Annotated in this window: 40 protein-coding genes, 5 tRNA genes and 7 pseudogenes; 13 read left to right on the forward strand and 39 right to left on the reverse strand. The window is 51.2% G+C overall.

From position 1 onward, the window contains the following. Positions 1-102: IS3 family transposase (locus BGK49_RS24510; protein WP_069375680.1), on the reverse strand; the 102-nt coding region annotated here is incomplete at its 3' end. Positions 103-162: 60 nt separating this feature from the next. On the opposite strand from BGK49_RS24510, the pseudogene BGK49_RS24515 reads away from it, so the two are divergent. After that, positions 163-549 (forward strand): annotated as a pseudogene (locus tag BGK49_RS24515) (DUF1266 domain-containing protein); the annotation flags it as partial. Beyond that, positions 546-1,997 (forward strand): annotated as a pseudogene (gene djlC, locus BGK49_RS24525) (co-chaperone DjlC). The pseudogenes BGK49_RS24515 and djlC, both read left to right, overlap by 4 nt. A gap of 35 nt (positions 1,998-2,032) precedes the next feature. On the opposite strand, the gene hscC reads toward djlC, so the two are convergent. The 6 genes from hscC to gltI all read right to left on the reverse strand — a co-directional run bounded on the left by hscC (position 2,033) and on the right by gltI (position 8,081). Further along, positions 2,033-3,727, reverse strand: a complete 1,695-nt coding sequence (hscC, locus tag BGK49_RS24530; protein ID WP_000367922.1) for a molecular chaperone HscC — start codon at positions 3,725-3,727, stop codon at positions 2,033-2,035. 83 nt (positions 3,728-3,810) lie between these two features. Continuing rightward, positions 3,811-4,746: a pyrimidine-specific ribonucleoside hydrolase RihA gene (rihA, locus tag BGK49_RS24535; protein WP_001207515.1), complete on the reverse strand. Its 936-nt coding sequence runs from the start codon at positions 4,744-4,746 to the stop codon at positions 3,811-3,813. Positions 4,747-4,863: 117 nt separating this feature from the next. Then, positions 4,864-5,589 (reverse strand): glutamate/aspartate ABC transporter ATP-binding protein GltL, encoded by a 726-nt coding sequence (gltL, locus tag BGK49_RS24540; RefSeq protein ID WP_000631384.1) that lies wholly within the window; start codon positions 5,587-5,589, stop codon positions 4,864-4,866. Further along, complete coding sequence (gltK, locus tag BGK49_RS24545) at positions 5,589-6,206, reverse strand: glutamate/aspartate ABC transporter permease GltK (protein ID WP_137509832.1); 618 nt, start codon at positions 6,204-6,206, stop codon at positions 5,589-5,591. The genes gltL and gltK overlap by 1 nt, the downstream gene beginning before the upstream one ends. Before the next feature lie 56 nt (positions 6,207-6,262). After that, positions 6,263-7,003 (reverse strand): glutamate/aspartate ABC transporter permease GltJ, encoded by a 741-nt coding sequence (gene gltJ, locus BGK49_RS24550; protein ID WP_069375843.1) that lies wholly within the window; start codon positions 7,001-7,003, stop codon positions 6,263-6,265. 169 nt (positions 7,004-7,172) lie between these two features. Further along, positions 7,173-8,081: a glutamate/aspartate ABC transporter substrate-binding protein GltI gene (gene gltI, locus BGK49_RS24555; RefSeq protein ID WP_001297566.1), complete on the reverse strand. Its 909-nt coding sequence runs from the start codon at positions 8,079-8,081 to the stop codon at positions 7,173-7,175. A gap of 454 nt (positions 8,082-8,535) precedes the next feature. Between gltI and BGK49_RS24560 the strand changes: the two genes are divergently transcribed. Next, a complete protein-coding gene (locus BGK49_RS24560) occupies positions 8,536-10,413 on the forward strand; it encodes a rhomboid family intramembrane serine protease (protein ID WP_001276713.1) in 1,878 nt (625 codons plus the stop codon). 77 nt (positions 10,414-10,490) lie between these two features. Here BGK49_RS24560 and lnt read toward each other — a convergent pair whose 3' ends face one another. The 5 genes from lnt to miaB form a co-directional block, all read right to left on the reverse strand. Beyond that, positions 10,491-12,029, reverse strand: coding sequence for an apolipoprotein N-acyltransferase (gene lnt / locus BGK49_RS24565; RefSeq protein ID WP_000853030.1), 1,539 nt, complete (start codon positions 12,027-12,029; stop codon positions 10,491-10,493). 24 nt (positions 12,030-12,053) lie between these two features. Then, positions 12,054-12,932, reverse strand: a complete 879-nt coding sequence (gene corC / locus BGK49_RS24570) for a CNNM family magnesium/cobalt transport protein CorC (protein WP_001278605.1) — start codon at positions 12,930-12,932, stop codon at positions 12,054-12,056. An 89-nt stretch (positions 12,933-13,021) separates the two neighbouring features. Further along, complete coding sequence (gene ybeY, locus BGK49_RS24575) at positions 13,022-13,489, reverse strand: rRNA maturation RNase YbeY (RefSeq protein WP_000084469.1); 468 nt, start codon at positions 13,487-13,489, stop codon at positions 13,022-13,024. Then, positions 13,486-14,526, reverse strand: coding sequence for a PhoH family protein (locus BGK49_RS24580; RefSeq protein ID WP_004981284.1), 1,041 nt, complete (start codon positions 14,524-14,526; stop codon positions 13,486-13,488). The genes ybeY and BGK49_RS24580 overlap by 4 nt, the downstream gene beginning before the upstream one ends. A gap of 152 nt (positions 14,527-14,678) precedes the next feature. Continuing rightward, entirely contained in the window at positions 14,679-16,103 is a 1,425-nt protein-coding gene (gene miaB / locus BGK49_RS24585; RefSeq protein WP_000162736.1) for a tRNA (N6-isopentenyl adenosine(37)-C2)-methylthiotransferase MiaB, read from the reverse strand. A gap of 145 nt (positions 16,104-16,248) precedes the next feature. Between miaB and ubiF the strand changes: the two genes are divergently transcribed. Beyond that, the gene (gene ubiF, locus BGK49_RS24590; RefSeq protein ID WP_000184581.1) at positions 16,249-17,424 is read left to right on the forward strand and encodes a 3-demethoxyubiquinol 3-hydroxylase; all 1,176 of its coding nucleotides are present in this window, start codon (positions 16,249-16,251) and stop codon (positions 17,422-17,424) included. A 153-nt stretch (positions 17,425-17,577) separates the two neighbouring features. Here ubiF and BGK49_RS24595 read toward each other — a convergent pair. The 10 genes from BGK49_RS24595 to nagB form a co-directional block, all read right to left on the reverse strand. Then, positions 17,578-17,652 (reverse strand) — tRNA-Gln (locus tag BGK49_RS24595). 48 nt (positions 17,653-17,700) lie between these two features. Continuing rightward, positions 17,701-17,777: transfer RNA gene (locus tag BGK49_RS24600), tRNA-Met, on the reverse strand. 15 nt (positions 17,778-17,792) lie between these two features. Then, positions 17,793-17,867 (reverse strand) — tRNA-Gln (locus BGK49_RS24605). Between the two features lie 23 nt (positions 17,868-17,890). After that, positions 17,891-17,975, reverse strand: a tRNA-Leu gene (locus BGK49_RS24610). Between the two features lie 9 nt (positions 17,976-17,984). Next, positions 17,985-18,061 (reverse strand) — tRNA-Met (locus BGK49_RS24615). 380 nt (positions 18,062-18,441) lie between these two features. Continuing rightward, entirely contained in the window at positions 18,442-20,106 is a 1,665-nt protein-coding gene (asnB, locus tag BGK49_RS24620; protein WP_000337090.1) for an asparagine synthase B, read from the reverse strand. Positions 20,107-20,502: 396 nt separating this feature from the next. Then, on the reverse strand, positions 20,503-21,255 hold the full coding sequence (gene nagD, locus BGK49_RS24625; protein WP_000153129.1) for a ribonucleotide monophosphatase NagD: 753 nt from the start codon (positions 21,253-21,255) through the stop codon (positions 20,503-20,505). A 47-nt stretch (positions 21,256-21,302) separates the two neighbouring features. After that, entirely contained in the window at positions 21,303-22,523 is a 1,221-nt protein-coding gene (nagC, locus tag BGK49_RS24630) for a DNA-binding transcriptional regulator NagC (RefSeq protein ID WP_000187594.1), read from the reverse strand. A gap of 8 nt (positions 22,524-22,531) precedes the next feature. Next, positions 22,532-23,680, reverse strand: a complete 1,149-nt coding sequence (gene nagA / locus BGK49_RS24635) for an N-acetylglucosamine-6-phosphate deacetylase (RefSeq protein WP_000271168.1) — start codon at positions 23,678-23,680, stop codon at positions 22,532-22,534. A gap of 59 nt (positions 23,681-23,739) precedes the next feature. Further along, on the reverse strand, positions 23,740-24,540 hold the full coding sequence (gene nagB, locus BGK49_RS24640; RefSeq protein WP_001237072.1) for a glucosamine-6-phosphate deaminase: 801 nt from the start codon (positions 24,538-24,540) through the stop codon (positions 23,740-23,742). 332 nt (positions 24,541-24,872) lie between these two features. On the opposite strand from nagB, the pseudogene nagE reads away from it, so the two are divergent. Next, positions 24,873-26,817: pseudogene (gene nagE / locus BGK49_RS24645) on the forward strand (PTS N-acetyl glucosamine transporter subunit IIABC). On the opposite strand, the gene BGK49_RS31495 reads toward nagE, so the two are convergent. Continuing rightward, positions 26,787-26,909, reverse strand: a complete 123-nt coding sequence (locus BGK49_RS31495; protein ID WP_001297734.1) for a hypothetical protein — start codon at positions 26,907-26,909, stop codon at positions 26,787-26,789. The pseudogene nagE and the gene BGK49_RS31495 overlap by 31 nt on opposite strands. Before the next feature lie 110 nt (positions 26,910-27,019). Between BGK49_RS31495 and glnS the strand changes: the two genes are divergently transcribed. The 3 genes and pseudogenes from glnS to BGK49_RS24660 all read left to right on the forward strand — a co-directional run bounded on the left by glnS (position 27,020) and on the right by BGK49_RS24660 (position 30,896). Beyond that, the gene (gene glnS, locus BGK49_RS24650; RefSeq protein WP_001287154.1) at positions 27,020-28,684 is read left to right on the forward strand and encodes a glutamine--tRNA ligase; all 1,665 of its coding nucleotides are present in this window, start codon (positions 27,020-27,022) and stop codon (positions 28,682-28,684) included. A 445-nt stretch (positions 28,685-29,129) separates the two neighbouring features. Further along, positions 29,130-30,520, forward strand: a pseudogene (gene chiP, locus BGK49_RS24655) (chitoporin ChiP). A gap of 49 nt (positions 30,521-30,569) precedes the next feature. After that, on the forward strand, positions 30,570-30,896 hold the full coding sequence (locus BGK49_RS24660) for a ChiQ/YbfN family lipoprotein (RefSeq protein ID WP_000733573.1): 327 nt from the start codon (positions 30,570-30,572) through the stop codon (positions 30,894-30,896). A gap of 84 nt (positions 30,897-30,980) precedes the next feature. Here the strand turns inward: BGK49_RS24660 and fur are convergent, their stop codons facing one another. The 5 genes from fur to ybfF form a co-directional block, all read right to left on the reverse strand. Then, the gene (gene fur, locus BGK49_RS24665; protein ID WP_000131702.1) at positions 30,981-31,427 is read right to left on the reverse strand and encodes a ferric iron uptake transcriptional regulator; all 447 of its coding nucleotides are present in this window, start codon (positions 31,425-31,427) and stop codon (positions 30,981-30,983) included. Further along, positions 31,420-31,506, reverse strand: coding sequence for a fur leader peptide (gene uof, locus BGK49_RS24670; protein WP_001406816.1), 87 nt, complete (start codon positions 31,504-31,506; stop codon positions 31,420-31,422). Before uof ends, fur begins: the two co-directional genes overlap by 8 nt. A 209-nt stretch (positions 31,507-31,715) precedes the next feature. Further along, complete coding sequence (fldA, locus tag BGK49_RS24680; protein WP_001018618.1) at positions 31,716-32,246, reverse strand: flavodoxin FldA; 531 nt, start codon at positions 32,244-32,246, stop codon at positions 31,716-31,718. A 139-nt stretch (positions 32,247-32,385) separates the two neighbouring features. Further along, positions 32,386-32,679 carry a LexA regulated protein gene (gene ybfE, locus BGK49_RS24685; RefSeq protein WP_001300829.1) on the reverse strand — a complete coding sequence of 98 codons (294 nt, stop codon included), beginning with the start codon at positions 32,677-32,679 and terminating at the stop codon, positions 32,386-32,388. A 139-nt stretch (positions 32,680-32,818) separates the two neighbouring features. Further along, entirely contained in the window at positions 32,819-33,583 is a 765-nt protein-coding gene (gene ybfF / locus BGK49_RS24690; protein WP_000773287.1) for an esterase, read from the reverse strand. Between the two features lie 184 nt (positions 33,584-33,767). On the opposite strand from ybfF, the gene seqA reads away from it, so the two are divergent. The 3 genes from seqA (at position 33,768) to BGK49_RS24705 (ending at position 36,688) form a co-directional block, all read left to right on the forward strand. Continuing rightward, entirely contained in the window at positions 33,768-34,313 is a 546-nt protein-coding gene (seqA, locus tag BGK49_RS24695) for a replication initiation negative regulator SeqA (RefSeq protein ID WP_000848387.1), read from the forward strand. A 25-nt stretch (positions 34,314-34,338) separates the two neighbouring features. Further along, positions 34,339-35,979 (forward strand): phosphoglucomutase (alpha-D-glucose-1,6-bisphosphate-dependent), encoded by a 1,641-nt coding sequence (pgm, locus tag BGK49_RS24700; RefSeq protein ID WP_001297249.1) that lies wholly within the window; start codon positions 34,339-34,341, stop codon positions 35,977-35,979. A gap of 214 nt (positions 35,980-36,193) precedes the next feature. Then, positions 36,194-36,688, forward strand: coding sequence for a hypothetical protein (locus tag BGK49_RS24705; protein WP_000856355.1), 495 nt, complete (start codon positions 36,194-36,196; stop codon positions 36,686-36,688). A gap of 40 nt (positions 36,689-36,728) precedes the next feature. On the opposite strand, the gene BGK49_RS24710 is transcribed toward BGK49_RS24705, so the two are convergent. The 11 genes and pseudogenes from BGK49_RS24710 to kdpF all read right to left on the reverse strand — a co-directional run bounded on the left by BGK49_RS24710 (position 36,729) and on the right by kdpF (position 49,579). Further along, on the reverse strand, positions 36,729-37,379 hold the full coding sequence (locus tag BGK49_RS24710) for a DUF2625 domain-containing protein (RefSeq protein ID WP_001208817.1): 651 nt from the start codon (positions 37,377-37,379) through the stop codon (positions 36,729-36,731). A gap of 123 nt (positions 37,380-37,502) precedes the next feature. Continuing rightward, a pseudogene (locus BGK49_RS28805) lies at positions 37,503-37,652 on the reverse strand (hypothetical protein); the annotation flags it as partial. 90 nt (positions 37,653-37,742) lie between these two features. Continuing rightward, positions 37,743-39,062 carry a putrescine-ornithine antiporter gene (gene potE, locus BGK49_RS24715; RefSeq protein WP_000075830.1) on the reverse strand — a complete coding sequence of 440 codons (1,320 nt, stop codon included), beginning with the start codon at positions 39,060-39,062 and terminating at the stop codon, positions 37,743-37,745. After that, complete coding sequence (gene speF, locus BGK49_RS24720) at positions 39,059-41,257, reverse strand: ornithine decarboxylase SpeF (protein ID WP_000040203.1); 2,199 nt, start codon at positions 41,255-41,257, stop codon at positions 39,059-39,061. Before speF ends, potE begins: the two co-directional genes overlap by 4 nt. A gap of 257 nt (positions 41,258-41,514) precedes the next feature. Then, positions 41,515-41,619 (reverse strand): leader peptide SpeFL, encoded by a 105-nt coding sequence (locus BGK49_RS31355; protein ID WP_211180488.1) that lies wholly within the window; start codon positions 41,617-41,619, stop codon positions 41,515-41,517. Positions 41,620-41,852: 233 nt separating this feature from the next. Next, positions 41,853-42,530, reverse strand: a complete 678-nt coding sequence (kdpE, locus tag BGK49_RS24730) for a two-component system response regulator KdpE (RefSeq protein WP_000186098.1) — start codon at positions 42,528-42,530, stop codon at positions 41,853-41,855. Further along, a complete protein-coding gene (gene kdpD, locus BGK49_RS24735) occupies positions 42,527-45,211 on the reverse strand; it encodes a two-component system sensor histidine kinase KdpD (protein ID WP_005026980.1) in 2,685 nt (894 codons plus the stop codon). The genes kdpE and kdpD overlap by 4 nt, the downstream gene beginning before the upstream one ends. Further along, positions 45,204-45,747, reverse strand: a pseudogene (gene kdpC, locus BGK49_RS24740) (K(+)-transporting ATPase subunit C). The gene kdpD and the pseudogene kdpC overlap by 8 nt, the downstream one beginning before the upstream one ends. Before the next feature lie 8 nt (positions 45,748-45,755). Further along, positions 45,756-47,804 (reverse strand): potassium-transporting ATPase subunit KdpB, encoded by a 2,049-nt coding sequence (gene kdpB / locus BGK49_RS24745; protein WP_000087988.1) that lies wholly within the window; start codon positions 47,802-47,804, stop codon positions 45,756-45,758. 22 nt (positions 47,805-47,826) lie between these two features. Continuing rightward, positions 47,827-49,490 (reverse strand): annotated as a pseudogene (kdpA, locus tag BGK49_RS24750) (potassium-transporting ATPase subunit KdpA). Then, complete coding sequence (gene kdpF, locus BGK49_RS24755; protein ID WP_001365534.1) at positions 49,490-49,579, reverse strand: K(+)-transporting ATPase subunit F; 90 nt, start codon at positions 49,577-49,579, stop codon at positions 49,490-49,492. The pseudogene kdpA and the gene kdpF overlap by 1 nt, the downstream one beginning before the upstream one ends. Before the next feature lie 312 nt (positions 49,580-49,891). Here kdpF and BGK49_RS24760 point away from each other — a divergent pair, with 312 nt between their 5' ends. Together BGK49_RS24760 and BGK49_RS31830 are read left to right on the forward strand one after the other, a co-directional pair. Continuing rightward, the gene (locus BGK49_RS24760; protein WP_000424925.1) at positions 49,892-50,098 is read left to right on the forward strand and encodes a YbfA family protein; all 207 of its coding nucleotides are present in this window, start codon (positions 49,892-49,894) and stop codon (positions 50,096-50,098) included. 239 nt (positions 50,099-50,337) lie between these two features. After that, a partial coding sequence (locus BGK49_RS31830; protein WP_001740275.1) for a hypothetical protein occupies positions 50,338-50,454 on the forward strand: 117 nt, incomplete at its 3' end.

Raw genomic sequence — 50,454 nt, forward strand, 5'->3', positions numbered from 1 at the left:
AACATCCATAGCTTTGGCGGCATCTGCCACCGTGTATTTCTGGTCAACAACCAGTTGAGCGGATTCGCGTTTAAACTCTGCGCTAAAATTTCTTTTTTTCATTGGAGCACCTGTGTTGTTCTGAGGTGAGCATATCACCTCTGTTCAGGTGGCCAAATTCAGTGTGCCACTTCAGGGGGAATCAAAGCCTGGGATTATGTTCGAATGGGGGTTCTGTCACGGGTCGGTGTGCTCAACAAGTGGCTGACGGAAGAAGAGAGTTTATGGCTGCAATCGCGCGTCTATGTACGAGCTCACCATTACTATCACGGCTGGATGCACTATTTTTCTGCCTATTCGTTAGGGCGTCTCTACTGGCAATCTTCTCAGTGCGAAGACAACACTTCGCTACGCGAGGCGCTAACCCTGTACAAATACGATAGCGCCGGGAGTCGGATGTTCGAAGAGCTGGCAGCGGGAAGCGATCGTTTCTATGCCACGCTTCCCTGGCAACCATTAACTGTCCAGCCTGAATGCCCGGTAACGCTTAAGGATGTGAGCGACCTATGAAAACATGTTGGCAAATCCTCGAAATTGAAAGCACGACGCAAATAGACATTATCCGCCAGGCTTATCTTGCTCGCTTACCGTTATGTCATCCCGAAACCGATCCGCAGGGGGTTAAAGCATTACGCCAGGCCTATGAAGAGGCGCTGCGACTGGCGGTAAATCCTGTCGAGGAAGCAGATGATGAAGAAAAAGATGCCGCCGCTGAACATGAAATACTGCGTGCATTCAGGACATTACTGGATTCAGAAAGTGATCGTTTTCATCCCTCCGCCTAGCAGAAATTTATTCAGCAATTAAATACCTGGAACATGGAGGATGTCGATCAATTACGCTGGCCGCTGTGTGCAATCGCTATAGAAGCGCGATATCGTTCATTGAATTGTGCTTCTTTGCTGGCAGAGCGTTTGAACTGGCATTCGTTTAATGACAGCGAAGGAATGGATGAGGAAGAAAGGGAGGCTTTTCTTGAGGCCATTCAGGCTGGTGATTGTTTCGATTTCCTTAGCCTTCTGGAATATCCCGTTGCGTTGCAGAACCAGACTGTTGAGTATTACTTCGCGCTGGAACGTTGCTGCCGTTACCATCCTGACTATGTCACTGCGTTTTTGGCGATGGAAGGTCCGTGGTTCATTCCTGATGATGCAAAGTTACATCGCAAACTGTTGCGCTGGTACAGCTCGGTGCAAACAGGTATGGCGGAACTCATTCCTGTAGCCAAACAGTGGCAAATGGAAGAACCAGAAAGCGAAGATGCCCGATATTACTTGTGTGCTCAAAGGTTGTACTGCGGCGAGGGGGAAAGCCTGCTTGCCGATCTCTGCGCGTACCGGGAAAGTTACCCATCTACACAAGCTGATAATTTGTTGTTGCAGTGGAGTAAGCGTCATTGCCCAGATTATTTCGCGTTATTAGTGATGGTTATCGAAGCGCAGAGCATGGTAGATGCGCAAGGTAAACCATTGAAATATGTTCCTGGTGAGAGCGCCCGGACGCGGCTGTTATGGGCGGAGATTTTACATAGCGGAAAATTATCGCCGTTAGGTCAATCGTTTATTGAGTCGTTATTCTTCAAACGCAAAGCATGGGCGTGGTGGAAATCGAGAGTCGGTAGCGAGACAGAGCAAGATTCACCGTTACTGGATTTGTATCGGGTAGCGGAACAGGTAGTGCTTGAAGCGTTTCCGAAACAAGAGATGCTGGCCCGTCTTAATACAAGGCTGGAAGGCGGAGATGCTCATCCATTAGAGGCCATTATCACCCGGATGCTGTTGACGAAAGTGAAACTCGAGCCGGAGGATGAAGATGTCGATGAGCCAACACCTGAAAACCATGAAGAAAAAAATGATGAGGATGAAAAACCACAGAGCATTACCAGCATTATCAAAATCAGTTTAACGGTGCTGGTGATAGGTTATGCTCTCGGCAAAATCGCGATGTTGTTTAGTTGACGATGTGTTTTTTGCGCCGATGCCGGATGCAGCGTTTACGCCGCATCCGGCAGCCGTGTTAATGGGATCTCAATGGCTAAATAATCGCTCGCCCGCCGCCGAACTTCATCCACGCGGGCCATGTCGTTTGACTGTAGCGCCGCATCAAAATCGGTGATCACCCGGCCAATCTCTTCTCGCTCGTCACCCAGCGCTCGCGCCCACAACTCTTCCAGTTTGGCTTTAAAGGTGCGATTGATGAGCATATCGCGCGGATAAATTTTCAATGCGGATAACCGCGTCCGACTCTCTTCAATCTGCTGCGCGCTCAATGTTACCGGGCTGTGGTTAATCACTCTGGACTTAACGCTGCCGTCTTTCAGAAGCACGTCAACTTCAAGCAACCCGTTGATATCATAACTAAAGCGAATATCAATCGACTGATAAGCCCCGGTTTTCTTCAACGGCACATCGAAGGATTCAACCAGAATGTTATTTTTAACTTTGTGGTTTTCTCCCTGATAGACGTTAACCGTAATTGAATCCTGCTCCGGGTGCATGGTCGAGTAAGTTTCTACACGCGACACCGGTACTGTGGTGTTTCGTTCAATAATCGGCGAGAAAATGCCGGAAACGCCCTGGCGGTTAACTTCAACGCCCAACGAGTAAGGGCAAATATCAGTGAGGATTACCTCTTCAATATCTTCACTGCGTAAGCGGCAGGCGGCCTGGATTGCTGCGCCCAGCGCGACAATGGTGCTCGGATCGTAACTTTGATACGGTAATTTGCCAAACAGACGCACGGCGATTCGCTGCACCAGCGGCATTTGTGACGCGCCGCCAACCAGCACCAGACTGTCGATTTGACTCGGCTTCAGACGCGCATCGCGCAACGCCTGTTCAATCGGCACTCGCAAGCGATTGAGCAGCGGCAACCACAAATCTTCCAGTTCGTTCTCGTAAAATTCGCATTCCCGCGTTTCTTCCTGATACTGCCAGCGAATGTGCAATGGCGATTGATTGCTACATTTTGCCGCTTCCACACAGGCGTACAAGGCTGCCAGTTCACTCTCGTTAAGCGTGGTCCTGGCAACTTCCGCGCGTTTTAAAACCTCATCGACCAGCATATGGGTAAAATCTTCGCCACCGAGGAAGCTATCGCCAGCGGAGGCGTGAACTTCAATCACCGGCGTGGCGTACTCAAGCACCGTAACGTCAAACGTGCCGCCACCGAGATCAAAAACCAGCGAGCGGGTATTTTGTTGCGTATGCAGGCCATATGCCATCGCAGCTGCTGTGGGTTCATTAATTAAGCGTACCGCATTTAACCCGGCTAACTCCGCAGCTAAACGGGTATGCTTGCGTTGTTCATCGCTGAAATAAGCCGGAACGGAGATCACCACATCTTTAATCGGACGTTGCAGAAATTCTTCGGCATCTTCTTTTAATGAGCGTAATACCAAAGAGGACAGTTCTGGCGCGTTAAATGTGTCGCTGCCTAACCGCCAGTTGGTATTACTGCCCATTGCGCGTTTAAATAACGCTGCCGTTTTATCCGGATGCGAAGTACGCCGTGATACAGCCGGTTTTCCGACTAAAATATGATTATTTTCATCCATGCTAATTATGGATGGTGTTAAATATTCACCGAACTTATTTGGAATTAATTGCGCGGCACCGTCTTTCCAGACGGCAATTAAACTATTGGTAGTGCCGAGATCGATACCAATGGTGAGTTCTGCATTATCCATTGCATTTATATCTTGAAAGAAAAAGAGATAAACAGATTAAGACCACCCAGGTAACGCGTGGTGATCTTAATCAATGACGTGTGTTAAGCGTAAAATTTCAGACGATCAGCCAGTAAATCAACAAAGCCCTGACGATCAACATCGACCATTACAGTGGCATTCGGTTTATTGCCAGTCAGATAATAATAATCAACAACCGTCATACCCTGGGTATATTTCCCCTGTGTTTCCACGCCAACCCAGCGCTCAACAGTGGTAAACAACTCGGGTTTCAACAGCCAGGCGATGGTGCATGGGTCATGCAGCGGTGCACCGACAAAGCCCCATTTTTCGTCTTTATGATATTCGAGGAAGAAATCCAGCAGTTCGGCAACAATGGTTGAAACAGGGTTGCCAATCGCGCGGAAACGCTCGGTGTCTTCAATGTGGATTTGCGCTTTATGAGTAACATCCAGACCGGCCATCACCACTGGGATCCCTGACTGGAAGACAATTTCTGCCGCTTCCGGGTCAACGTAAATATTAAATTCAGCCGCAGGCGTCCAGTTACCAAGCCCCATTGCGCCGCCCATAATCACGATACGGGCAATTTTGCTATGCAGTTCCGGATGGCTATTGAGCAGCAAGGCAACGTTAGTTTGCGGTCCGGTAGACACAATCGTGACAGGTTCCGCACTTTCGCGCAGCGTTTTCGCCATCAGCTCTACCGCCGTACAGTTTTGCGGTGCGAACGTCGGTTCCGGTAATGCCGGGCCATCCAGACCGCTTTCGCCGTGCACATTGTCCGCGATAATCAACTCACGCATTAACGGTTTTACCGCGCCGCCTGCTACCGGAATATCGGTGCGATTAAGCAAGGTCAGCATACGCAGAACATTGCGTAAGGTTTTTTCTGGTGTCTGGTTTCCGGCGGAAGACGTAATTGCTTTGACATCAAGCTCTGGTGAGGCGAGGGCGAGAACTATTGCGATAGCGTCGTCATGACCTGGGTCGCAATCTAACAGAATTGGCAGTGCCATTGTTGCTCCTTGTTGTGTGCTTCTTTGCGACAAGGGTAACGCCAGGATGTAACAGATACGAGGGGCGAAACGATAAAGCGTGAGATGGCGCGCACTTGGGTATGCGCGCCAGAGTGATTAATGCAGGATTTTCGCGAGGAAGTCTTTCGCGCGGTCCGATTTCGGATCATCGAAGAAAGCGTCTTTCGGCGAGTCTTCGACAATTTTACCCTCGTCCATAAAGATCACCCGATTCGCCACTTTGCGGGCAAAGCCCATTTCGTGGGTCACCACCATCATGGTCATTCCTTCGTTCGCCAGTTCCACCATCACGTCCAGCACTTCGTTGATCATCTCCGGATCCAGCGCCGATGTCGGTTCGTCGAACAGCATCGCAATAGGATCCATACACAACGCGCGAGCGATTGCCACACGCTGCTGCTGACCGCCGGAAAGCTGCGCCGGAAATTTATTGGCATGTGCGGAAAGTCCCACGCGCTCCAGCAATTTCAATGCTTTTTCACGAGCGGGCGCTTTATCGCGTTTAAGCACTTTCACCTGCGCCAGAGTCAGGTTTTCAATAATCGACAAATGGGGGAACAACTCAAAATGCTGGAACACCATCCCGACGCGGGAACGCAGCTTTGCCAGATCGGTTTTCTTGTCATTAACCACGATACCATCGACGGTGATTTCACCTTGCTGCACTGGTTCGAGGCCGTTGACGGTTTTAATCAGCGTTGATTTGCCGGAACCAGACGGGCCGCAAACCACCACCACTTCGCCTTTTTTCACTTCGGTTGAGCAGTCGGTCAGCACCTGAAAGTGACCATACCATTTTGAAACATTTTTCAGGGTAATCATTATGCTGTCCTTCTTTTCAAGTAGCTGACCAACAACGACGCGCTAAGACTAATAACGAAATAAACAAATCCGGCAAACAGGATCATCTCAACCTGCGTACCATCACGCTCACCAATGGTTGAGGCGGTACGGAAGAAATCGGCCAGAGATAACACATACACCAGTGAGGTATCCTGGAACAGTACGATGCCCTGAGTGAGCAGAAGCGGCACCATCGCGCGGAACGCCTGCGGCAGAATAATCAGTTTCATCGACTGCCAGTGAGTCATTCCCAACGCCAGCGCGGCGCTCGACTGACCACGAGAAATACTTTGAATACCAGCACGGATAATCTCTGAATAGTAGGCCGCTTCAAACATCGAAAACGCCACCATCGCCGAAATTAAACGGATATCATTTTTTGGTGATAATCCCAGCACGTTTTGCAGAAAACCTGGCACGATCAGGTAAAACCACAGCAAAACCATAACTAAAGGAATCGAGCGGAATACGTTAACGTAGGCTTTGGCAAACCACGCTACGGGCGCAAAGCTGGACAAGCGCATCACCGCCAGCATGGTGCCCCACAAAATACCAATCACGACTGCCGTGACGGTGATTTTCAGCGTGATCACCAGCCCGTCGAGCTAATATGGCAGGGAAGGGACAATGGAACTCCAGTCAAACTCGTACATTATTTGCCCCCCATGTTGCCAGGCAGGCGAACTTTACGTTCAACCAGCGTCATTACCAGCATGATAATCGCGTTAATCAACACATACGCCAGCGTAATAGCGGTAAACGACTCCCTGGCGTGGGCTGAGTAATCAAGCAATTTACCCGCCTGCGCCGCCATATCCACCAGACCAATAGTCGAGGCGATGGCGGAGTTTTTCACCAGGTTCATCATCTCGGAAGTCATCGGCGGGACGATAACGCGATAAGCATTAGGCAGCAGTACGTATCGATAAGCCTGCGGTAGCGTCAGGCCCATCGCCAGCGCGGCATTTTTTTGCCCACGCGGCAACGACTGAATGGCGGCGCGTACCTGTTCGCAAACACGGGCGGCGGTAAACAGCCCCAGGCAGAGCATGGATGAAAGGAAAAACTGAATATTGGGATCCAGCTCGGCCTTAAACCACATGCCGATTTTCTCCGGCAACAGCTCCGGGATCACCAGATACCAGGTAAAGAATTGCACAATAAACGGCACGTTGCGGAACAGTTCGACATACAACGTACCCAGACCGGAGAGAAAACGGTTTGGAACGGTACGTAAAATGCCGAAAAATGAACCGACGAGGAAAGCGATAATCCAGGCGCAGATCGACAAAGCGATCGTCACCTGAAAACCACTCCAGATCCAACCAAGATAGGTGGTGTTGCCGAACGGGGCTTGTTGTAAAAAAATACCCCAGTTCCAGTCTATAGACATAAATCTACTCCAGAAAAAAGAGGGTAGCAGCGTTAACTGCTACCCTCGAAGATTGTTACCCAGCGTATTGCGGTTTTCAGGCCCGATGGGGAACGACCATCAGGCGTATAGTCTGTCCGTGCTACGTAACAATCGAGAGGGCTGGAATTTCCGCCCCTGGTTCTTGTAATTAGTTCAGTGCTTTGTCATTCGGTTCTTTGAACAGTGCTTTCATTTCGTCTGACAGTTCGAAATTCATGTTCAGGTTTTTCGGCGGAATTGGATTTTTGAACCATTTATCAAACCATTTTTCCGCTTCACCGGAAGTCTGCACCTGAGCGATAGTGTCATCCATCAGCTTTTTGAACTGCGGATCATCTTTACGCAACATGCAACCGTAGGCTTCCTGAGACTGCGGCTTGCCGACGATATCCCAGTTGTCTGGTTTCTTCGCTTTCGCACGTTCACCGGCCAGCAGGGCATCATCCATCATAAAGGCAACGGCACGACCGCTTTCCAGGGTGCGGAAAGAGTCACCGTGATCTTTGGCGCTGATGATGCGCATATTCATTTTTTGCTCTTCATTCAGTTTGTTGAGCAAAACTTCAGAGGTAGTGCCGGAAGTGACGACTACGGCTTTGTCTTTCAGGTCGGCAAAATCTTTGATATCGCCGCCCTTTTTGGTCAGCAGGCGCGTACCGACCACGAAAATAGTATCAGAGAAAGCCGCCTGTTTTTGGCGTTCGACGTTGTTGGTGGTAGAACCACATTCAAAATCGAAAGTGCCGTTTTGCAGCAGTGGAATACGGTTTTGTGAGGTAATCGGAATCAGTTTTACCTGCAAGTCCGGTTTGTTGAGTTTCTTTTTCACTGCTTCAACAATGGCGTTGGAGTAATCCTGCGAGTAACCCACCACTTTTTGCTGATTGTCGTAATAAGAGAAAGGTACTGAAGATTCACGGTGACCGACGACAATCACACCGTTTTTGGCGATTTTGTCCAGCGTACTGCCTGCTGCCGGGGCGGCGTCATCTGCCTGTGCCAGTCCTGCGGAAAGCGCCAGGGCGAGGATTGCTGTGGCAGGTTTACGTAATTGCATATCCAACTCCTTTATCTTCTGCGTTAAGAACGCATGGATACCCGTTGTGAGTGTTTGTGTTGTTATCGTCTGCAACCTTATTGTGCAGTGTTGTGCCTGTTAGGTAACATTTAGTTTGGCTAAATGTAAAGATATTGCTGTTTTATTGTTTGTTTTTGCGAGATGCGCCGCACCATTCCGAAGCAAAATTCTTAAACCGCACCTTTTTGGTGCTACCGCTGATTTGTGGTGGTGCAACCTGGTTGCGTCGCGGCTGATTTCATCGCTTACACAGTAAATAAAGCAACTTACATGCCAAAAAATACTTAGGGGCAAATTAATTACGATTGTAATTTCAGGCTGAAAAAGTCATATTTCGGACAGAATTATCTTTTCGGCATGGGACGTTTGCCGGGATGATAACTGCACACGGGAAAAATGCTTTTTACCTGTCTTTTCAAGGAAGAAACACCTTATGTCTGCATCTTCGGTTAAGCCGTTAAATGTTCAATTACCCGCAATAACCCTTATCCTTTTTGCACTCTGTATTGGGATATTTTGTTATCTCGCACAATGGATGAGTTATGAAGAGGTCGATCAATCCGCACTTATCCATCTCGGCGCAAACGTTGCGCCTCTTACTTTGTCGGGTGAACCCTGGCGCTTATTGAGCAGTATCTTTCTGCACAGTAGTGTTTCTCATCTGCTGATGAATATGTTTGCATTCCTGGTCGTGGGAGGTGTGGCGGAACAGATTCTGGGGAAATGGCGACTCCTGATTACCTGGTTATTCTCCGGCGTCTTTGGTGGGCTCATCAGCGCCTGTTATGCGTTACGCGATAGTGATCAGATAGTCATCAGCGTTGGGGCATCCGGGGCAATTATGGGAATAGCTGGCGCTGCGATAGCAACACAGCTTGCTTCAGGTGCGGGCACATACCATAAAAACCAGCGGCGAGTATTTTCTCTGTTGGGTATGGTGGCGCTGACACTGTTGTATGGTGCCCGGCAAACAGGAATAGATAATGCTTGTCACATTGGCGGCCTGATTGCGGGTGGCGCGTTGGGTTGGCTGAGCGCGCGTTTATCTGGGCAAAACCGACTCGTTACGGAAGGCGGGATTATTGTTGCGGGCAGTCTTCTTCTGACCGGGGCTATCTGGCTTGCGCAGCAGCAGATGGATGAGTCAGTTTTACAAGTCAGGCAAAGCCTGCGTGAAGCGTTTTATCCACAGGAGATTGAACAAGAGCGACGGCAAAAAAAGCAGCAGTTAGCGGAGGAACGCAACGCCCTCAGGGAAACATTATCCGCTCCGGTAAGTCGTGAACAGGCCAGTGGTGATTTGCTCGCTGAGATTGCCGATATCCATGATATGGCGATCAGTCGGGATGGTAATATGTTGTATGCCGCAATTGAAAACACGAACAGCATTGTTGTTTTCGACCTCGGACAAAAGAAAATCCTGCATACCTTTACAGCGCCCATAGCGAAAGAAAAGTCAGTCAAACATTGTGGTGGCTGTAAAGATCAGGGCGTCAGATCGCTGACATTAAGCCCGGATGAAAAGTTGATTTATGCGACTTCATTTGAAGCGAATGCGTTATCGGTCATTAACGTGGCGACAGGGGAGATTATTCAGTCGATTACCACCGGTGCACATCCTGACAGCCTTATCCTCTCGCGTGATGGCACAAAAGCCTGGGTGATGAATCGCACCAGTAATAGTGTGTCAGCGATTGATCTGGTGACTTATCAGCATGTGGCGGATATCCCGCTGGAGAAATACGACGGGGCGGGGACGAGCGGTAAACCAGGCGCCTGGGTTATGGCACTTTCCCCGGATGAAAGAACATTACTGGTTCCGGGAGCAGGCAGAGGTAACATCGTGCGGATCAATACCATCACGCATCAGAAAGAAGACTTTCCCGCAGGTGATGCGCGTGGAACGATATCGGCGATGCGTTTTCGACCTGAAAACGGCGAGGTTATTTTTGCAGATAGTCAGGGGATTTCACGTATAAGCGTAGGGGATCAACAAGCCAGCATTATGACGCAATGGTGTAGCAGGAGCGTTTATTCCGTTGAGGGTATTAGCCCGGACGGTCAATATTTAGCGTTGGTGTCATATGGCCTGCAAGGTTATGTCATCCTGCTCAATATTAATGCCGGGCAGATTATTGGCGTTTATCCTGCCAGCTACGTTAATCACCTTCGTTTTTCAGCGGATGGTAGAAAAATATTTGTCATGGCGAAGAACGGGTTGATCCAAATGGACAGGACGCGCTCGCTTGATCCGCAGGCAATTATTCGTCATCCCCAATATGGCAATGTGGCTTGTATCCCTGAACCGTAAGAAAAAGGGGCATGATAACCATGCCCCAAAGCTCAATGAGAAAGTACGTTTTGCTCATGCAGGATACATCAGGCACATCAACGTTTACGTGCTCGCAGACTCATCAACACAGCGGCAAAACCAAACAGTGCCGTCAGCACCCACAGTGGCCAGTTGCCGGTACGTGCATACGGTGTGAGTCCGGTGGTCGGTGTCACATTAGTGGTTAACACCTCGCGGGTGAACTGCGGGATCATCGCCTGAATCTCACCCTGCGGGCCAATCACCGCCGTAATGCCGTTGTTGGTGCTGCGCAACAGTGGGCGCGCCAGCTCCAGCGCACGCATTCGCGCCATCTGGAAGTGTTGCCATGGACCAATAGATTTACCAAACCACGCATCGTTGGAGATAGTCAGCAGATAGTCGGTATCCGGGCGGAAGTTATCGCGCACTTGCTCGCCGAGAATGATCTCGTAGCAAATAGCCGCAGTAAGCTCAATACCATTTACTGACAGCGGCGGCTGGATATATGGCCCACGGCTGAACGACGACATCGGCAGATCAAAGAACGGTGCTAACGGACGCAGAATCGACTCCAGCGGGACAAACTCGCCAAACGGCACCAGATGGTTTTTGTTATAGCGATCGGCTGATTCGTAGCTGTACGGTGCACCTTTACCCAGTGTGATGATGGTGTTGTAGGTATCGTAGCGGTTCTGCTTATTGAGACGCGCGTCGACAATCCCGGTTACCAGCGAGCTACCTTTATCGCGCAACTCACCGTCCAGTGCTTTGAGGAACGGTTGCTGATTAATTTCCAGATCGGTTATCGCCGACTCCGGCCAGATAATCAACGATGATTTGCCCATCAGCGGAGCCGTTGCGTTGTAGTAAATCTTCAGCGTATTAAGAAGCTGATCTCCATCCCATTTCAGTGATTGCGGAATATCGCCCTGAACCATCGAAACCTGAATGGTTTTCTCCGGTTGCGGGGTAAACCATTGGATGTAACGCAGCGGGAAGGGTAGGGCAAACAGCACGACGGCCACCACCAGCGGACGCCAGTTGCGTTTGACCAACGCCAGTGCCAGCAGGCCACTAACCATCATCAGCAGGAAGTTAATGGCTTCCACGCCCATTATCGGTGCCAGCCCTTTTAACGGGCCATCAATCTGGCTATAGCCGAACTGTAACCACGGGAAGCCTGTCAGTACCCAACCGCGCAGAAACTCGGTCACTTGCCAGAGAGCAGGGGCGGCAATCGCCACGCGCAGCCAGGTGGTTTTCGGCCACAGACGCGACAGCACGCCAGCAAACAGTCCGGTATACAGCGACAAATACGCCGCCAGCAGCACCACCAGGAAGATGTTAACCGGGCCAGGCATTCCGCCAAAGGTCGCGATGCTGACATAGACCCAGTTAATACCGCTGCCAAAGAGGCCAAATCCCCAGCAAAAGCCAATAGCGGCAGACTGGAGTGGACGGCGGTTAAAGGTCAACGCCTGAAGCCCCATCAACGAAATAATCGCCGCAGGCCAGACGTCGTAAGGAGAGAAGGCCAGCGTTCCGCAGGCACCGAATAATAACGCCAGCAGCAGGCGAATGCGCTGGCGTTCAATTAATGAGGCAAAAGCCATGTAGTTATCTATCCAGTTTCGGTTTTATTCATCCAGCTTCGGCTGGGGTGAGTCATCCGGGATTTTGACATGAACCTGAATAATACGTCGACTGTCGGCCATCGCCACTTTGAACTGGTAACCGTCGATGTCGATAGTTTCGCCACGCGCCGGAAGATGCCCAAACGCCTGCATCACCAGACCACCGATAGTGTCGACTTCTTCATCGCTAAAGTGGGTGCCGAACGCTTCGTTGAAGTCTTCAATGGAAGCCAGTGCGCGCACGGTCCAGGTATGACGACTCAGCTGACGGAAGTCGATATCATCTTCTTCGTCATATTCGTCTTCAATCTCACCAACAATCAGTTCCAGGATGTCTTCAATGGTCACCAGACCGGAAACCCCACCGAATTCGTCAATGACGATCGCCATGTGGTAACGCTGAGAGCGAAACTCTTTCAGCATCCGGTCTACGCGCTTACTTTCAGGAACGACAACCGCCTGACGTAACACTTTGTCCATGCTGAAGGCTTCAGCATCGCTGCGCATAAACGGCAGCAAGTCTTTTGCCATCAGAATCCCTTCAATGTGATCTTTGTCTTCGCTAATCACCGGGAAACGTGAGTGGGCGGACTCGATGATGACATCAAGGCATTCGTCCAGCGTCTGGTTGCGTTTCAGGGTAATCATCTGGGAGCGGGGGATCATGATGTCGCGAACGCGTTGGTCTGCGATGTCCATCACCCCTTCGAGCATATCGCGCGTATCTTCGTCGATAAGGTCGTTCTGCCCGGAATCACGGATCAGCGCCAGCAGTTCGTCACGGTTTTTCGGTTCACCGTGGAAAAGTTGGCTGAGTAACAGGGAGAAAAATCCCTTCTTGTTGCTTATCGTGTCACTACTGTGTGAATTGTCGTCGCTCATGGCGTCGTATGGGTTCTCATGTTAGTTAATCAAAACGCCGTCGTTAATCACCAACGGCGGGGACGTCTGCCAGTCAAATGCCTGGCAAATTATTCTTTCTCGGCAATGTACGGATCCTCATAGCCCAGAGCAAGCATAATCTCTGTTTCGAGGGCTTCCATTTCTTCTGCTTCGTCATCTTCGATGTGATCGTAACCTAACAAATGCAGACTGCCGTGCACCACCATATGCGCCCAGTGCGCCTCCAGTGGTTTGCCTTGCTCCTGAGCTTCCTTCTCAACCACCTGACGGCAGATAACCAGATCGCCCAGTAGCGACATTTCCATGCCAGGCGGCACTTCAAACGGGAAGGAGAGCACGTTGGTCGGCTTATCCTTACCGCGATAGGTCAGATTCAGACTGTGGCTTTCGGCGGTATCGACCACGCGAATAGTCACTTCCGATTCTTCCTGAAACTGTGGGATCACCGCATTCAGCCATGTTTGAAACTGGCTCTCTTCCGGTAACCCGGAATTATCTTCACATGCCAGTTGTAAATCGAGGATCACCTGACTCATTTTTGTTCCTGTTCTTCGCGTTTGCGTTCTGCCGCCAGCGCTGCTTTTCGTTTTTGTTCGGCTTCTTCCCAGGCTTCATAGGCGTTAACGATACGCGCCACCACAGGGTGACGAACCACGTCTTCGCTGTGGAAGAAGTTAAAGCTGATCTCTTCGACATCGGCCAGTACTTCGATGGCGTGACGTAAGCCTGATTTAGTATTACGCGGCAGGTCGATCTGTGTGACGTCGCCGGTGATAACCGCTTTTGAGTTAAAACCGATACGGGTCAGGAACATCTTCATCTGTTCGATGGTGGTGTTCTGGCTCTCATCGAGAATGATAAACGCGTCGTTCAGCGTACGACCACGCATATAGGCCAGCGGCGCGACTTCAATAACGTTGCGCTCAATCAGTTTCTCAACTTTCTCAAAGCCCAGCATTTCAAACAGCGCGTCGTACAGTGGGCGCAGATACGGGTCTACTTTCTGGCTTAAATCGCCAGGCAGGAAGCCCAGTTTCTCACCGGCTTCGACCGCCGGACGAGTCAGCAGAATACGGCGAATCTCCTGACGCTCCAGGGCATCAACTGCCGCAGCCACTGCCAGGTAGGTTTTACCCGTACCCGCCGGGCCAACGCCGAAGGTAATGTCATGGTCGAGAATATTGGCGATGTACTGCGCCTGGTTTGGCGTGCGCGGCTTAATTACGCCGCGTTTGGTTTTGATATTGACCGCTTTGCCGTACTCCGGCACGCTCTCCGCACTTTGCTCCAGTACTCGCGCTTCTTTAATCGTAAGGTGGATCTGTTCCGGTTCGATATCCTGAATCTGACCGCGCATCGGGGCTGTATCGACATACAGGCTACGCAGAATGTCTGCCGCAGCGGTGACGCAAATCGGACGGCCGGTCAGTTTAAAGTGGTTGTCGCGGCGATTGATCTCGATGCCGAGACGGCGTTCGAGCTGCTTGATGTTGTCATCAAACGGGCCGCACAGGCTCAACAGACGCGCGTTGTCTGCTGGCTCTAGGGTGATTTCGCGAGTGTCTATGTTCAAACCGTTCCTCTTATCTGTATGCCGCCGGAAGCTGAACATTCACCGGCCTATAAGGAAATTATTCACGCCACAGGAAAAAGGCGCAAGCATTGCGATAAAGATGGGGATAAAGAGAGAAAAAACAAGGCCCACCGGAACGGCGGGCCTGAGAATTACGGCTGATAATAACCCACGCCAAGGTCGTTTTCTTTGCGGGTACGGGCAATCACCGATTCCGGTGTTTCTGCCACGCGCAGGCCCATTTCATCTTCAGTACGCACCACTTTACCGCGCAGAGAGTTCGGGTAGACGTCGGTAATTTCTACATCGACGAATTTACCGATCATATCCGGTGTGCCCTCGAAGTTGACCACGCGGTTATTTTCGGTACGCCCGGAAAGCTCCATGATGCTCTTACGCGAAGTCCCTTCTACCAGAATACGCTGGGTGGTGCCGAGCATCCGGCGGCTCCATGCCATCGCTTGCTGATTGATACGTTCTTGCAGAATATACAGACGCTGCTTCTTCTCTTCTTCCGGAACATCATCAACCATATCGGCGGCTGGTGTACCCGGACGTGCAGAGAAGATAAAGCTGTAGCTCATGTCGAAATTGACGTCGGCAATCAGCTTCATCGTTTTCTCGAAGTCTTCGGTGGTTTCGCCAGGGAAGCCAACGATGAAATCAGAACTGATCTGAATATCTGGACGCGCCACACGCAGTTTACGGATGATCGCTTTGTACTCCAGTGCCGTATGAGTACGGCCCATCAGGTTCAGAATGCGATCGGAACCGCTCTGTACCGGCAGATGCAGGAAGCTCACCAGCTCCGGCGTGTCGCGATACACTTCGATGATATCGTCGGTGAATTCGATCGGATGGCTGGTGGTAAAGCGAATACGATCGATCCCGTCGATCGCAGCAACCAGACGCAGCAGATCGGCAAACGATCCGGTGGAGCCGTCGTAGTTTTCACCACGCCAGGCGTTCACGTTCTGACCGAGCAGGTTGACTTCACGCACGCCCTGAGCCGCAAGCTGGGCAATCTCAAACAGAATATCGTCAGACGGACGGCTTACCTCTTCACCACGGGTGTAAGGCACCACGCAGTAGGTGCAATATTTATTGCAGCCTTCCATGATGGAGACAAACGCGGTCGGCCCTTCGGCGCGCGGTTCCGGTAGACGGTCAAACTTCTCGATTTCCGGGAAGCTGATATCTACAACCGGGCTGCGGTCGCCGCGCACGGAGTTGATCATCTCCGGCAGACGGTGCAGCGTTTGCGGCCCAAAAATAATATCGACATAGTGGGCGCGCTGGCGAATGTGCTCGCCTTCTTGCGATGCCACGCAGCCACCGACGCCGATAATCAGGTCTGGATTCTTCTCTTTTAACAGTTTCCAGCGCCCCAACTGATGGAAGACTTTTTCCTGAGCCTTCTCGCGGATTGAGCAGGTGTTCAGCAGCAGCACATCCGCTTCTTCCGCCACGTCGGTCAGTTGATAGCCGTGGGTGGCATCCAGCAGATCGGCCATCTTCGATGAATCGTACTCGTTCATCTGACAGCCCCAGGTTTTAATATGGAGTTTTTTGGTCATCGACTTGCTCTTGCGAAATAGTAGCCAGGAATGCAGGGCGCATAGTGTAATGCTTTGCTGCCGTTGTGGCCAGTATGAGCGTTATCAGCCCTTGGGGGTAAAAATCCTGTAAACTTAAAGCATATTGCTAACAGGATGATTGACCATGACAAATCAACCAACGGAAATTGCCATTGTCGGCGGAGGAATGGTCGGCGGCGCGCTGGCGCTGGGGCTGGCACAGCACGGATTTTCGGTAACGGTGATCGAGCACGCAGAACCTGCACCGTTTGTCGCTGATAGCCAACCGGACGTGCGGATCTCGGCGATCAGCGCCGCATCGGTATCATTGCTTAAAGGGTTAGGGGTCTGGGATGCAGTACAGGCTATGCGTTGCCATCCTTACCGCAGACTGGAAACGTGGGAGTGGGAAACGGCGCATGTGGTGTTTGACGCCGCTGAACTTAAGCTACCGTTGCTTGGCTATATGGTGGAAAACACCGTCCTGCAACAGGCGCTGTGGCAGGCGCTGGAAGCGCATCCGAAAGTAACGTTACGTGTGCCAGGCTCGCTGATTGCATTACATCGAGATAATGATCTTCAGGAGCTGGAACTGAAGGGCGGTGAAACGATCCGCGCGAAACTGGTGATTGGTGCCGACGGCGCAAAGTCTCAGGTGCGGCAGATGGCGGGAATTGGCGTTCATGCCTGGCAGTATGCGCAGTCGTGCATGTTGATTAGCGTACAGTGTGAGAACGATCCCGGCGACAGCACCTGGCAGCAATTTACCCCGGACGGACCGCGTGCGTTTCTGCCGTTGTTTGATAACTGGGCATCGCTGGTGTGGTATGACTCTCCGGCGCGTATTCGCCAGTTGCAGAATATGAATATGGCGCAACTCCAGGCGGAAATCGCGAAGCATTTCTCGTCGCGTCTGGGTTACGTTACACCGCTTGCCGCTGGTGCGTTTCCGCTGACGCGCCGACATGCGTTGCAGTATGTGCAGCCGGGGCTTGCGCTGGTGGGCGATGCCGCGCATACCATCCATCCGCTGGCGGGGCAGGGGGTGAATCTTGGTTATCGTGATGTCGATGCCCTGATTGATGTTCTGGTGAATGCCCGCAGTTACGGTGAAGCGTGGGCCAGTTATCCTGTCCTCAAGCGTTACCAGATGCGGCGCATGGCGGATAACTTCATTATGCAAAGTGGTATGGATCTGTTTTATGCCGGATTCAGTAATAATCTGCCGCCGCTGCGTTTTGTGCGTAATCTCGGGTTAATGGCGGCAGAGCGTGCTGGCGTGTTGAAACGTCAGGCGCTGAAATATGCGTTAGGGTTGTAGCCTTACAACATTGCCGGATGCGTGCCAACCGTAGGTCGGATAAGACGCGGCAGCGTCGCATCCGACATTGAAGGATAAGACGTGTCAACATCGCATTCGACATTGAATGAACGCAGAAAAGCAAAAAGCTCGCCGAAGCGAGCTTTTTTAATGTGGCTGGGGTACGAGGATTCGAACCTCGGAATGCCGGAATCAGAATCCGGTGCCTTACCGCTTGGCGATACCCCAACAAATTGGTTTTTGAATTTGCCGAACGTATTCGACACATTCAGAATTTGGTGGCTACGACGGGATTCGAACCTGTGACCCCATCATTATGAGTGATGTGCTCTAACCAACTGAGCTACGTAGCCAGATTGTTTCTTCTATGGCTGGGGTACCTGGATTCGAACCAGGGAATGCCGGTATCAAAAACCGGTGCCTTACCGCTTGGCGATACCCCATCCGTACAACGCTTTCTGGTGAATGGTGCGGGAGGCGAGACTTGAACTCGCACACCTTGCGGCGCCAGAACCTAAATCTGGTGCGTCTACCAATTTCGCCACTCCCGCAAAAAAAGATGGTGGCTACGACGGGATTCGAACCTGTGACCCCATCATTATGAGTGATGTGCTCTAACCAACTGAGCTACGTAGCCATCTTTTTTTTCGCGATACCTTATCGGCGTTGCGGGGCGCATTATGCGTATAGAGCCTTGCAGCGTCAACCTCTTTTTCAAGGAAAATTGCTCGAAAGTGACTGTTTGGTTAGGTTGCGAACAGCGTGGCGCTATATTCGTCAATTATTGTTTACTTTGTGTTTTTTCCCCACCCTACAGCCATTCTTTTGTCGTACAGGATGAAATTCGGAATTCAACAATAGTGGTGGGAAATTAATCTATGAAATACTGGCCTACAGTGATGAGTTGTCAAACAGTGATGTGGCAAACCCGGAACATTTCCTTACTGCATATCAGAATCAACAAGCACCTCAATAACTGAAACAGCCCCGGATTTCACCGGGGCTGTTTCGCATTTCTTACTTATATGCCGACTGGTGAACACCAACCGCACGACCAGATGGATCGTCCATTTTCTTGAACGCTTCATCCCATTCGATCGCTTTAGCGGAAGAACACGCGACGGAAGGACCGCCAGGCACGCACTCAGCGGCGCTCGGAAGCGGGAACAGTTCTTCAAAGATCTCCCGGTACAGATACGCTTCTTTTGAGGTTGGCGTGTTGTACGGGAAGCGGAAGCGGGCAGTTTCCAGTTGCTGATTAGAAACCTGCTGCGCCGCCACTTCTTTCAGGGTGTCGATCCAACTGTAACCGACGCCATCGGAGAACTGCTCTTTCTGCCGCCAGGCCACGCTTGCGGGCAGGTATGACTCAAAACATTCACGCAGGATGTTTTTTTCCATTTTGCCGTTACCGCACATTTTATCCTGCGGGTTAATGCGCATCGCCACATCAAGGAATTTTTTGTCGAGGAACGGAACGCGTGCTTCCACGCCCCAGGCTGACATCGCTTTGTTGGCGCGCGCGCAGTCATACATATGCAGGGCCAGCAGTTTACGCACCGTCTCTTCATGCAGTTCTTTAGCGTTGGGCGCTTTATGGAAGTAAAGATAACCGCCAAACACTTCATCAGAACCTTCACCGGACAGCACCATTTTAATGCCCATCGCCTTGATCTTACGCGACATTAAATACATCGGTGTTGAAGCGCGAATAGTGGTCACATCATAAGTTTCGATGTGGTAAATCACGTCGCGGATGGCATCCAGACCTTCCTGTACAGTGAAGTGAATTTCGTGATGCACCGTGCCCAGATGGTTTGCCACTTCCTGGGCTGCTTTAAGATCCGGTGAACCCGGCAGACCTACAGCAAAGGAGTGTAACTGCGGCCACCAGGCTTCAGAGCGTTCCTGATCTTCCACGCGACGGGCTGCGTATTTCTTGGTGATAGCGGAAATAATTGAGGAATCCAGACCACCAGAAAGCAGCACACCGTAAGGCACATCAGACATCAGATGGCTTTTAACGGAATCTTCCAGAGCCTGACGCAGCTCGTTTTTGTCGGTCACGTTATCTTTCACTGCATCAAAGTCGAACCAGTCGCGATGATAATAAGAACGGATTTCGCCGTCCTGGCTCCACAAATAGCTCCCCGCCGGGAACTCTTTAATCGTGCGGCAAACTGGCACCAGCGATTTCATTTCTGAGGCGACATACAGCTGACCGTGTTCGTCATAGCCCATATACAGTGGGATGATCCCCAGATGGTCGCGACCAATCAGGTAGGCATCTTTTTCGCTGTCGTACAGGGCAAAGGCAAACATGCCCTGCAAGTCGTCGAGAAATTCCGGCCCTTTTTCCTGATACAGCGCGAGGATCACTTCACAGTCAGACCCTGTCTGGAACTGATAACGATCGCCATATTCAGCGCGCAATGCCTGGTGGTTGTAGATTTCACCGTTTACCGCCAGTACGTGGGTTTTTTGTTGGTTGTAGAGAGGTTGCGCCCCCGCGTTAACGTCAACAATTGACAGACGTTCGTGAGCGAGAATGGCGTTATCGCTGGCATAAATACCGGACCAGTCCGGGCCACGATGACGCATCAGGCGTGACAGCTCGAGTGCTTTCTTACGCAGCTCAACTGCGTCTGTTTTGATATCGAATACGCCAAAAATTGAACACATAACCTTCTCCGTTAACCTGGTATTTGTTGCTTGTTGTGTTTGCTTGTTTAAAAAAATGCCGCAAAGCAGCACTGTGCGCAAGCGATTTGGCGGTGAAAAAATAAAAAACGTAATGGTGATTGTCGATTGCTGAAAAAAGGTCTGGTGTGAGGATATATTTATTGATGAATCGATAATTTTTAGCGGGTTTTATTGAATGTTTATATTTTACGGGGGCCAAATTGCTGACAAAGTGCAATTTGTTCATGCCGGATGCGGCGTGAACGCCTTATCCGGCCTACAAAAGCATGAAAATTCAATATATTGCAGGAGCTGCGTAGGCCTGATAAGCGTAGCGCATCAGGCAGTTTGGCGTTTGTCATCAGAGCCAACCACGTCTGTAGACGTGGTTGCTATTCAGATAACGTCGATTTCAGCGACCGACGGGTAAATCCAGCTTGGGCGGAACGGCATACTGTCGATATCGTCGAGCGATGAAACACCAGAAAGCACCAGAATCGTTTCCAGACCTGCTTGGAAGCCCGCCAGAATATCGGTACGCAGGTTATCGCCGACAATAACCGTTTCTTCCGAATGCGCCTGCATTTTGTTTAATGCCGCGCGGATGATCCACGGACTCGGTTTACCAACATAGAACGGTTTACGCCCGGAGATTTTTTCGATGCCTGCACACAACGCGCCACACGCGGGATAAAAACCGCGCCCGTGGGTGTCCGGATTGGTGGCGATAAAACGTGCACCGTTAGCGACGAAATAGGCTGCTTTATGCATCATGTCCCAGTTGTAGGAACGCGTTTCGCCAACAATCACGAAATCAGGGTTCACATCGGTAATAGTGAAACCGGCTTTGTACAGTTCATGAATCAGTGCGCCTTCGCCCACCACATACGCTTTCTTGCCTTCCTGGCGACGCAGGAAATCGGCAGTCGCCATCGCAGAGGTATAAAACACGCTGTCAGGTACATCGACACCTGCGGTGGCAAAGCGGTTCGCCAGATCTTGCCCAGTCTGCGAAGGATAGTTGGTCAGCAACACCAGCGGCAGGCCTTTATCCATAATCCCGTGCAAAAATTCCGCTGCACCCGGTACGGCGACGTTATCGTGCATCAGCACGCCGTCGATATCGCAAATTACATTTTTAATGGTCATGGACTACCCAGAATATTGACAACAATAAGCGCCACTATAAAAGCACATTAATTTTCCAGCAAATGCTGGAGCAAAATACCGTTGAGCATGGCGCGTTTTACCAGCGCAAAAGCGCCGATTGCCGAGCGGTGATCCAGCTCAGAACGTACCACCGGCAGATTAGTGCGAAACGCCTTCAGCGCCTGGGTATTAATGCAGCTTTCAATAGCAGGGAGCAGCACTTTATCGGCTTCGGTGATTTCACCGGCAATAACAATTTTTTGCGGATTAAATAAGTTGATAGCAATGGCGATGGTTTTACCCAGATGACGACCGACATACTCAATTACTTCCGACGCCAGACTATCGCCTTTGTTCGCGGCTTTGCAGATAGTTTTGATGGTGCAGTCGTCCAGCGGCACGCGGCTCTGGTAGCCCTGCTTTAACAGATTCAACACCCGTTGTTCAATGGCAGCGTTGGCGGCGATAGTTTCCAGGCAGCCAAAGTTGCCGCAGTGGCAGCGTTCACCCAGCGGTTCGACCTGAATATGGCCAATTTCACCGACGTTACCGTTGCGGCCAATAAAAATGCGCCCGTTAGAGATAATCCCGGCCCCGGTTCCGCGATGGACACGCACCAGAATGGAGTCTTCGCAATCCTGACTTGCACCGAAGTAGTGCTCCGCCAGCGCCAGACTACGGATATCGTGACCAACGAAACAGGTCACTTTAAAACGTTCTTCCAGAGCTTCTACCAGCCCCCAGTTTTCTACCTGAATATGCGGCATGTAATGAATTTTGCCGCTGTCCGGGTCAACAAGCCCTGGCAGGATCACCGAAATCGCGATCAGCTCGCGCAGTTTGCGCTGGTAGCTATCAATAAACTGAGCAATGGCATTCAACAGGGCATGTTCCAGCGTTTGCTGGGTACGTTCCGGCAGCGGGTAATGTTCTTCTGCCAGCACTTTGCTGCTGAGATCAAACAGGGTGATGGTGGCGTCGTGACGACCAAGCCGTACGCCGATTGCGTGGAAATTGCGGGTTTCGGTGACGATGGAGATAGCGCGGCGGCCCCCGGTGGAGGCCTGCTGATCAACTTCTTTGATCAGCCCGCGTTCGATAAGCTGACGCGTAATTTTGGTTACGCTGGCGGGGGCAAGCTGGCTTTGCTCGGCAATCTGAATCCGCGAGATTGGCCCGTACTGGTCAATCAGGCGATAAACCGCCGCGCTGTTAAGCTGTTTTACGAGATCAACATTACCTATCTGAGCTTGTCCGCCTGGTGTCATACTTTCTCTTATTGAGTTACGACCTCGTTACCGTTAACGATGGTCTTGGTGATTTTAAAATCAGGTGTGAATGCGGTCAGGTTGGCTACTTTACCTGCGGCGAGTGTGCCGAGACGTTTCTCAACGCCAATCGCACGCGCCGGATAGAGCGTCGCCATACGCAGCACTTCATCCAGTGCGATACCGCAATGTTCGACCAGATTACGCACGCCTTCAATCATGGTTAAGGATGAACCGCTTAACGTACCGTTCTCATCCACACAAAGTCCGTTACGGTAGTATATTGTTTTACCCGCAAAAATGAACTGTTCAATGTTGGCACCTGCTGGCGCGGTGGCGTCGGTAACCAGACACAGTTTGTCGCCTTTAAGGCGTTTAGCGTTACGAATGTTGGCGTAATCAACATGCAGGCCATCAGCGATAATACCGCAATAAATGTCAGCTTCGTCGAGGATCGCGCCCGCCAGGCCCGGTTCACGACCGGTAATATACGGCATCGCGTTGTACAGATGGGTGGCAAAGGTAATCCCCGCGCGGAAACCGGCTTTCGCTTCTTTCAACGTCGCGTTGGAGTGACCGGCAGAAACCACAATCCCGGCATTTGCCAGTTTGCTGATGACTTCCGCAGGAACCATTTCCGGTGCCAGGGTCACTTTGGTAATGACGTCGGCGTTTTCACACAGGAAATCGACCAGCGCGGCATCAGGCTTACGCACAAAATTCGGATTATGGGTGCCTTTTTTTACCAGATTCAGCCACGGACCTTCCAGATGCAGACCTAACGCCTGATTCGGATGTCTTGCCAGGTACTCGCGCATAACGCGCACGCCCTGTTTCATCAGCTCATCGCTGGTGGTGATAAGCGTCGGCAGATAGTTAGTACAGCCTGATTTCTCATTGGCTTTCTGCATGATTTCCAGCGTTTCCACGCTGACCGCTTCAGCGGTGTCGTTAAACTGTACGCCGCCGCAGCCGTTTAACTGCACATCGATAAAACCGGGGGAGAGAATGGCCCCGTTCAGTGAACGTTGTTCGATCTCTGGCGGCAGTTCCGCTACCGGACAGACGCTTTTAATCAGGCCATCAGCGATAACAACCGCGTGGTCATCAAGAAATTCGTGGCCGGTAAAGATCCGGCCCTGGGTTAATGCATACATTCTGACCCCCGATTTTAAAAAATATTGCCCTGAGCAAGGAGCCAGGGCAGGGATAACAATTACAGACCTTTGATATTTTCTGCTTCTAATTCATTGAAATATCTTAAAGTCTTAACTTTCAGCTCCATGGTGGAAGGTTCATCGCACACCATGATCGCTTTTGGATGCAGTTGCAGACAGCTGATGGTCCACATGTGGTTCACGCAACCTTCAACTGCAGCCTGCAGTGCCAGTGCTTTCTGGCTACCCAGCACCAGAATCATCACTTCTTCGGCATCCAGCAATGTACCAACACCGACAGTCAGGGCATATTTTGGCACCTGATTGACATCGTTATCAAAGAAACGAGAGTTCGCGACGCGAGTGTCATGAGTCAGGGTTTTGATACGAGTACGAGAAGCCAGAGAAGACGCCGGTTCGTTAAATGCAATATGGCCGTCGTTACCTACACCGCCCATAAACAGATGAATTTTTCCGTAAGAACGGATTTTTTCTTCATACTGGCGGCATTCGGCGTCGATATCCGGGGCGTTGCCGTTGAGAAGGTTGATGTTTTCTGCTGGAATATCAACGTGATCGAAGAAATTACGGTGCATAAAGCTGTAGTAGCTTTCCGGATGCTCTTTCGGCAGACCGACATATTCGTCCATGTTGAAGGTGACAACGTGCTTAAAGCTGACCTGGCCTGCTTTATGCATTTCGACTAACGCTTTATAGGTGGTCATCGGCGTGCCGCCAGTTGGCAGGCCCAGAACAAACGGACGATCGGCAGTCGGTTTGAACGCATTGATACGATTGACGATATGGCGAGCAGCCCATTTGCCGACCTGTTCAGCGGTAGTCAGGGGGATCAGTCTCATTATTCACCTCAATAAGTAAAATGTAAGCCGTTGGCGGATTAGGTATCTTTAAGCGTAACTTGGATTTGCGCAGACAGGCGTCAATCCGACCTGATTTTTTGAATGATAAAATAAGTTTTCTGGTTTAGCCAGTAAAAGGGAGTGATGATAACGATATTTGGTGACAAAACTCACAAAAGACACGCGTTTAATTTGCGATACGAATTAAATTTTCACACACTCTGTAGCAGATGATCTAACAATCTGATTACAGAACATCGGCAGTACAATTTGCAGCAAAATAAAAATACGGCTTTAAACGAGCCAAATAGGGTTCTCGTAGGGGGAATAAGATGAATATTTTAGGTTTTTTCCAGCGACTCGGTAGGGCGTTACAGCTCCCTATCGCGGTGCTGCCGGTGGCGGCACTGTTGCTGCGATTCGGTCAGCCAGATTTACTTAACGTTGCGTTTATTGCCCAGGCGGGCGGTGCGATTTTTGATAACCTCGCATTAATCTTCGCCATCGGTGTGGCATCCAGCTGGTCGAAAGACAGCGCAGGTGCGGCGGCGCTGGCGGGTGCGGTAGGTTACTTTGTGTTAACCAAAGCGATGGTGACCATCAACCCAGAAATAAACATGGGTGTACTGGCGGGTATCATTACCGGTCTGGTTGGTGGCGCAGCCTATAACCGTTGGTCCGATATTAAACTGCCGGACTTCCTGAGCTTCTTCGGCGGCAAACGTTTTGTGCCGATTGCCACCGGCTTCTTCTGCCTGGTGCTGGCGGCCATTTTTGGTTACGTCTGGCCGCCGGTACAGCACGCTATCCATGCAGGAGGCGAGTGGATCGTTTCTGCGGGCGCGCTGGGTTCCGGTATCTTTGGTTTCATCAACCGTCTGCTGATCCCAACCGGTCTGCATCAGGTGCTGAACACCATCGCCTGGTTCCAGATTGGTGAATTCACACGCGGCGGGTACGGTTTTCCACGGTGATATCAACCGCTTCTATGCCGGTGACGGCACCGCGGGGATGTTCATGTCCGGCTTCTTCCCGATTATGATGTTCGGTCTGCCGGGTGCGGCGCTGGCGATGTACTTCGCAGCACCGAAAGAGCGTCGTCCGATGGTTGGCGGGATGCTGCTTTCTGTTGCTGTTACTGCGTTCCTGACCGGTGTGACTGAGCCGCTGGAATTCCTGTTCATGTTCCTTGCACCGCTGCTGTACCTCCTGCACGCACTGCTGACCGGTATCAGCCTGTTTGTGGCAACACTGCTGGGTATCCATGCTGGCTTCTCTTTCTCTGCGGGGGCTATCGACTACGCGTTGATGTATAACCTGCCGGCCGCCAGCCAGAACGTCTGGATGCTGCTGGTGATGGGTGTTGTCTTCTTCGCTATCTACTTCGTGGTGTTCAGTTTGGTTATCCGCATGTTCAACCTGAAAACGCCGGGTCGTGAAGATAAAGAAGACGAGATCGTTACTGAAGAAGCCAACAGCAACACTGAAGAAGGCCTCAATCAACTGGCGACCAACTATATTGCTGCGGTTGGCGGCACTGACAACCTGAAAGCAATTGACGCCTGTATCACCCGTCTGCGCCTGACCGTGGCTGACTCTGCCCGCGTCAACGATACGATGTGTAAACGTCTGGGTGCTTCTGGTGTAGTGAAACTGAACAAACAGACTATTCAGGTGATTGTTGGCGCGAAAGCAGAATCCATCGGCGATGCGATGAAGAAAGTCGTTGCCCGTGGTCCGGTAGCCGCTGCGTCAGCTGAAGCAACTCCGTCAACTGCCGCGCCTGTAGCAAAACCGCAGGCTGTACCAAACGCGGTATCTATCGCGGAGCTGGTATCGCCGATTACCGGTGATGTCGTGGCACTGGATCAGGTTCCTGACGAAGCATTCGCCAGCAAAGCGGTGGGTGACGGTGTGGCGGTGAAACCGACAGATAAAATCGTCGTATCACCAGCCGCAGGGACAATCGTGAAAATCTTCAACACCAACCACGCGTTCTGCCTGGAAACCGAAAAAGGCGCGGAGATCGTCGTCCATATGGGTATCGACACCGTAGCGCTGGAAGGTAAAGGCTTTAAACGTCTGGTGGAAGAGGGTGCGCAGGTAAGCGCAGGGCAACCGATTCTGGAAATGGATCTGGATTACCTGAACGCTAACGCCCGCTCGATGATTAGCCCGGTGGTTTGCAGCAATATCGACGATTTCAGTGGCTTGATCATTAAAGCTCAGGGCCATGTTGTGGCGGGTCAAACACCGCTGTATGAAATCAAAAAGTAATCTGCTTTATGCCTGATGCGACGCTTGAGCGTCGCATCCAACAATGACAAGCGGTGGAGATCTTCTCTGCCGCTTTTTTTTTCATCAATCATCCCCATAATCCTTGTTAGATTATCAATTTTAAAAAACTAACAGTTGTCAGCCTGTCCCGCTTATAAGATCATACGCCGTTATACGTTGTTTACGCTTTGAGGAATCCACGATGAGTGAGGCAGAAGCCCGCCCGACTAACTTTATCCGTCAGATCATCGATGAAGATCTGGCCAGTGGTAAGCACACCACAGTACACACCCGTTTCCCGCCGGAGCCGAATGGCTATCTGCATATTGGCCATGCGAAATCTATCTGCCTGAACTTCGGGATCGCCCAGGACTATAAAGGCCAGTGCAACCTGCGTTTCGACGACACTAACCCGGTAAAAGAAGATATCGAGTATGTTGAGTCGATCAAAAACGACGTAGAGTGGTTAGGTTTTCACTGGTCTGGTAACGTCCGTTACTCCTCCGATTATTTTGATCAGCTCCACGCCTATGCGATCGAACTGATCAATAAAGGCCTGGCGTACGTTGATGAACTGACGCCGGAACAGATCCGCGAATACCGCGGCACCCTGACGCAACCGGGTAAAAACAGCCCGTACCGCGACCGCAGCGTTGAAGAGAACCTGGCGCTGTTCGAAAAAATGCGTGCCGGTGGTTTTGAAGAAGGTAAAGCCTGCCTGCGTGCGAAAATCGACATGGCTTCACCGTTTATCGTGATGCGCGATCCGGTGCTGTACCGCATTAAATTTGCTGAACACCACCAGACTGGCAACAAGTGGTGCATCTACCCGATGTACGACTTCACCCACTGCATCAGCGATGCCCTGGAAGGTATTACGCACTCTCTGTGTACGCTTGAGTTCCAGGACAACCGTCGCCTGTACGACTGGGTGCTGGACAACATCACCATTCCTGTTCACCCGCGCCAGTACGAATTCTCGCGCCTGAATCTGGAATACACTGTGATGTCCAAGCGTAAGCTGAACCTGCTGGTGACCGACAAGCACGTTGAAGGCTGGGATGACCCGCGTATGCCGACCATTTCCGGTCTGCGTCGTCGTGGTTACACTGCTGCTTCTATTCGTGAGTTCTGCAAACGCATCGGCGTGACCAAGCAGGACAACACCATTGAGATGGCGTCGCTGGAATCCTGCATCCGTGAAGATCTCAACGAAAACGCCCCGCGCGCAATGGCGGTTATCGATCCGGTGAAACTGGTTATCGAAAACTATCAGGGCGAAGGCGAAATGGTTACCATGCCGAACCATCCGAACAAACCGGAAATGGGTAGCCGCCAGGTGCCGTTTAGCGGTGAGATTTGGATCGATCGCGCCGATTTCCGCGAAGAAGCTAACAAGCAGTACAAACGTCTGGTGCTGGGTAAAGAAGTGCGTCTGCGTAATGCTTACGTCATTAAGGCAGAACGCGTGGAGAAAGATGCCGAAGGCAATATCACCACCATCTTCTGTACTTATGACGCCGACACCTTAAGCAAAGATCCGGCAGATGGTCGTAAAGTCAAAGGTGTTATTCACTGGGTGAGCGCGGCACATGCGCTGCCGGTTGAAATCCGTCTGTACGACCGTCTGTTCAGCGTGCCTAACCCAGGTGCTGCGGATGATTTCCTGTCGGTGATTAACCCGGAATCGCTGGTGATCAAACAGGGCTTTGCTGAACCGTCGCTGAAAGATGCGGTTGCGGGTAAAGCATTCCAGTTTGAGCGTGAAGGTTACTTCTGCCTCGACAGCCGCCATTCCACAGCGGAAAAACCGGTATTTAACCGCACCGTTGGGCTGCGTGATACCTGGGCGAAAGTAGGCGAGTAATTTTAAGTTCTACCAGGCCGGGTGAGGCATTTACGTCGCATCCGGCAAGAAATAGCAAACAATCCCAAACGCGCACTCTGCGGCGTTTTTTCTGCTTTTCTTCGCGAATTAATTCCGCTTCGCAATTTATCCATAAAATAAATTTAAAATCACAAACCATAATTAAATAAAATGTAACCGCTTTCATCTTGCTGGAAATTTACGCTTTTATTCTTCTGCAAGCCTTTCAACCGCAAACTTAAGCCTTGTAACAAAAATCATCAAAATATGTGCGGTTGCTCATGTTCTTACATTCTGGTTACAGAAAGAGATTGATAATTCGCGTCGCGAAAAATAGTCTATTCCTGTAGTCAGCGAGACTTTTCTCAATGCTACTTTTTTAATTTTTATTTTTTTCGCTGTTCACCTTTGGTGCAGCAATTTATACGTCAAAGAGGATTAACCCATGCGTACGTTTAGTGGCAAACGTAGTACGCTGGCGCTGGCTATCGCCGGTGTTACAGCAATGTCGGGCTTTATGGCAATGCCGGAGGCTCGCGCCGAAGGATTCATCGACGATTCAACCTTAACCGGCGGTATATATTACTGGCAGCGTGAACGCGACCGTAAAGATGTTACCGACGGCGACAAATACAAAACCAACCTTTCTCACTCCACCTGGAATGCCAACCTCGATTTTCAGTCCGGTTATGCTGCTGATATGTTCGGCCTTGATATTGCTGTGTTTACGGCGATTGAAATGGCGGAAAACGGCGACAGCTCCCACCCGAACGAAATCGCGTTTTCAAAAAGTAATAAAGCCTATGACGAAGACTGGTCCGGCGACAAAAGCGGTATAAGCCTGTATAAAGCTGCGGCCAAATTTAAATACGGTCCGGTTTGGGCGAGGGCAGGTTACATTCAGCCAACTGGTCAAACGCTGTTAGCGCCGCAGGTACTTATCAGGGGGCGGAAGCCGGGGCGAATTTTGATTACGGCGATGCTGGTGCGTTGAGTTTCTCCTACATGTGGACCAACGAATACAAAGCGCCGTGGCATCTGGAAATGGATGAGTTTTATCAGAACGATAAAACCACCAAAGTTGATTATCTGCACTCCCTTGGGGCGAAATACGACTTCAAAAATAACTTCGTACTGGAAGCGGCATTTGGTCAGGCGGAAGGGTATATCGATCAATATTTTGCCAAAGCCAGCTACAAATTTGATATCGCCGGTAGCCCGTTAACCACCAGCTACCAGTTCTATGGTACGCGCGATAAAGTTGACGATCGCAGCGTCAACGACCTTTATGACGGCACCGCCTGGCTGCAAGCGTTGACCTTTGGTTACCGGGCGGCTGACGTAGTGGATTTGCGCCTCGAAGGCACCTGGGTTAAGGCTGACGGTCAGCAGGGATACTTCCTGCAACGTATGACTCCAACCTACGCTTCCTCCAACGGCCGCCTGGATATCTGGTGGGATAACCGTTCCGACTTCAACGCTAACGGCGAAAAAGCGGTCTTCTTCGGTGCGATGTATGACCTGAAAAACTGGAATCTTCCAGGCTTCGCCATCGGCGCTTCCTACGTTTACGCATGGGATGCTAAACCTGCGACCTGGCAGAGCAATCCGGATGCGTACTACGACAAAAACCGGACTATTGAAGAGTCTGCATACAGCCTGGATGCGGTCTACACCATTCAGGACGGTCGCGCCAAAGGCACGATGTTCAAACTGCACTTCACCGAATACGACAACCACTCCGACATCCCAAGCTGGGGCGGTGGTTACGGCAACATCTTCCAGGATGAGCGTGACGTGAAATTTATGGTAATCGCACCATTCACCATCTTCTGATGCCCGACGCGGCAGGTTTTGTGCCTGCCGCACGTTTGAGGAATTTGCTATGAAAAAACTGATTCTCATCGCCATAATGGCATCGGGGCTGGTAGCTTGTGCGCAATCAACCGCGCCACAGGAAGACAGTCGTCTGAAAGAGGCATACAGCGCCTGTATCAACACCGCACAAGGTTCGCCAGAAAAAATTGAAGCCTGCCAGAGCGTGTTAAACGTGCTGAAGAAAGAGAAACAACATCAGCATTTTGCCGACCAGGAAAGTGTCCGCGTACTGGATTATCAGCAGTGTCTGCGTGCAACGCAAACCGGAAATGATCAGGCGGTGAAAGCCTATTGTGATAAAGTTTGGCAGGAAATTCGCAGTAATAACAAATAAGTGAGAGCTGTAACTCTCGCTTTTCTTATTTCCCTTGCATAAAAAAGCCAACCCGCAGGTTGGCTTTTTCTCATTCAGGCTGGCTTATTTGCCTTCGTGCGCATGTTCATCTTCGCGGCAATCGCCTTCGGCACAGTGACCGTAAAGATAGAGACTGTGGTTAGTCAGGCGAATGCCATGTTTTGCGGCAATTTCACGCTGACGCGCTTCGATGGAATCATCACTAAATTCGATAACCTTGCCGCAGTCGAGGCAGATCAGGTGATCGTGGTGATGTTGCTGTGTCAGTTCAAATACGGATTTACCGCCTTCAAAATTGTGGCGGGTGACGATACCAGCGTCGTCAAACTGGTTCAGTACGCGATATACCGTAGCCAGACCAATTTCTTCACCCATATCGATCAGACGTTTGTATAAATCTTCCGCACTGACGTGATGGTTGTCCGGCTCCTGAAGAACTTCCAGGATTTTTAAACGAGGAAGCGTTACTTTCAGGCCAGCTTTCTTTAGGGCGGTATTGTTATCAGTCATGCGGAATCTGTCCTGTTACTAAGCGGTTCACTTCATTAGAAGAAGTGACAGAATTTGCTCTTGAGATAATGCGTATCATTATAGAATTGCCACGCCTAAATGAAAACCACAAGTCCCTGGCAAATATTGTTAATAAAAACGTGGCACAGCTTACATTTACAACGGCAAGGCCACTTGAACACCGGGACATTGTACAGGTACAACAGCAAAAGTTACAAATTTGTAGCAATTATTTTGATTGGCATTATCTATTAATACGGCGTAGACATGAGTCTACGCCGCATCACATCAGGCATTGAGAATTTCGTCGAGATGCAACTCTTCAGAAATCTGTTTAACCCATTTTTCTACACGTTCAGCGGTCAGTTCCGGCTGACGGTCTTCGTCGATAGCCAGACCGACAAAGTGGTCGTCATCAGCCAGACCTTTTGATGCTTCGAAATGATAGCCCGCAGTTGGCCAGTGACCAACGATCGTTGCACCGCGCGGTTCAATGATGTCGCGGATGGTGCCCAATGCGTCGCAGAAATATTCGGCGTAATCTTCCTGGTCACCACAACCAAACAGCGCAACCAGTTTGCCGTTGAAATCAATCTCTTCGAGAGTCGGGAAGAAGTCATCCCAGTCACACTGCGCTTCGCCATAATACCAGGTTGGGATGCCCAGCAGCAGAATGTCATAAGCTTCCAGATCTTCTTTGCTGCTTTTTGCAATGTCATGGACATCGGCAACGTCTTTACCAAGCTGTTTTTGAATCATTTTTGCGATATTTTCGGTATTACCGGTGTCGCTGCCGAAAAAGATGCCAGTGATAGCCATGAGTGAAATAACCTCTTGAAACTTATTGAAATGGGGGGGGGAAATTGCCCACGGATAAAGGCAATCATAGCAGAACAGGCAGTCTTGCGGAATCAGCAAACGAGCAGGACTGCACACTGTGCTACATGAAAGTGGAAATTTAAACGATGCCCTGACTACGCAGCGCCGCCAGTTGCTGCATTAACATCTCTTCGATCAGTTCGCTACGGCTCATATTGCGCGACTCCGCCAGCTCGTTCAGCGCCTCGACAGCTTCCGCGTTCAGCTTCAGTTCGACACGCTTAAGGCCACGTACTTTGTCGCGTTTTAGCTGGTTGCGTTTATTAATACGCAGCTGTTCATCGCGCGAAAGCGGATTAGTTTTCGGTCGTCCCGGTCGACGCTCGTGCGCGAACAGATCTAATGTCGTACGGTCCGTTTGTTCTTTGGCCATGATCTTGGTGACTTCGGGGGAAACAATCAGCCAGGCCTCTGCCCGGATGGATAGCGCGCCATAATACATCAGCGCGATGAGTCACGCCAACGCCCACGCGCGGAAAGCGACGCGGACGCTGGGTTTTTAATCAGTTGCGTTAATCATTGAGATAGCGACGGATAGCGCGTAATACCGCATCCGGTTTTTCAGCATGGACCCAGTGACCCGCGCCTGCAATCACATGCGCCCGTGCCTGTGGAAATTGTGCCAGTAAATCATCACGGTACTGCTCGCTAACATACGGAGAATTGCCGCTAGGGATAAACAGGGCAGGGTGATCCCATGCCGGGATTTTCTCCCAACCCACAATATGCGGATACTGATCCCACAATACCGGCACGTTAAAGCGCCACTCCCCGTCAACAAAAGATTTCAACAGAAACTGAATCACCCCTTCTTCATTAAGATGCTGGCGCATTATTGCTGCTGCTTGCTGGCGAGTTTGTGCGTCCGATTCACTGACCGCGTTGATAGCCGCGAAAATCTCATCATGACGGCGTACGTGATAGTCGACCGGTGCGATATCGATCGCCACCAGTTTATCGATGCGATCGCGGGCCAGTGCCGTAAGTGCCATTACCGCTTTACCGCCCATGGAGTGACCGATAAATGTTGCTTTGTCGATCTGCTGTGCATCCAGAGTATCAACAAGATCCTGCGCCATCGCCGGGTAATTCATTACCGGATCTCTCGGTGAAAGACCGTGGTTACGCATATCAACCTGGATGATATTGTGATCGTTTACCAGATCGCGAGCCAGTACGCCAAGGTTGTCGAGGCTACCAAACAGACCATGGACAAGAACGATGGGAGAATTATTGTGCTGGTTTTGTGCAGTTTGCGCGCGGATATTCAATTTCATGGCAAAGTTCTTTTTTTCGCGTTGTCGGGTTAGGGTATTATGTTGACCATTGTGCCACAGGGCTGCAACAAATAAGGTTTATTCCGAGTTTTTCTGCAAGCCAGGCTTGACGCAATCCGCTGCCGGGATTTATTCATATACTCTTGGCGACTTGTATTCAGCTAAGACACTGCACTGGATTAAGATGAAAACGATTGAAGTTGATGATGAACTCTACAGCTATATTGCCAGCCACACTAAGCATATCGGCGAGAGCGCATCCGACATTTTACGGCGTATGTTGAAATTTTCCGCCGCATCACAGCCTGCTGCTCCGGTGACGAAAGAGGTTCGCGTTGCGTCACCTGCTATCGTCGAAGCGAAGCCGGTCAAAACGATTAAAGACAAGGTTCGCGCAATGCGTGAACTTCTGCTTTCTGACGAATACGCAGAGCAAAAGCGAGCGGTCAATCGCTTTATGCTGCTGTTGTCTACACTATATTCTCTTGACGCCCAGGCGTTTGCCGAAGCAACGGAATCGTTGCACGGTCGTACACGCGTTTACTTTGCGGCAGATGAACAAACGCTGCTGAAAAATGGTAATCAGACCAAGCCGAAACATGTGCCAGGCACGCCGTATTGGGTGATCACCAACACCAACACCGGCCGTAAATGCAGCATGATCGAACACATCATGCAGTCGATGCAATTCCCGGCGGAATTGATTGAGAAGGTTTGCGGAACTATCTAAAACGTTGCAGACAAAGGACAAAGCAATGGCAATCCACAATCGTGCAGGCCAACCTGCACAACAGAGTGATTTGATTAACGTCGCCCAACTGACGGCGCAATATTATGTACTGAAACCAGAAGCAGGGAATGCGGAGCACGCGGTGAAATTCGGTACTTCCGGTCACCGTGGCAGTGCAGCGCGCCACAGCTTTAACGAGCCGCACATTCTGGCGATCGCTCAGGCAATTGCTGAAGAACGTGCGAAAAACGGCATCACTGGCCCTTGCTATGTGGGTAAAGATACTCACGCCCTGTCCGAGCCTGCGTTCATTTCCGTACTGGAAGTGCTGGCAGCGAACGGCGTTGATGTCATTGTGCAGGAAAACAATGGCTTCACTCCAACGCCTGCCGTTTCCAATGCCATCCTGGTTCACAATAAAAAAGGTGGTCCGCTGGCAGACGGTATCGTGATTACACCGTCCCATAACCCGCCGGAAGATGGTGGTATCAAGTACAATCCGCCAAATGGTGGCCCGGCTGATACCAACGTCACCAAAGTGGTGGAAGACAGGGCCAACGCACTGCTGGCCGATGGCCTGAAAGGCGTGAAGCGTATCTCCCTCGACGAAGCGATGGCATCCGGTCATGTGAAAGAGCAGGATCTGGTGCAGCCGTTTGTGGAAGGTCTGGCCGATATCGTTGATATGGCGGCGATTCAGAAAGCGGGCCTGACGCTGGGCGTTGATCCGCTGGGCGGTTCCGGTATCGAATACTGGAAGCGTATTGGCGAGTATTACAACCTCAACCTGACCATCGTTAACGATCAGGTCGATCAAACCTTCCGCTTTATGCACCTTGATAAAGACGGCGCGATCCGTATGGACTGCTCCTCCGAGTGTGCGATGGCGGGCCTGCTGGCACTGCGTGATAAGTTCGATCTGGCGTTTGCTAACGACCCGGATTATGACCGTCACGGTATCGTCACTCCGGCAGGTTTGATGAATCCGAACCACTACCTGGCGGTGGCGATCAACTACCTGTTCCAGCATCGTCCGCAGTGGGGCAAAGATGTTGCTGTCGGTAAAACGCTGGTTTCTTCTGCGATGATCGACCGTGTGGTCAATGACTTGGGCCGCAAGCTGGTAGAAGTCCCGGTAGGTTTCAAATGGTTTGTTGATGGTCTGTTCGACGGCAGCTTCGGCTTTGGCGGCGAAGAGAGCGCAGGGGCTTCCTTCCTGCGTTTCGACGGCACGCCGTGGTCCACCGACAAAGACGGCATCATCATGTGTCTGCTGGCGGCGGAAATCACCGCTGTCACCGGTAAGAACCCGCAGGAACACTACAACGAACTGGCAAAACGCTTTGGTGCGCCGAGCTACAACCGTTTGCAGGCAGCTGCGACTTCCGCACAAAAAGCGGCGCTGTCTAAGCTGTCTCCGGAAATGGTGAGCGCCAGCACCCTGGCAGGCGACCCGATCACCGCGCGCCTGACGGCGGCACCGGGCAATGGTGCTTCTATCGGCGGTCTGAAAGTGATGACTGACAACGGCTGGTTCGCCGCGCGTCCGTCAGGCACGGAAGACGCATATAAGATCTACTGCGAAAGCTTCCTCGGTGAAGAACATCGCAAGCAGATTGAGAAAGAAGCGGTTGAGATTGTTAGCGAAGTTCTGAAAAACGCGTAAACACATTAAATAAGAAAAAGGGTGGTCGGAAGATCGCCCTTTTTTACGTATGACAAACACAGAATTGCCTGATGCGCTACGCTTATCAGGCCTACGAGGATGGTGCAATATATTGAATTTACGAGATTTTGTAGGCCGGATAAGGCGTTCACGCCGCATCCGGCAAAAACAACGAACACTTTGTCAACAAACTGAGTAGCTCAAGGAAATCCCAATGAAGACCAACAGGAGTCTGGTCGTCATAGTGTCACTAATTACCGCCACATTACTGCTGACTGCATGCGCCCAACCTGAACAATCATCATTAGCTGGCGACTGGTTACTGACCCCTAAAGATAAAACCAGAGGATTAACGGGTAGCATTGCGGTAAATATTGCACCTTCCCGGTGTAAGACAAATTGCCGTGGTGATAACTTACCTGATAATACCCGCCGCTGGCAGTTGTCAGGCGGGAACGAAAAAGAACTTACTTATCTTCATAATATGTCAGCACAAGAAAAGGTCGGTTTAAATCCCGGTTGGCAATGCTACACCTCATTTTTTATGCGGGTTTGCCAGGGCAAGCCCGGCACTCGACCGATAGTCAATGAGGATTATGTCAGCGAAAGCGGATTTTTTGGCTCGATGATGCATGTCGGGATTATTGAGTTACGACGCTGCCAGTCAGAAAATTGCCAGCAAGAATTGAAAGCGATAAATACACATTAAAATAGTGAGTCCGGGAATGAAACCCGGACCTGAACATGTCTTATTGCGTGAATGTTTCTTTCATTTGATACTGCATTTCCCAGAGTTCAGTAAGCGAAATAACTTTTCTTGTTCTTGCTTCTTCACTTTGTACCCATAAGAAAGGGTAGAACGTGAAGGCTTCCGTTGCCGATAATTTTATTACGTCTTCTCGCCATTGCTGCCATCGTACATTTTCATAGAAGGTATCTAAATCACCGGATAATGCCCACTGAAGAAACTCAGAATATCCAACTTCCAGACTTTCCCAATTCAGCGTATCTGGCGCAAAATAATAAACGCAGCCAGTATCTTCCCCAAGATCGCCACCATTAAGAGCAAAAATTCCCCCTGCGACATCGTCAGCGATGGGTAAAGCCCGCACGCCTGCGAATTCAGGGCGTTGTGTCCAACTTACTGGATCTCGTGGCAACCGGGGGTGACCAGATCCTGCTATGCGTAACCAACCATTATCAATCAGCAGACCTCCGGAGCCATAGACAAGCGCACCCATCGGTGATTTTGTTGTCACCTGTAATTGATAAAGTGCGGTTTCGGCTAAATTTTTATTAACCGGTAAGAGTTCGGTATGGTTTGTGGCGTCTTTTAACCAGTTCTGGATTATTGGCCAGGCTGAATCTTCAGTATTTACTAACTGATTCATTTCACGCATCGCTACTTGCTCCTTGTGTGCTACGGTGTCATTTATGATGAGGAATTGTATGGAACATTTTTTAAATATTAAGTTCCTTATATTTGAATAAAAAATGACTTTATCCATACATTGCCACTTTTTTCAAAGCATAAACCGATACCCAATACCGGTTTCAGTAATAAAATGGCGAGGCCGGGCCGGGCCGGGCCGGGCCGGATCCTGTTCCAGTTTTTGTCGCAGATGCCCCATATAATTACGCAAATAGTTGCTGTGTTCGATCGCGTTTAGACCCTACATCTGCCGGATGCGGCATAAATAACGAACTATTTGCCAACAAACAGAAAGGGCGATCATTCAATCGCCCTTTTTTACTTTGTTTTATTAACCGTGTTTATTTTTCAGTTCAAAGCATGGTGATACCAGACCATACAGTGTCCAACCAAGGAAGGTCACGATAGAACCGTACAGCATGGCTTCTTCCCCGGATGAGTACAGCGCATAGAAACTGTACATCGCACCAACAAAGGCAACAAAGTTTGCTACTTTCGCTTTTGAGGGGGGCACATTAGCGACCTTCTGAATAATGACTAATGCCGCCATTGACAGAATATACGGAATGATATTGGTCACCACGGCCAGGTTAACCAGCACGTTGAACTGGCTGTTCAGTGACGGGCTAATGGTCATCAGTGCCAATCCACTCTGAATAATCACAATGGTCAACATTCCCTGCACCGGTGCATCCACTTTGGTTACACGGGAGAAAATTTTAGGGAAGTAGCCTTCATCAGATGAAGATTTAAACACCTGGGCAATGGTGAACTGCCAGCCAAGCAGTGAACCGCAGCAGGACATCACCATCAGCGCCATAATGACTTTACCCACTTCTGGTGTGAACATCTGTGCGAAAGCCAGGCCAAATGGTGCCGTTGAATTTGCCAGCTCCATATTAGGCACAATCCCGGCAATCACGTTGGTGGAGACGATATAAATCACCGCCGCACCTAAAGTACCGCCAAGAACTGCAATCGGCACGTTACGTTCCGGGTTTTCCACTACTTCGGCGTTGGCACAGGCTGACTCCAGACCGAGGAAAGCCCACAACGTCATGGCGATGGAAGAACCTACAGCGCTAAAGAACGGCACATGGTGCGGGTTCCATGAGTTAGCGTACAGCGTCGGACTAAACCAGAACCAGCCAATAATGCACAGACCGACGACCGGAATAATGACTCCCCACACAGTAATGCTACTGATTTGCCCGGTAATGCGCGCACCACCAAAGTTAGCCACGGTACAAATCCACAGCACTCCGATGGTCGCAAGACCAATCTGCACTGGCGACAAACTCGCGCCGAGCAGTTCGGTGCCGTAACCAACCGCCGAAATAGCAATCGCGACGTTAGCAATCAGCAGCGAGACACCGTAGGTGTAGTTCGCCATAAAATTGCCGGACTTACCGAAAGCATACTCCGCATAACCGCCCATACCGCCTGATTTACGGCTGAACATACCGCATTTTGCGAATGCCCATGCCAGTGCCATTGAGCCTACGGCTGTCACCAGCCAGGAGATAATTGAGATTGTCCCAACTTCGGCAAGCTTTGTCGGCAGCATGATGATACCGGAGCCCATCATGTTGACCATCGTCAGTATGGTTAACTGAACGACGCCCATTTTGTTCGATTTAGCCTGACTCATAATTTTTCCCCTTTCAACAGGGTGCTTTGCGCATCACGAGGCTTGATGACATAGCACCAAACTTGCTTACGACCATCATGTTCTTCGATATAGACACCCTGCAGCTCCGGTGCAAAACCTGGCAGCAGGTTGATCCCTTCTTCCAGAGCGCTGAAGTAACGCAAAACAGCACCACCCCAGATTTCACCCGGAACAACACACAGCACACCCGGAGGATAAGGAAGCGCACCTTCGGCAGCGATACGGCCTTCGGCATCCGGCAGACGAACCAGCTCCACTTCACCGCGTAAATAGGCGTAGTTGGCTTCTTGTGGATTCATGCTTACGCGTGGGAAGTGTTCCTTACGGAACATCTCTTTTTGCGGTTGTTTCACGTTGTGACGGGCATACAAATCATGCATTTCCTGGCACAACTGACGAAGGGTATAACCGGCGTAGCGCTCTTCATGCTGTTTGTAGATGGAAGGCAGCACTTCTGCTAATGGCGCGTCGGACTCAAGCAGTTTTTCGAAGCGTACCAGCAGGGCAACAAGTTGCTGAAGTTTGGCCATATATTCTGCCGGAGTCAGCAGGAAGAGGATGGAGTTAAGATTGCATTTTTCCGGCACTACGCCATTTTCGCGCAGGAAGTTAGCAAGAATCGTCGCGGGTACACCGAACGCTTCATATTCGCCGTTACGTGCATCAATACCTGGGGTTGTCAGCAACAGTTTGCATGGATCGACAAAGTATTGATTCTCTGCATAGCCTTCAAAAGAGTGCCAGTGTTCCCCTGGTACAAACTGGAAGAAGCGCAGATCAACCGCAATTTGCGCTGTTTCATACGACTGCCAGGGTTTACCATCCACTAGTTCAGGTACGAACGGACGAATATGCTGACAGTTATCGAGGATCAGCTTGCGGGCATTAATGCCATTTACCACACAATCCATCCACATATTACGACCGCTGACACCTTCATGCATTTTGGCGTTGATATCCAGTGCGGCAAACAGCGGATAGAACGGGCTGGTGGAGGCATGCATCATAAAGGCGTTGTTCATGCGTTTGTGCGGTACATAACGCTGTTGCCCTTTGATGTGGCTGTCTTTTTTATGGATTTGTGAAGTTTGAGAAAAACCAGCCTGCTGTTTATGCACAGATTGCGTAACCAGAATGCCCGGATCGTTCTCATTAAGATCCAGCAACAGCGGTGAACAGTCAGCCATCATCGGGATAAATTGCTCATAGCCGACCCATGCGGAGTCAAACAGAATGTAGTCACACAGATGACCAATTTTATCCACCACCTGGCGGGCGTTATAAATCGTACCGTCGTAGGTGCCTAGCTGAATAACGGCGAGGCGGAAAGGACGAGCCTCTTTTGTCCGCTGCGGTGCGACTTCCGCGATCAGCTCACGCAGGTAACTTTCTTCAAAACAGTGCGCATCAATGCCACCGATAAAGCCATACGGGTTACGTGCGGTTTCCAGATAAACCGGTGTTGCACCAGCCTGTAGCAACGCTCCGTGGTGGTTAGATTTGTGGTTATTGCGGTCAAACAGCACCAGATCACCCGGTGTCAGCAGGGCGTTTAAAACCACTTTGTTAGAAGATGAAGTGCCATTTAGAACGAAGTATGTTTTATCGGCATTGAACACTTTTGCCGCATGTTGCTGTGCAATGCATGGCGCGCCTTCGTGAATCAGCAGATCACCCATTGCTACGTCTGCGTTGCACAAGTCGGAACGGAACAGCGCCTCACCAAAGTATTCCACAAACTGATTCCCCGCCGGATGGCGACGGAAAAATTCGCCGCCCTGATGACCAGGGCAATCAAACGCGCTGTTACCTTGATTGACATAATCGACCAGTGCGCGGAAGAAAGGTGGGCGCAGTTGAGTTTCATAATGGCTGGCAGCGGTTTCTAACTGACGACCATAAAATTCTCGTCGCGATTCGCAATTCTCAAAGACACCCGAAATACGGGGCAAATACTCTGCGGGTACACGTTCTTGATTTTCAGTAGCAATAAATACCGGGATGCCATAACCCGTGGCATCGATTTCATCGAGTTTTCCGCATGTAACATCGTTGAGCGATAAAACGATTGCCGCCACATCGATATTACGACTTTCATTAATGTAGATACATTCTCGCTGCGTGGTAAAACAGTCCGGGCAAGAATCACTAACCGCAATTTTTAATTTTGACATTTTTCATCTCTTTATTTTAGGTAATAGCAGGTCCTCAATTTCTCGAATGAGAAATCGATCGTGCCGGAAAAAAGCAAAGTTACCCCGCTGATAAATAAATCAGGTAGATTGCTTTTTTCAGAATGCAGAAACCCTTACCAGTCCGGTGGCTGATAATACAAGGGTTAACAGAGAATGAGCACTGCGGAATACAGGCATATGCCTGTAATACAGAGAGTCAGGAAGACCTGTACGCTGAAGTGCCCTTAGTCGGTAGACTAACGGGCATTGAAGAAGTGAAAGTCGAAGCTATTGCGATGAGCAAACTTCATAATATGAGTTGTCCGCCTTATATGGGGCATAGTGCGGCTGTTATTTTCCATTTAATTTACCTTTCCTGATGTGAATGAAGGTGAAGATATTCTATCCAGGAAATACGGTTGAACTGTGAAGGTGATCAATAAAAAATGATCAATCTTAATTTATTTAATGATGAGCTTTTTACTCAGTAATATAAAATATTGAATTGTTATTTTTGTGTGTTGTTTAAGATAAAAAGCCGTATTTATTATTACGGCTTTAATTAATAAAAGGCAGGCTGTATTAAAATTAATATTCAAAGCATAAACCGATAGCCAATACCGGTTTCAGTAATGAAATGGCGTGGGCGGGCGGGATCCTGTTCCAGTTTTTGTCGCAGATGTCTCATATAAATACGCAAATAGTGACTGTGTTCGACCGCGTTTGGCCCCCACACCTGGTTAAGGAGCTGGCGCTGGGTGAGTACTTTTCCGGCATTGTTGAGCAGCACCGCCAGCAGGTGGAACTCAATTGGTGTGAGATGCACCTCTTCCTCACCCCGGTGAATCACGCGGGCGGCTAAATCGACGGTAACATCGGAAAATTTCACCAGCGGATCGGGCGCGGCGGTGGCGGAGTGGCGGCGTAAAGCGACGCGCAGACGGGCCTGCAATTCGCCAATGCCAAACGGCTTACTCAGATAATCATCCGCTCCGGCATCCAGCGCGGCGATTTTGTCGCTCTCTTCGCTGCGTGCGGAAAGCACAATCACCGGCACCGCGCTCCACTGGCGCAGGTCGCGGATAAACTCAATCCCATCACCATCGGGCAGGCCGAGATCGAGAATAATCAAATCTGGCTTACGGGTAGCCGCTTCCAGCAAGCCGCGTTGCAGCGTTTCGGCCTCATAGACGCGCATCCCGTCGCCCTCCAGCGCCGTGCGCAGAAAGCGACGAATAGCCTGTTCATCTTCAACAATCAGAACGTTTGTCACATATCCTCATGAAATTCTTCAAGTTCAGGGGCAGTTTGCTGGGGAAGTGTAACACGAAAACAGGCACCACCTTCCGGTCGGTTGAACGCGGTAATAGTGCCCCCGTGTACATCCACTATCGCCCGACAGATTGCCAGTCCAAGCCCTACCCCCGGTACTGCCGACTCTTTATTCCCGCGAGCAAACTTATCAAATATCGTCTGCTCCTGGCCTGGCGGAAGACCGGGGCCGTTATCCCAGACATCCAGTTGTAGATTTTCGCCCTCAACGTGGGCATCGATACCAATTTCGGCCTGCGCACCCGCATATTTCACCGCGTTCTCCAGCAGATTAATCAGCACCCGTTCAAAGAGTGGCCCGTCAACGTGGATTAAGGTCAGCGGTTCTGGCAGAGAAAGATTGATGGGCGACGATAAACCCGGTTCCAGCATTTGCAGCGCGCTACCGACCACTTCTTCCAGCGTTAACCACTCTTTCTTCAAATTAAAGCCGCCGGACTGAATTCGCGCCATATCCAGTAGATTATTCACCAGTCGGGTAGTGTTCAGCACATGCTGACGAATCTCGCTGGCCTGGCGGGCGTGGGGCGATCCTTCGCTTGCCAGATCGAGCGTTAAGATTTCTGCCTGACCGAACAGCACCGTGAGCGGCGTGCGTAAATCATGCGAAAGCGCTGCCAGCAGGGCGTTGCGGATCTGTTCACGTTCGCTTGCCATCCGCGCCTGTTCTTCGCTGGCGGTTAGCGTCAGCCGCTCAAGGGCATTGGCGACTAACAGCGTAAACGTCTCCAGCAGGCGCTGCTGTTCCGGGATCATCAACTGGCGCAGATTCCCCGGCTCCACCACCACCAGCCCGTAGGTTTTCTCGCCGCTTTTTAGCGGCAAAATCTGGTACGGTACACCGGGTAACGTGTCGGTGCCCGCGCCCGCAGGCAGGCCTTTATCAAAACTCCACTGCGCGATGGTATCGTCCCATGGCGTCATTCCTTGCGGATGTGTTAACGGCTGCAATTTACCGTTGTCATCGGGCAACAACACCTGACTGCGGGCATGAAACGTGGAGGCAATAAATTGTTCGATGGTGGCGGCGATGTCCTGCGGACTGCGGCCCACCGCCAGAGCTTTCGACATTTCATATAAGTGCCGTGTGCGTTGCTCGCGGTAACGGGCTACCCGCGCCTGATAACGCACGCCAGCAGTAAGGTTCCCGATCACCAGCCCGACGGTTAACATCACTGCGAAGGTCAGCAGATATTGCACATCAGAGACGGCGAGCGTGCCGCGTGGGGCGATAAAAAAGAGATCGAAACTCACCACATTAATGACGGTAGCAACCACCGAAGGCCAGCGTCCATAAAATAGCGCCACCACCACCACGCCAAGCAGATACAGCATCACCAGGTTGGCGGCATCAAACGCCATCAGCCACTGCATGGCAATTAAAGTGATAACGGCGCATAACGCGGCGGCAACCACGCATCCCTGAATCTGTACCCGCCACTTGTCTTTAAAAGAGCGGCTATCCGGCGCGTTGTTAATCGTGCGTGCGGGTGGTTCATCAAGCGCGACCAGCACCTGATCGAGATCGGGGGCGATGCGCGCCAGTCGGTCAGCAAACGTTTCCCGACGCCACCAGCGGCGCGAGGCCGGGCGACCGAGAATAATCTTGCCGAGATTATGTTCACGGGCATAACGCACTACTGCTTTTTCTTCCGCTGGATCAGAAAGTGTTGCCGTCTCCGCGCCCAGCTCCTGCGCCAGACGTAAGGCGCTGAGAATTGCCCGACGTTTTTTTTCCGGTAAGCGGTGCAGGGCAGGGGTTTCAACATACACCGCGTGCCAGACGCTACCCAGCCGTGACGCCAGCCGCGCCGCCGCGCGGACCAGCTTCTCACTACCGGTGTTATGGCCGATGCATAAAAGGATCGCGTCGCGCGTGTGCCAGACTTTCTCTTCGCCAGGATGCCCCCGCCAGGCGCGCATTTGCTCATCAACGCGATCGGCAGTACGGCGCAGTGCCAGTTCGCGCAGGGCGATCAGATTGCCTTTGCGGAAAAAATGTTCAATGGCGCGCTCCGCCTGCCCGGCAATATAGACTTTGCCTTCTTTCAGCCGCTGGCGCAGATCGTCCGGGGGCAAGTCCACCAGAACCACGTCGTCGGCGGCATCGAAAAAAGGATCGGGCACGGTTTCACGTACCTGAATTCCGGTGACGCCGCTGACCACATCATTCAGACTTTCCAGATGCTGAACGTTGACGGTAGTGAAAACATCAATGCCTGCTTCCAGCAGCTCTTCGATGTCCTGCCAGCGTTTAGGGTGACGAGAACCTGGCGCATTACTGTGCGCCAGTTCGTCCATTAAGATCAGCGCCGGACGGCGGGCGAGGGCGGCATCGAGGTCAAACTCGCAGATGTGCCGCCCACGGTACGCCAGGCGTTTTGGCGGCAGAACAGCCAGCCCTTCCAGCATTGCGGCGGTATCTTTTCGCCCGTGGGTTTCTACCACGCCAACCACAATATCCAGCCCTTGCGCCCGCAGTCGCTGGGCTTCTGCCAGCATCGCCCAGGTCTTCCCGACGCCTGCACAGGCACCGAAGAAAACTTTCAGCTTCCCCCGATGCGGCGCGGCAGTTTGTTCCAGCAGACGATCGGGGTCGGGACGTAAGGGTTCGTTATTCATCAAGCTTATCCAGCGCCAGATTGAGTTCGACAATGTTGACGACCGGCTGGCCGATATATTTCACCAGCGGTTGTTGGCTGTATTTTGCGATCAGCTGCGTGAGCTGTTCAACGCTGAGATTACGCGCTTTCGCGATGCGTGGGATCTGCCAGGCCGCCGCTTGCGGGGTGATATTATTGTCCAGCCCGCTTGCCGATGCCGTCACCAGTTCAACCGGAACGTTCGTACTGGCATCCGGGTTAGCGGCCCGTAATGCAGCAACGCGTGCGGCTATTTGTTTATCCAGCTCAGGGTTACTGACCGCCAGATTGCTCCCGCCAGAAGCCTGTGGATTATAGGGCATTTCTGCCGTTGCCGGTAAAATTCTGCCCGATTAATGCCGAACCCCGCACCGTATCACCTTCACGAATCAACGAACCGTTGGCCTGCCAGGGAAACCACCATTGCCCCAGCACGGTGGTCAGCAGCGGGTAAACGCCGCCAGTAATCAATAACAGAAAGATAAATGTCGATAATGCCGGACGTAAGCCACGCATGGTAAACCTCACACCAGACCGCAAACGGTCAGCAGTAAATCAATGACTTTGATACCAATAAACGGCACCAGCAGCCCACCCAGACCGTAAATCCATAAGTTACGGCGCAACATGGCAGAAGCGGTAAGCGGTTTATAACTCACGCCTTTTAACGCCAGAGGAATCAAAAAGACGATAATCAAGGCGTTGAAAATGACTGCACTGAGAATGGCGGAGTCGGGCGAATGCAGGCGCATGATGTTCAGCGCATTTAACTGCGGATACGTTGCCGCGAACGCCGCCGGAATAATGGCGAAGTATTTCGCCACATCGTTGGCAATGCTGAAGGTGGTCAGCGAGCCACGGGTCATCAGCATCTGTTTGCCAATATGCACCACCTCGATCAACTTGGTCGGGTTAGAGTCGAGATCGACCATATTGCCCGCCTCTTTCGCCGCCTGGGTGCCGGAGTTCATCGCCACCGCGACATCTGCTTGCGCCAGCGCCGGAGCATCGTTGGTGCCGTCGCCGGTCATCGCCACCAAACGGCCTTCCGCCTGATACTGACGAATCAATGCCAGCTTGGCCTCCGGTGTCGCTTCGGCGAGAAAATCACCGACGCCCGCTTCCGCAGCAATGGCGGCGGCAGTCAGACGGTTATCGCCGGTAATCATCACCGTTTTAATGCCCATTTTGCGCAGCTGGGCGAAGCGCTCTTTAATACCGCCTTTGACGATATCTTTCAGCGCAATAACGCCCAGCACACGGGAACCTTCCACCACCACCAGCGGCGTGGCCCCCTGACGCGCAACCTGATCGACTTTTTGATCAACATCGGCAGGGAAGTGACCGCCGTTAGCCTCAACATGGCGGCGAATGGCATCGACAGAACCTTTACGGATCATGCGGTTGTCGATGTTGATCCCGCTCATCCGGCTTTGCGCAGTAAACGGTACAAAGGTGGCATGGAGCGACTGCACATCGCGCTCGCGCAGGTTAAAACGTTGCTTGGCGAGGATCACAATACTGCGGCCTTCCGGCGTTTCATCAGCCAGCGAAGCCAGTTGTGCGGCGTCAGCCAGCGTTTTTTCATCCACGCCCTGCGCAGGGATAAACTCCGACGCCTGACGGTTACCGAGTGTGATGGTGCCGGTTTTATCCAGTAGCAGAACGTCAACGTCACCTGCCGCTTCAACTGCACGTCCGCTGGTGGCAATCACATTCGCGCCCAGCATCCGACTCATCCCGGCGACGCCGATCGCTGACAACAGGCCGCCAATAGTGGTTGGGATCAGACAGACCAGCAGCGCCACCAGTACCGTTACACTCACGGCATTACCGCCCCACGCGGAAAACGGCCACAGCGTGGCGGTTGCCAGTAAAAAGACGATGGTCAGAGCAATCAGCAGGATAGTCAGGGCAATCTCGTTCGGTGTTTTGCGTCGCTGTGCGCCTTCCACCATCGCGATCATCCGATCCAGAAATATCTCACCGGGGTTAACGCTACACTCAATCACCAGCCAGTCAGAAAGAATACGCGTGCCGCCGGTGACGGAGGCAAAATCGCCGCCGGATTCACGGATCACCGGTGCCGATTCCCCGGTGATGGCGCTTTCATCGACCGATGCGCCGCCTTCAATGACTTCACCATCGCAGGGGATAATATCGCCAGCTTCTACCAGCACGATGTCACCTTTACGCAGTTGATCGGCAGGAACTTTGTCCGCCGCAGCGCCATATTTCGGCTCACGCAGCTTGCGGGGAAAGGCAGTTTTTTTCACCCCTTTAAGACTGTTGGCCTGCGCTTTACTGCGGCCTTCTGCCAGCGCCTCGGCGAAATTAGCGAACAGTACGGTGACCCACAGCCAGCCGCTAATTGCCGCGCTAAACAGCGCATTGCCAGGCATCGCACCGCTTGCCATCGCGATGCTAATACAGGTGGTCAGCAGACTGCCGATCCAGACGATAAACATCACCGGATTGCGCCATTGCGCCTGCGGGTTTAATTTTTTCACCGCTTCTTTCAGCGCCTGAACGACAAGTGTTGGTTCGAATAGCGCCAGTTGTTTACGACTCATATTCAGTGCTCACTCAATATCATCAGGAGAGATATTCCGCCACCGGACCAAGCGCCAGGGCAGGGATAAAGGTCAGTGCGCCAACCAGCAACACGGTGCCGATTAACGGGCCAACAAACAGCGGGCCGTGCGTTGGCAGCGTGCCGGAGCTGGCGGGTTGGCTCTTTTTACTCACCAGCGAACCGGCAATTGCCATCACCGGGATAATCACCCCGAAGCGACCGACAAACATGCAGAACGCCAGTAAACAGTTCCAGAACGGAGAGTTGGCGCTTAATCCGGCAAAGGCGCTGCCGTTGTTGTTAGCGGCGGACGACACGGCGTACAGCACTTCGCTAAAACCATGCGGGCCAGGGTTAAGCATGGCGCTACGTCCGGCGTCGGTCATCATCGCCAACGCCGCGCCCATCAGTACCAGTGTTGGAGTAACCAGAATCGCCAGTGCAGTCAGTTTCATCTCGCGTACGTCGATTTTTTTACCCAGATATTCCGGTGTACGACCAATCATCAGCCCGGCAATAAACACCGCCAGCAGGACAAACAGCATCATGCCGTAAAGACCAGAACCGACACCGCCGAACACCACTTCACCAATTTGCATTAGCCACATCGGCACCATGCCGCCGAGAGCGGTAAACGAATCATGCATCGCAATCACCGCGCCACAGGACGCCGCCGTAGTCACGACCGCAAACAGGCTACTGACCAGCACGCCGAAACGGCTCTCTTTACCTTCCATATTGATGCTGCTGTCTGCGCCGAGCGCCAGCAGATGAGGATTACCCTGAACTTCTGCCCACATAACCACGCCTACGCAGATGACAAAAATCACTGACATCGCCCACAGCAACATGCGCCCCTGGCGGCGATCGCCCGTCACTTCACCAAAGGCAAAGCACAGAGCTGTTGGGATGCCAGCATCTGCACGAAGTTGGTCAGTGCGGTTGGGTTTTCAAACGGATGCGACGAGTTGGCATTAAAGAAGCCACCGCCGTTAGTACCGAGCATCTTGATCGCTTCCTGAGAAGCTACTGGTCCCATGGGTAACAGCTGTTGCGCTCCTTCAACGGTATTCACTGCCTGATAGGGCAGAAAGTTTTGCAGCGCACCTTGTTGAATAAAAAACAGTGCGATCAACAACGCCACAGGGACTAGCACCCATAACGTGATGCGTAGCAGATCGACCCAGGCATTCCCGAGTGTGCTCATGCTCTGGCGAGTAAACGCACGGATGAAGGCAAAAATCACCGCAATCCCGCTGGCGGCAGAAAGAAAGTTTTGTACCGTTAAGCCTGCCATCTGGCTGAAATAGCTCAACGTGGTTTCACCGCTATAAGATTGCCAGTTGGTATTCGTGACAAAGCTGACGGCGGTATTCAGCGCCAGATCCCACGACAGCCCCGGCAACTGCTGTGGATTAAGCGGCAGATAGTGCTGACCGAGCAACATAAAAAACAGCACCGCCAGCCCCAGCATGTTCAGGCCGAGAATGGCACAAAGATATTGCTTCCAGTTCATCTCATGGTCAGAGACGCCAGGTAAACGAAAGAGTATACGTTCAACGCCCGCTGTACCTGGAAGAGGAATGTCATTAATCAGCCGCGCCAGCCCGCTGCCTAAAGGACGCGCCAGCACCATTAATACCAGTAAAAACGTGGCAATCAGTAAGAACCCTTGCGCAGCCATCAGAACGCCTCCGCATTGATCAGGGCATAAACCAAATAACCCAGTAATAAAAACACCAGCAACACGCCGGCTATCACGCCTGCACTCACAGTGCACCTCCAGTGGCCTAAAAGTGATACCGGAAGAGTAGAATTCTGGCTGCAAAGATTTCGCAAAAATCTGCGGGCGGGGTGTAAAAAAAGTATAAAAATGGCAAAAGCCATGATTTAACTAATGTTTAGCATTAATTTAACTTTTGTGTGACTTAATTGCAGAGTGAATGTAAATAAACCATCAATAAGCAAAAATAAGTGGTCGGATGAGTAGTAAAATTACACAAAAGGCGGTACTATTTTCATCAGATAAACAAATTCATTTTTCCGGTGCTATTCACCGGGTAGATACAAAAGGGGGAGAAAAGTATGGAACTCTACAGAGAATATCCTGCATGGCTTATCTTTTTACGCCGTACATATGCGGTTGCAGCGGGCGTTCTGGCGCTGCCTTTCATGCTTTTCTGGAAAGACCGCGCCCGCTTTTACAGCTACCTGCACCGCGTCTGGTCGAAAACCAGCGATAAACCGGTTTGGATGGAACAGGCCGAAAAGGCAACCGGTGATTTTTACTGATTGCCGAGTTTTGAATACATTGAAAACCGCTAGTGGAGATGCTGGCGGTTTTTTTATTAGGAAGATGTTCAGGTAAATATTTAGATATGGTATTACCCAGCTGAAATATATTCAGGAAAAATATATAAATATTTTCCTAATTGTTTCTATCTGATGGATATCTCACTTAAGGCTTTCTTATAAATCTGTAGGGTTTTGCCTGTCAGCGGACAAATAACCCGATAAAACAAGGATGAGAAATGAGCGGAAAACCGGCAGCGCGTCAGGGCGACATGACGCAGTATGGCGGTAGCATTGTTCAGGGTTCAGCCGGGGTGCGCATTGGTGCCCCCACCGGCGTGGCCTGTTCGGTGTGC

Source organism: Shigella sp. FC1544 (genome assembly GCF_001722145.1).
Classification (GTDB): domain Bacteria; phylum Pseudomonadota; class Gammaproteobacteria; order Enterobacterales; family Enterobacteriaceae; genus Escherichia; species Escherichia coli.

Bases quoted from the DNA above. Each gene is read 5' to 3' on its own strand.
- ybfE (WP_001300829.1), bottom strand. From the start codon at position 32,679: ATGGCCAAAGAACAAACGGACCGTACGACATTAGATCTGTTCGCGCAC.
- BGK49_RS24760 (WP_000424925.1), top strand. From the start codon at position 49,892: ATGGAACTCTACAGAGAATATCCTGCATGGCTTATCTTTTTACGCCGT.
- rihA (WP_001207515.1), bottom strand. From the start codon at position 4,746: ATGGCACTGCCAATTCTGTTAGATTGCGACCCAGGTCATGACGACGCT.
- nagA (WP_000271168.1), bottom strand. From the start codon at position 23,680: ATGTATGCATTAACCCAGGGCCGGATCTTTACCGGCCACGAATTTCTT.
- hscC (WP_000367922.1), bottom strand. From the start codon at position 3,727: ATGGATAATGCAGAACTCACCATTGGTATCGATCTCGGCACTACCAAT.
- glnS (WP_001287154.1), top strand. From the start codon at position 27,020: ATGAGTGAGGCAGAAGCCCGCCCGACTAACTTTATCCGTCAGATCATC.
- BGK49_RS31495 (WP_001297734.1), bottom strand. From the start codon at position 26,909: ATGATTGATGAAAAAAAAAGCGGCAGAGAAGATCTCCACCGCTTGTCA.
- BGK49_RS24705 (WP_000856355.1), top strand. From the start codon at position 36,194: ATGAAGACCAACAGGAGTCTGGTCGTCATAGTGTCACTAATTACCGCC.
- nagC (WP_000187594.1), bottom strand. From the start codon at position 22,523: ATGACACCAGGCGGACAAGCTCAGATAGGTAATGTTGATCTCGTAAAA.
- gltI (WP_001297566.1), bottom strand. From the start codon at position 8,081: ATGCAATTACGTAAACCTGCCACAGCAATCCTCGCCCTGGCGCTTTCC.
- BGK49_RS24660 (WP_000733573.1), top strand. From the start codon at position 30,570: ATGAAAAAACTGATTCTCATCGCCATAATGGCATCGGGGCTGGTAGCT.
- lnt (WP_000853030.1), bottom strand. From the start codon at position 12,029: ATGGCTTTTGCCTCATTAATTGAACGCCAGCGCATTCGCCTGCTGCTG.
- potE (WP_000075830.1), bottom strand. From the start codon at position 39,062: ATGAGTCAGGCTAAATCGAACAAAATGGGCGTCGTTCAGTTAACCATA.
- fur (WP_000131702.1), bottom strand. From the start codon at position 31,427: ATGACTGATAACAATACCGCCCTAAAGAAAGCTGGCCTGAAAGTAACG.
- asnB (WP_000337090.1), bottom strand. From the start codon at position 20,106: ATGTGTTCAATTTTTGGCGTATTCGATATCAAAACAGACGCAGTTGAG.
- gltL (WP_000631384.1), bottom strand. From the start codon at position 5,589: ATGATTACCCTGAAAAATGTTTCAAAATGGTATGGTCACTTTCAGGTG.
- BGK49_RS24560 (WP_001276713.1), top strand. From the start codon at position 8,536: ATGTCTGCATCTTCGGTTAAGCCGTTAAATGTTCAATTACCCGCAATA.
- kdpD (WP_005026980.1), bottom strand. From the start codon at position 45,211: ATGAATAACGAACCCTTACGTCCCGACCCCGATCGTCTGCTGGAACAA.
- ybeY (WP_000084469.1), bottom strand. From the start codon at position 13,489: ATGAGTCAGGTGATCCTCGATTTACAACTGGCATGTGAAGATAATTCC.
- uof (WP_001406816.1), bottom strand. From the start codon at position 31,506: ATGATACGCATTATCTCAAGAGCAAATTCTGTCACTTCTTCTAATGAA.
- gltJ (WP_069375843.1), bottom strand. From the start codon at position 7,003: ATGTCTATAGACTGGAACTGGGGTATTTTTTTACAACAAGCCCCGTTC.
- BGK49_RS31355 (WP_211180488.1), bottom strand. From the start codon at position 41,619: ATGGAAAATAACAGCCGCACTATGCCCCATATAAGGCGGACAACTCAT.
- kdpB (WP_000087988.1), bottom strand. From the start codon at position 47,804: ATGAGTCGTAAACAACTGGCGCTATTCGAACCAACACTTGTCGTTCAG.
- nagD (WP_000153129.1), bottom strand. From the start codon at position 21,255: ATGACCATTAAAAATGTAATTTGCGATATCGACGGCGTGCTGATGCAC.
- fldA (WP_001018618.1), bottom strand. From the start codon at position 32,246: ATGGCTATCACTGGCATCTTTTTCGGCAGCGACACCGGTAATACCGAA.
- ubiF (WP_000184581.1), top strand. From the start codon at position 16,249: ATGACAAATCAACCAACGGAAATTGCCATTGTCGGCGGAGGAATGGTC.
- BGK49_RS24710 (WP_001208817.1), bottom strand. From the start codon at position 37,379: ATGCGTGAAATGAATCAGTTAGTAAATACTGAAGATTCAGCCTGGCCA.
- seqA (WP_000848387.1), top strand. From the start codon at position 33,768: ATGAAAACGATTGAAGTTGATGATGAACTCTACAGCTATATTGCCAGC.
- ybfF (WP_000773287.1), bottom strand. From the start codon at position 33,583: ATGAAATTGAATATCCGCGCGCAAACTGCACAAAACCAGCACAATAAT.
- speF (WP_000040203.1), bottom strand. From the start codon at position 41,257: ATGTCAAAATTAAAAATTGCGGTTAGTGATTCTTGCCCGGACTGTTTT.
- nagB (WP_001237072.1), bottom strand. From the start codon at position 24,540: ATGAGACTGATCCCCCTGACTACCGCTGAACAGGTCGGCAAATGGGCT.
- miaB (WP_000162736.1), bottom strand. From the start codon at position 16,103: ATGACCAAAAAACTCCATATTAAAACCTGGGGCTGTCAGATGAACGAG.
- pgm (WP_001297249.1), top strand. From the start codon at position 34,339: ATGGCAATCCACAATCGTGCAGGCCAACCTGCACAACAGAGTGATTTG.
- corC (WP_001278605.1), bottom strand. From the start codon at position 12,932: ATGAGCGACGACAATTCACACAGTAGTGACACGATAAGCAACAAGAAG.